The organism is Microbacterium sp. NPDC056044, from assembly GCF_042267145.1.
Classification (GTDB): domain Bacteria; phylum Actinomycetota; class Actinomycetes; order Actinomycetales; family Microbacteriaceae; genus Microbacterium.
On record NZ_JBHJWZ010000004.1, the window covers coordinates 460360 to 517435 of the forward strand.

The window sequence follows — 57076 nt, forward strand, 5'->3', positions numbered from 1 at the left end:
ACGAGCGGGGTGTTGCCGAAAGCAGCGGTGATGTCGGAGTGGATGCCGGGCATGTCGGGCCTTTCACGGGGTTCACGGCGGATCGTGCCCAGCCTAGGGCGACCCTTTCGCTGTGAGTCCTACTGTGACGAACGGCTGGTCGTGCCCCGGTACCCTTGCCGCCGGCCCGTCGGCCTAAAGTGGATGCGGTCATGGCTGCTCCCGACGAATCCCCCCTGCTCTCCGACGCCCTCGGGCGCGCCGCCGCGCGACTGGCCCAGGCGGGCATCGCCGATCCGCCCGTCGACGCCGAGCTGCTCGCGGCCTTCGTGCTCGGCGCCGGGCGCGGGGGAGTGCAGGCCGGCGCGATCCGCGGCGACCGCCTCACCGCCGAGGACGCCGCCCGCCTCGACGAGCTCGTCGCCCGCCGGGTGACGCGCGAGCCGCTGCAGCACATCACCGGCACGGCCCCCTTCCGCCATCTCGAGCTGCGGGTCGGCCCCGGGGTGTTCGTGCCCCGTCCCGAGACCGAGATGGTCGCGCAGCTGGCGATCGACGCGCTGCGGGCCGCAGCATCCGTCTCTCCCATCGCGGTCGATCTCGGCACCGGCAGCGGCGCGATCGCCCTCGCGATGGCGACCGAGGTGCCGCACGCCCGCGTGTTCGCGGCCGAGAACTCGGTCGACGCGTTCGTGTGGACGAAGGAGAACTTCGCCCACGTCGCCGCTGACAACGCGACGCTCGCCTTCATCGACCTGGCGCACGCCTTCCCCGAGCTCGACGGCACGGTCTCGGTGGTGGCATCCAATCCTCCGTATGTTCCGGATGCTGCGATCCCGCGTGATCCGGAGGTGCGGTTCTTCGACCCGCCGGCGGCGCTGTACGGGGGAGAGGACGGCCTCGACGTCGTCCGCGTTCTGAGCGGCGTGGGACTGCGCCTCGCGCACCCCGGCGGCATGATCGTGATCGAGCACGGCGAGTGGCAGGGCGAGGCGATCCGGGGGATCCTCGCGGCCGACGGGTGGCGCGCGACCGCCACCCATCCCGACCTCACGATGCGCGAGCGCGCGACCACCGCCCTTCGGCCCTGACGGCCGTCCCGGCCTCGGAGCGTTCGTCCGGGGCCGCACAACTAGACTTCCTCTGACATGTCCCCCATCTACGACTGCCGTGACGAGGCGCAGCTGCTCACCGGCATGCGCCAGGCGCGCCAGGCCATCGGCCGCGGCGAGCTCGTCGTCATCCCCACCGACACCGTCTACGGCGTCGCCGCCGACGCGTTCGACCACGCCGCGGTCGCGCGCCTCCTCGCCGCGAAGGGCCGGGGCCGCCAGTCGCCGCCGCCCGTGCTCGTCGCGGGACTCACGACGCTGCGGGCGCTCGTGGCCGAGGTGCCCGAGCCGATCGAGCGCCTCGTCGAGGCCTTCTGGCCCGGTGGGCTCACCATCGTGCTGCCGTCGCAGCCGTCGCTGTCGTGGGACCTCGGCGAGACTCAGGGCACCGTCGCGGTGCGCATGCCCGCGCACCGGATCGCCCTGGAGCTCCTCGAAGAGACGGGGCCGCTCGCCGTCTCGAGCGCCAACCTCACGGGGATGGCGGCAGGCATCACCGCCGAGGACGCGGAAGGGATGCTGAAGGACAGCGTCGCCGTCTACCTCGGCGACGGGCCGTCCAAGACCGGGATCCCCTCGACGATCATCGACGCGACGAGCCTCGTCGCCGGCGACGAACCGCTGGTGCGAGTGCTGCGCGAGGGAGCCGTGAGCCGCGAGCAGCTGCGCGACGTGCTCGGCGACCTCCTCGAGCCCGACCCGGGCGCCGAGCCGGAAGCGGTCGCCGAGCCTGAGGCGCCGGGTCCGGAGGCGCCGGAACCCGATCGCTCGTGAAGCAGTACGTCTTCACGATCCTCCTCACGGCGGCCGTCACCTTCGTCCTGTCGTGGGCGGTGTGGCGACTCAGCCTGAAGTACAAGCTGTATCCGGGCATCCGCGAGCGCGACGTCCACAAGAACCCCACACCGCGTCTTGGCGGCATCGCCATGTTCCTCGGCGTGCTGGCGGCGTTCGCGGTGTCGTCGCAGCATCCGTATTTCTCCATCGTCTGGGCGCAGCCCCAGCAGATGTACGCGCTGCTCGGCGCGACCGCGCTCATCGTGATCATCGGCGTCCTCGACGACCTGTGGGACCTCGACTGGATGATCAAGCTCGGCGCGCAGTTCCTCGCGGCCGGCGTCATCGCGTGGTTCGGGCAGCTGCAGATCTACACGCTGCCGCTGGGCGGCATGACGATCTTCTCGAGCTGGGCGAGCTTCACCCTGACGGTGTTCTCGATCGTGGTCGTCATGAACGCGGTGAACTTCATCGACGGGCTCGACGGCCTCGTCGCGGGCGTGTGCCTCATCGCGAACGTGGTCTTCTTCGCGTACTCGTACATGGTCTTCCGTGACATCGGGTCGAGCAACTACTTCACGCTGTCGTCGCTCATCGCCGCCGTGCTCATCGGCGCCTGCATCGGCTTCCTCCCGCTGAACTGGAGTCCGGCGCGCCTGTTCATGGGGGATTCGGGCGCGCTCATGCTCGGCCTCCTCATGGCGTGCTCGGCCATCTCGATCACCGGCAACTTCGACCCCGCGATGATCGCCGACAACGACGCCTTCGGCCGCTCGCAGCTGCTCGGTGCCTTCATCCCGATCCTGCTGCCGGTAGTGGTGGTGCTGCTGCCCCTGCTGGACTTCGGCCTCGCCGTCGTGCGGCGCATGAGCCGGGGCAAGTCGCCGTTCTCACCCGACCGCAAGCACCTGCACCACCGCATGCTCGACATGGGGCACAGCGACCGCGACGCCGTGCTCATCTTCTACGCATGGACGGCGCTGGTCAGCCTGTCGGTGTTGCTGATGTACATCGGCACGACGCTGCAGTGGCCGGGGGACTACCTCTTCGGCGTGTTCTACGGCGTCGTCGGCATCGCCGCCTGCCTCGTCGTCACCCTGCTTCCTTCGCGCCGCCGCCCCGTCGCCGCGCCGGCCGGCGCCCCCGCACCCGAACCACAGCCCGATCACGCGCCCGCACAGGAGGACGCATCATGAGCCCCAGCCCCGTCTCCAGCACCCCGATCCTGCGCACCGTCCTGGTGTGGTCGGGCTCGGTCACCGCGATCCTCGCGGTGATCGGCGCCGTCATCGGCTACCTCGTCGCGGGAACCGACGGCTTGTGGAGCGCTCTGGCCGGCGTGCTCGTCGCTGCCGTCTTCCTCGGGATCACAGCGGCGAGCATCCTGATCGCGAACCGCTGGTACGGCAACGAGCTCTACGTCCCCGTCTTCTTCGGGATCGTGATGGGCGGCTGGATCCTCAAGTTCGTCGTGTTCATCGTCATCCTCTTCGTGCTGCGCGGTCAGCCGTGGATCGAGCCCACCGTCTTCTTCCTCGCACTCGTGGCGAGCGTGCTCGCGTCGCTCGCGATCGACGTCGTCGTGATGCTCCGCATGCGGGTGCCGCACGTGAGCGACGTGCAGCTTCCGACCGACCCGGAGGCGGGGGACCGCCGCGACGGCGAGGCCGACGCCCACTGACCCTTCCGGGCGCGGATTCAGGGACCTCTCAAGTTTGATAGGCTGAACCCGCGCCCGCCCCACTCGCTCTGCGAGTACTTGCGGAGTGACGCTCACCGACCATCGTCGCAACGGTTCTCGACCGGTGCCCCGAAGCTGGAGCCAGCGCTGTCTATTCATGCTGCGACCCTGATCGCCCCCTTTGCCACGGATGAACCCCCCGTCTTCCACGGGCCGTCGATCGACGAGTTCTTCCCTGAGATCCTCACCACCCTCGCGGGTGTGCCGATCACGCGAATCCACCTCATCCAGTTCCTGGCCACGATCGCCGTCGTCGTGATCTTCTGGCTCGGCACGCGCCGCATGCGCGTCGTGCCGGGTCGCTTCCAGAGCCTCGTCGAGATGGGCCTGGACTTCGTCCGCGTCAACATCGGCGAGGACCTGCTCGGCAAGAAGGACGCCCAGCGCTTCCTGCCGATCCTCACGACGATGTTCTTCATGATCCTGTTCATGAACCTGACGGGCATCATCCCGTTCCTGAACATCGCGGGAACGAGCATCATCGCAGTGCCGCTGACGCTCGCGATCGTGAGCTACGTCACCTTCATCTACGCCGGCATCAAGAAGAGCCCGAAGAACTTCTTCAAGAACTCGCTCTTCCCGTCGGGCGTGCCGTGGCCGATCTACATCATCGTCACGCCGATCGAGCTCATCTCGACGTTCATCATCCGTCCGGTGACGCTGACGCTCCGACTCCTCATGAACATGATGGTCGGACACCTCCTGCTGGTGCTGTTCTTCGCCGCCACGCAGTTCTTCATCTTCGACATGGGCGGCTGGTGGTCGATCCTCGGCGCCGGCAGCCTCGCGTTCGGATTCATCTTCACCCTGTTCGAGCTCCTGGTGGCTGTCCTCCAGGCCTACGTCTTCGCCCTTCTCACCGCGGTCTACATCCAGCTCGCGGTCGCCGAAGAGCACTGATACGGGACGGCGCTGCGTCTTCACGGCGCAGGGCCGCCCACAACCGAAAGGAAACACCCCCGTGGACGCAACTACGGTTCTCGCCGAGGTCACCGGCTCCATCGCCACCGTCGGTTACGGCCTCGCCGCGATCGGCCCGGCCATCGGCGTGGGTATCGTCGTCGGCAAGACGATCGAGGGCGTCGCCCGTCAGCCCGAGCTGGCCGGCCGCCTGCAGGTGCTCATGTGGATCGGTATCGCCTTCACCGAGGCGCTCGCCTTCATCGGCATCGCGACCGGCTTCATCTTCGGCTACGCGTGATCCTGGCGACCTCTACTCACGACCTCTACTAAGGAGACAGGATGCTGAACGCTCTTGTCACGTACGCTGCGGAAGAGGGTGCGGCGCACAACCCGCTCATCCCCGCGTGGTACGACATCATCTGGTCGTCGGTGTGCTTCATCGTCATCCTCGTCATCTTCTGGAAGGTCGCCCTTCCGCGGATGAAGAAGCTGCTCGACGAGCGTTCCGCTGCGATCGAAGGCAACATCGCCAAGGCCGACGAGGCCCAGCGCAAGGCCGAGGCCGCTCTCGAGGAGTACACGGCGCAGCTCGCCGACGCTCGCAAGGAGGCCGGTGAGATCCGCGACGCCGCCCGTGAGGACGGCAAGAAGATCGTCGCCGAAGCCAAGGACACCGCTTCGGCGGAGGCCGCACGCCTGACCACGACGGCGCACGCTCAGATCGAGGCCGAGCGCCAGACGGCTCTCGTCTCGCTGCGCAGCGAGGTGGGCACGCTGGCCCTCGACCTCGCCGGCGGCGTGATCGGCGAGACGCTGTCCGACGACAAGAAGGCCCAGGCCGTCGTCGACCGCTTCCTCGCAGAGCTCGAAGAGTCCGAAGGGGCGAAGGCGTAATGGGCAGCGCGACCACTCAGGCCCTGGCGGCGACGACCGCGGCGCTGCGCGCCGCGTCGGGCGTCGACCTCGACGTGGCAGGCGAGCTGTTCGCCGTGGCGCGCGCCGTGGGCGACTCGTCGCAGCTGAGCGGCGCGCTCGCCGACTCCGCCGCGCCGGCCGAGGCCCGCCGCAAGGTCGTCGCCGACGTGTTCGGCAAGGCTGTGAAGCCCACGACGGCGTCGCTGTTGACGACCGCCGTCGCCGAGCGGTGGTCCTCGTCCGACGACCTCGTCGACGGCATCGAGGAGCTCGCCGTGCGGGCAGCCGCGGTCGCCGACGCGAAGTCCGACGTCGAGGCCGAGCTGTTCGCGTTCTCGCGGGCCGTGGCCGACAACCCCGAGCTCGAGCTCGCGCTGGGGAGCCGCCTCGGCGACTCCGCCGCGAAGGGCACGCTCGTCGAGAAGCTGCTCGCGGGCCGCGCAAGCGCCGCGACGACGCTCATCGCCGCCTCGCTCATCCGCCAGCCCCGCGAGCGGCGCGTGCGCCAGCTGCTGTCGCGCGCCACGCGGCTCGTCGCCGACCAGCGCAACCGCGCTGTCGCGACGGTCGTCGCCGCAGCACCGCTCAGCGCGGCGCAGAGCGAGCGGCTCACCGCCGCGCTCACCAAGCGCTACGGGACCCCGGTCTCGCTCAACACCGTCGTCGACCCGACCGTCGTCGGTGGCGTGCGCGTGCAGATCGCGGACGACGTGATCGACGCGAGCGTGTCTTCGCGCCTCGCCGACCTCCGTCAGCGGCTCGCCGGCTGACACAGACTTCCCGCCCACGCGGAGATTTCGGGGCCGCGGCCCCTTGAACGAAGGAAAACAATGGCAGATCTCTCTATCAGCCCCGATGTCATCCGTGACGCGCTGAAGGACTTCGTCGCCGCCTACGAGCCCACGGGGGCTGCGGCCACCGAGGTCGGCACGGTCGTCGACGCCGCTGACGGCATCGCCCACGTCGAGGGTCTTCCCGGCGTGATGGCGAACGAGCTCGTCCGCTTCGCGGACGGCACCGAGGGCCTCGCACAGAACCTGGACGAGCACGAGATCGGTGTGGTCGTCCTCGGCGACTTCGCCGGCATCGAGGCCGGCCAGCAGGTCACCCGCACCGGCGAGGTGCTCTCGGTCGGCGTCGGCGAGGGCTACCTCGGCCGCGTCGTCGACCCGCTCGGCAACCCGATCGACGGTCTCGGCGAGATCGTCACCACCGGCCGCCGCGCCCTCGAGCTGCAGGCGCCGGGTGTCATGCAGCGCAAGTCGGTGCACGAGCCGCTGCAGACCGGCATCAAGGCCATCGACGCGATGATCCCGGTCGGCCGCGGCCAGCGCCAGCTCATCATCGGCGACCGCCAGACCGGCAAGACGGCGATCGCGATCGACACGATCATCAACCAGAAGGCCAACTGGGAGTCGGGCGACGTCAACAAGCAGGTCCGCTGCATCTACGTCGCCATCGGCCAGAAGGGCTCGACGATCGCGGCCGTGAAGGGCGCGCTCGAGGACGCCGGCGCGCTGGAGTACACGACCATCGTCGCCGCTCCCGCCTCGGACCCGGCCGGCTTCAAGTACCTCGCGCCGTACACCGGCTCGGCCATCGGCCAGCACTGGATGTACGAGGGCAAGCACGTCCTCATCATCTTCGACGACCTGTCGAAGCAGGCCGAGGCATACCGCGCCGTGTCGCTGCTGCTGCGCCGCCCGCCGGGCCGCGAGGCCTACCCGGGCGACGTCTTCTACCTGCACTCGCGTCTGCTCGAGCGTTGCGCGAAGCTGTCCGACGAGCTCGGCGCCGGCTCGATGACCGGTCTGCCGATCATCGAGACCAAGGCCAACGACGTCTCGGCGTACATCCCGACCAACGTGATCTCGATCACCGACGGCCAGATCTTCCTGCAGTCCGACCTGTTCAACGCGAACCAGCGTCCCGCGGTCGACGTCGGCATCTCCGTCTCGCGCGTCGGCGGTGACGCACAGGTCAAGTCGATCAAGAAGGTCTCCGGCACGCTCAAGCTCGAGCTCGCCCAGTACCGCTCGCTCGAGGCGTTCGCGATGTTCGCCTCGGACCTCGACGCCGCTTCCCGTCGCCAGCTCGCCCGCGGCGCGCGTCTGACCGAGCTGCTCAAGCAGCCGCAGTACTCGCCGTACCCGGTGGAGGAGCAGGTCGTGTCGATCTGGGCCGGCACCAACGGCAAGCTCGACTCGATCGAGGTCGAGGACGTGCTCGCGTTCGAGCGCGAGCTGCTCGACTACCTGCGTCGCAACACCACGATCCTCGACACGCTGCGCGACACGAACGTCCTCGACGACGACACCGTGGCCGAGCTGACGAAGAAGACCGACGAGTTCATCCTCGAGTTCCAGGCCGGCAAGGGCCAGTCGATCACCAAGCCCGGCCACGAAGAGGTCGCGGCTGCGCAGGCTGACGACGTGAACCAGGAGAAGATCGTCAAGGGCCGCCGCTAAGGCGGGCCTGGGCTAGCAGACATGGGCGCACAACTCCGGGTCTACAAGCAGAAGATCTCTTCTGCTCAGACGACCAAGAAGATCACGAAGGCGATGGAACTCATCGCGGCTTCGCGCATCCAGAAGGCGATGGCGCGTGTGCGCGCGTCGTCGCCCTTCGCGCGGGCCGTGACGCGTGCCGTCTCCGCCGTGGCGACGCACTCCAACGTCGACCACCCGCTGACCGTCGAACGAGAGACGATCCGCCGCTCCGCGGTCGTGATCTTCTCGTCCGACCGCGGTCTCGCGGGCGCGTTCAACTCGCAGATCCTCCGTGAGGGCCTCGAACTCGCGCAGCTGCTGCGCGAGGAGGGCCGGGAGCCGGTGTTCTACCTCGTCGGGCGCAAGGCCGTCGGGTACTTCCAGTTCCGTCGCATGGAGGCGGCAGCCGAGTGGACGGGTGACACCGACACGCCGCACTTCACCACGGCGGAGGAGATCGCGGCGACCCTGCTCGACGCGTACGACCGCGGTGGCGAAGAGAACGGCGTCGACGAGATCCACCTCGTCTACAACCGCTTCGTCAGCATGATGACGCAGACGCCCGAGACGGTGCGCCTGCTTCCGCTCGAGGTCGTCGAGGCCGAGGAGTCGAGCTCCGCGGCGGTGTACCCGCTGTACGAGTTCGAGCCCGACGCCGAGACGGTGCTCGACGCGCTCCTGCCGGTGTACATCCAGAGCCGCGTCTTCAACGCGCTCCTGCAGTCGTCGGCCGCGAAGCACGCCGCGACGCAGAAGGCGATGAAGTCCGCCAGCGACAACGCCGACAAGCTCATCACCGACTACACGCGCCTGCGCAACAACGCGCGCCAGGCCGAGATCACGCAGCAGATCGCCGAGATCGTCGGCGGCGCCGACGCTCTCGCGTCCGGCAAGTGACGCAAAGACCACACGAAAGAGAAGAAGCCATGAGCCTCACCGCTGACAAGACCGAGACGGCGGTCGTCGGGCGCGTCGCCCGCGTCACCGGCCCCGTCGTCGACATCGAGTTCCCGCACGACTCGATCCCCGACATCTACAACGCGCTCAAGACGACGATCACGATCGACGGCGAGTCGGCCGAGATCACGCTCGAGGTCGCGCAGCACCTCGGTGACGACCTCGTCCGTGCCATCTCGCTGAAGCCGACCGACGGCATGGTCCGCGGCCAGGAGGTGCGCGACACCGGCGGCCCCATCACGGTGCCCGTCGGCGACGTCACCAAGGGCAAGGTGTTCAACGTCACGGGTGACGTCCTGAACGCCGCTCCGGGCGAGACCGTCGAGGTCACCGAGCGCTGGGGCATCCACCGCCAGGCGCCCTCGTTCGACCAGCTCGAGTCGAAGACCGAGATGTTCGAGACCGGCATCAAGTCGATCGACCTTCTGACCCCGTACGTGCAGGGTGGAAAGATCGGCCTCTTCGGTGGCGCCGGCGTCGGCAAGACGGTCCTCATCCAGGAGATGATCCAGCGCGTCGCGCAGGACCACGGTGGTGTGTCGGTGTTCGCCGGTGTCGGCGAGCGCACCCGTGAGGGCAACGACCTCATCGGCGAGATGGAGGAGGCGGGCGTCTTCGACAAGACCGCCCTCGTCTTCGGCCAGATGGACGAGCCGCCGGGGACGCGTCTGCGCGTCGCCCTCTCGGCCCTCACGATGGCGGAGTACTTCCGCGACGTGCAGAAGCAGGACGTGCTGCTCTTCATCGACAACATCTTCCGCTTCACGCAGGCCGGTTCCGAGGTCTCGACGCTGCTCGGCCGCATGCCCTCCGCGGTGGGCTACCAGCCGAACCTCGCCGACGAGATGGGCATCCTCCAGGAGCGCATCACCTCGACCCGTGGTCACTCGATCACGTCGCTGCAGGCGATCTACGTCCCCGCCGACGACTACACCGACCCGGCTCCGGCGACCACGTTCGCGCACCTCGACGCCACGACCGAGCTCTCGCGTGAGATCGCGTCGAAGGGTCTGTACCCGGCCATCGACCCGCTGACGTCGACGAGCCGCATCCTCGACCCGCGCTACATCGGTGAGGACCACTACCGTGTGGCCACCGCCGTGAAGCAGATCCTGCAGAAGAACAAGGAACTGCAGGAGATCATCGCGATCCTCGGTGTCGACGAGCTCTCGGAAGAGGACAAGATCGTCGTCGCCCGCGCGCGCCGCATCCAGCAGTTCCTCTCGCAGAACACCTACATGGCGAAGAAGTTCACCGGTGTCGAGGGTTCGACGGTCCCGATCAAGGAGACCATCGAGTCGTTCGACGCGATCGTCAAGGGCGAGTTCGACCACGTCGCCGAGCAGGCCTTCTTCAACGTCGGCGGCATCTCCGACGTCGAAGAGCAGTGGGCGCGCATCCAGAAGGAGAACGGCTGATCATGCCGCTCAAGGTGAGTCTCGTCTCCGCGGACGCGGAGGTCTGGTCGGGAGAGGCGTCGCTCGTCGTCGCCAAGACCGTCGAGGGCGAGATCGGCTTCATGACCGGTCACGAGCCGGTGCTCGCGATCCTCGCCGAGGGTCAGGTGCGCATCACCGAGACCTCCGGCACGAAGATCATCGCCAACGCGCAGGACGGGTTCCTGTCGATGGAAGGCGACGACCTCACGATCGTGGCCGGAAACGCCGCACTGATCTCCTGATCGACGATCATTCGCACTCGGCCGGTCCCTTCGGGGATCGGCCGAGTCGTTTCCCCCGGCGTCTTCGCCCCGAGCCCTGCCACGGAGAGCCATGCTGATCCTGCTGCCGCCGTCCGAGACCAAGCGGTCCGGGGGCAAGGGCGCGCCGTTCGATGTCACGCGCCTCGCGCTGCCGCAGCTCGCTGCGCAGCGCGAAGCCGTGGTCGCCGCGCTGGTCGCGCTCTCCGGCGACGAGGAGCACGCGGCACGCGTCCTCAAGCTCGGCCCGAAGCAGCGCGGCGAGGTCGCGGTGAACGCCGAACTCCGCGACGCGCCGTCGATGGCGGCGATCGACCGCTACACCGGGGTGCTCTTCGACGCGCTGGATGCAGCATCCGTCTCCGCAGCCTCCCGGCGCTGGCTGGGAGCCCACGTCCTCGTGCACTCGGCGCCGTTCGGGCCGGTGGGCGCGCTCGACCCGATTCCCGCGTACCGCCTCGGAGCGGCGACGTCGCTGCCGGGCGTGCCGCCGCTGAAGCGCCTGTGGGGCGCCGACGTGACCGCGGCCCTCGCCGCGCTCGCGCCGCGGTTCGTGCTCGACCTCCGCTCCGAGGCGTACGTCGGTCTCGGACCGGTTCCCGCCGGCGTCGCGTCGCGCTACGTCCGTGTCGTGAGCGAGGGAGCCGACGGCGCCGTGCGCGCGCTCAACCACTTCAACAAGCACGCCAAGGGCGCGCTCGTGCGCCGGCTCGCCGAGGAACGGCCGCGGATCGGGTCTGCCGCGGCTTTTCTGACATGGGCGGATGCTGCGGGCCTGCGCGTGCGCGACACCGGCGCCGGCGAACTCGAGCTGTTCGCCTGAGCGCTACGCCACAGGCGTCCGCACGGCCCAGAAGCGATTTCGGCGGCGCAGCGCGAAGCCGAGGCGCTCGTACGCGGCGATCGCCCCGACGTTGGACGCGGCCGCGTGCAGCAGGGCGCGATCGCCACGCTGCTGGATGTGGAACGCGACGTCGAGCACGAGACGCGACGCGAGGCCCTGACGCCGGTGGTCGGCATCGACCGCGACGGCGCTGATCTCGGTCCAGCCCTCGGGGTGCAGGCGCTCGCCCGCCATCGCGATGAGCCGGCCCTCGCGTCGGATGCCGATATAGCGCCCGAGCTCGTAGGTGCGGGGGCGGAACGGGCCCGGCTCGTTGCGCTCGACGATGGCGAGCATCTCGGGCACGTCGTCGGCACCCAGAAGGACGGCCTCGGCGTCGGGCCGCGGCCGCAGCGCGTCGGTCTCGACGAGTTGCACGCCTTCGCCCTCGCCGACGACCTCCCAGCCGTCCGGCACCTCGCCGTCGTACCCCGACAGCCCGATCTCGGCGCCGGGGCCGACGAGCTCGACGAGCGCCTGCCAGATCGCGGGGTCCTCCCACGAGCGCACCGCCACGAAGGGCGCGACGTCCGCGGGGTAGCGGCGCACGAGGTCGTTGCCGATGGCGAACGACGCGTGCGGTCCGGTGAGCGCGTGCCACGGGGCGTTGTCGAGCACGGTGGCATCGGCGTGAGGGGCGTCGAGAAGGGGAGTGGGCGAGGGATCTGGCACCCGCCCACTCTGCGCCTGCCGAGCGGCCGCCGCAAATGCCGGTTGTCACCGCACGCAACAGGTGCGGGGGGTCGGCGGGTCAGCGCCGGGTGTGCTGCGCGGTTCGCTCGGTGTTCTCGGCGATCGCGATGAGGGCGACGACCGCCTCGATGACGAACCGCAGCAGGATGATCGAGAGGAAGGTGATGACGGGGACGACGATGACCGTGGCGACCAGTCCGCTGATCCCGGCGCCGACGTTGAGCCACATCACCGAGACGGCGCTCCAGATTCCGCCGACGAAGTAGACGATGAAGCCGATGGCGATCGCGATCAGCCCGACCAGATAGAACACGCTCGCCAGCCGCCGAGTGATGAAGGTGCGGAACGACAGGTCGAACAGCGCCGAGAAGAATCCTCGGCCGACGTCGGCGACCTCGCCCTCGACCGTCGGCACGCCCGTGTCGTCGGGATCGGCCGCGCGCGCGGCGTCGGCGGCGGACTGGGGAGGAAGCGGCGGGGGAGTGGCGGAGGACGGAGTCTGATCGGTCATGGCAGCCCTTCGGTCGGGAGTTGTGCTCAGGCTATCCACCGGCGCGCGGGCGAGCCATCCCCTTGATCTGGGCCGCGAATGCTGACAGTCGGCTGAGAGCGTCGCTAGCATGTGTCGAGCGGAGCAGGGGCTCCGCGGGCGCGTGCTCACGCGTCCAGAACCGACTCTCTCGGAGGTCGCTCCACATGGATTACAACGACGGCAGTGGGGTCGGGGCGCTCATCGCGTTCTGGCTCATCGTCGCGCCCTTCCTCTTCCTGCTCGCGATCGCCGGCTACGTCATCGGCTCGTGGTTCCTCATGAAGGTCTTCGACAAGGCTGGTGTGCAGGGCCGCTGGCGCGCATGGGTCCCCGTCTACAACTCGATGGTGGCCGCCAAGCTCGGTGATCTGTCGCCCTGGGTCATGCTGGGGGCGATCCTGATCGCCGGGTTCCTCGGCCAGATCCCCGTCATCGGCTGGATCCTGAGCCTCGTCGGCATCGCGGCCTGGGTCCTCTCCGGCTGGCGCATCGGCGCCAAGCTCGGCGCGTCGTGGGCGCTCCTGCTGCTGTGGCTCATCCCCGGCGTCGGCACGATCATCTGGCTCGGCATCCTGGCGTTCGGCAGCTCGCGCTGGAACCCGAACATCACGCCGTCGCCGTGGCGCAACTCGTTCCTGAAGGACACGACCGTGTGGCAGGGCATTCCGGTCCAGCCCGACCAGGCCGGAGTGCAGTCCGCTCCCGGTGCGCCCGCCTACGGCGCCCCCCAGGGCTACCAGCCTCCGGCGGGCTACACCGCCCCGCCGGCGCCTCCCGCCGGATACAACGCGCCGCCGGCGCCCCCGGCCGGTTACACGCCGCCGCCCGCGCCCCCGGCCGGTTACACGCCTCCGCCTGCCGCCCAGCCCCCGGCGGCCCAGCCCCCGGCGGCCCAGCCCCCGGCGGCCCAGCCCCCGGTGACGCCGCCGCCCGCTGCCGAGCCCCCGGCGGCCCAGCCGCCGGCAGCAGCGCCCCCGGCCGCAGAGCCGCCGGCGGCCGAGCCTCCCACGACCGAGCCGCCGGCGCCCGACGCGCCCAAGCCGTAACACCCATCGACAGCCCCTCGCCCGACGGCGAGGGGCTGTCGCGTTGCCCGCGGATCGAGGCATCCGTCTCCGGGGCTAGCGTGGAGGCATGACCTCGACTGTCCCGCTGCGCCGCGTCGGCGCGTCCGGCCTCCTCGTGTCCGCTGTCGGCCTCGGCTGCAACAACTTCGGCCGCCCCGGTACCCGCACCGAAACGCTCGACGGCACGCGGGCGGTGCTCGACGCCGCGATCGACGCCGGCGTGACGTTCCTCGACACCGCCGACATGTACGGCGGCGAACCGGGGCAGTCCGAGACGCTCATGGGGGAGGCGCTCCAGGGCCGACGCGACCAGGTGATCCTCGCGACCAAGTTCGGTCACCCGGGACGCGACATGGGCTACCCGCCGTCGGGTGCGAAGGGCTCGCGGTCGTACATCCGGCGCGCGGTCGAGGCATCCCTCACCCGTCTTCGCACCGAGTGGATCGACCTCTACCAGCTGCACGTGCCCGACAACGAGACCCCGATGGAAGAGACGCTCGACGCCCTCGGCGACCTCGTCCGCGAGGGCAAGGTGCGCTACATCGGGCACACGAACTTCTCGGGCTGGCAGGTCGCGGAGGGCCACTTCACCGCGCTCATGCGCCACGGCGTGCCGTTCGTCTCGGCGCAGAACGAGTACAGCCTGCTCGCGCGTGGAGCCGAGCGGAACGTGCTGCGGGCCGTCGAGCGGTACGGCCTCGGCTTCTTCCCGTACTTCCCCCTTCACAACGGCCTGCTCACCGGCAAGTTCACACGGGATGCCGCGCCCGCCGACACCCGCATCATCCGGCAGCGCCGCCACATCTACGACGACGCGCCGTGGGATGCGCTCGAGGGGTATCAGGCGTTCTGCGACGAGCGGGGCATCACGATGCTCGAGGCGACGTTCGGGTGGCTGCTGTCGCGCCCGGCGCTGTCGAGCGTCATCGCCGGCGCGACCACCCCGGAGCAGGTGCGGGCGAACGCCGCGGCGGCCTCGGCGTGGACGCCGACGGCGGCGGATCTCGCGGCGATCGACGCGCTGTTCCCGCCGCCGGAGCCGGCCGCCTGACCGCAGCGGGCGAGGTGCCGCGCGAGTTCGCCGACGGCGTACCGGGCGGGTTGTCGCCGACGCCGACGCAGGCGTAGCGTCGCATTCCGGCGCACTCCGTGTGAGCGGACGACTCCGCGCCCGGAAAGGACCGTCGTGCTCGGAAAGCTCCTGGTGCGGTACCTGAGTCCCGCGTGGCCGCTCATCGTGGCGGTGGTCGTCTTCCAGCTGGCGCAGTCGATCGCGTCGCTGTGGCTTCCGACCCTCAACGCCGACATCATCGACAACGGCGTCGTGACCGGCGACATCCCGTACATCTGGTCCACGGGCGGCGTCATGCTGATCGTGAGCCTGGTGCAGGTGGTGTGCGCGATCGTCGCGGTGTACTTCGGGTCGCGCCTGGCGATGGGCATGGGCCGCGACCTCCGCGGCGACCTGTTCCATCGCGTCGTCGCGTTCTCGCAGCGCGAGGTCGGTCAGTTCGGCGCGCCGTCGCTCATCACCCGCAACACGAACGACGTGCAGCAGGTGCAGATGCTGGTGCAGGTGTCGGCGACGCTCATGATCTCGGCCCCGATGCTCGCGATCGGCGGCGTCATCATGGCGATCAGCCAGGACGTCGGCCTGTCGTGGCTGATGGCGGTCGCGATCCCGGTGCTGCTCGTCATCGTCGGGCTCATCGTGTGGCGGATGGTGCCGGCATTCACCCAGATGCAGAAGCGCATCGACCGCGTGAACCAGATCATGCGGGAGCAGCTCAGCGGCATCCGCGTCGTGCGCGCGTTCGTGCGCGAGCGCGAGGAGCGCGCCCGCTTCGAGTCGGCGAGCGACGACGTGAAGGCAACGGGGCTGCGCGCCGGCAACCTCATGGCGCTGATGTTCCCCGCGGTGATGCTGGTCATGAACCTCTCGAGCGTCGCGGTGATCTGGTTCGGCGCCTTCCAGGTGCAGGACAACGGCGTGCAGATCGGCACGCTGTTCGCGTTCCTCACCTATCTCATGCAGATCCTCATGGGCGTGATGATGGCGACCTTCATGTTCGTCATGATCCCGCGCGCCGCGGTGTGCGCGAACCGCATCGGCGAGGTGCTCGAGACCACGCCGTCGGTGTCGGCGCCGGCGGCCGCAGCATCCGCCCCCGCACCGTACGGCCGGATCGAGTTCGACCACGTGGACTTCGCCTACCCCGGTGCCGAGGACGCCGTGCTGCACGACGTGACGTTCACGGTCGAGCCCGGCACCACGACCGCGGTCATCGGCTCGACAGGCTCGGGCAAGACGACGCTCGTCAGCCTCGTGCCGCGCCTGTTCGACGTGACCGCGGGCAGCGTCCGGGTCGACGGCGTCGACGTGCGCGAGTACGACCCCGACGAGCTCTGGACGCGTGTCGGACTCGTCCCGCAGCGGGCGTTCCTGTTCTCGGGCACGATCGCGTCGAACCTCAGATACGGCGACCACGATGCGACCGACGAGCAGCTGTGGACCGCGATCGAGCTCGCGCAGGCGGCCGACTTCGTGCGCGCGATGCCCGAAGGGCTCGAGGCGCCGATCGCGCAGGGCGGCACGAACGTCTCGGGCGGCCAGCGCCAGCGCCTCGCGATCGCCCGTGCGCTGGTGAAACGGCCCGAGTCGTACATCTTCGACGACTCGTTCTCAGCCTTGGACCTCCGGACGGATGCTGCGCTGCGCCGCGCGCTCGACACGCACCTGCCCGACGCGACCCGGCTCGTGGTCGCGCAGCGCGTGTCGACGATCCAGCACGCCGACCAGATCCTCGTGCTCGATCACGGCCGCATCGTCGGGATCGGCACGCACGACGAGCTCGTCGAGACCAACGAGACCTACCGCGAGATCGTCGAATCCCAGCTCGCTGCGGAGGCGGCAGCATGAGCGGGCCGGGGCGCGGCCCGCAGCGCATGCCGATGCAGCGAGGCCCCATGGGCCAGGTGTCGGGCGGTGAGAAGGCGCAGAACTTCGGTCCCAGCGCGAAGCGCCTGCTCGCGACCCTCCGCTCGGACCGGCCGCTGCTGTTCGTGGTGCTGCTGTTCAGCATCCTGTCGGTCACCCTCTCGGTGATCGGCCCGAAGCTCCTCGGCGAGGGCACGAACATCGTGTTCGCGGGCTTCATCTCGCTGCAGGTGCCCGCGGGCATGACCAAGCAGCAGGTGATCGACGGGCTCGTCGCGTCGGGCAACCAGGACCAGGCGAACATGATCGCGTCGATGGACTTCGTGCCCGGCGCCGGCATCGACTTCGAGCAGCTCGCGCGGATCCTGACGCTGGTGCTGCTCGTCTACGTGTTCTCGAGCCTCTTCGGGTGGCTGCAGGCGCGCATCCTCAACGGCGTGGTGCAGCGCGCGATGCACCGGCTGCGCCTGCAGGTCGAAGACAAGGTGCACCGCCTGCCGCTGTCGTACTTCGACCGCGTGCAGCGCGGCGAGCTGCTCAGCCGCGTCACGAACGACGTCGACAACATCGGGCAGACGATGCAGCAGACGCTGTCGCAGGTCGTCATCTCGCTGCTGACCGTGATCGGCGTGCTCACGATGATGTTCATCATCTCGCCGCTGCTGGCGGTCATCGCGCTCGTCACGATCCCGCTCACGATCCTCATCACGGTGCTCGTCGCCAAGCGCTCGCAGAAGCTCTTCGTGCAGCAGTGGAAGACGACGGGCGTGCTCAACGCCCGCGTCGAGGAGACCTTCTCCGGCCACTCGGTGGTGAAGGTGTTCGGCCACCAGAAGGAGGTCGAGGCGGACTTCCGCGCCGAGAACGAGGAGCTGTACCGCTCGAGCTTCGGAGCGCAGTTCCTGTCGGGCGTGATCATGCCCGCGATGATGTTCATCGGCAACCTCGTCTACGTGGCGATCGCGGTGGTCGGAGGCCTGCAGGTCGCCGCCGGTCTCATGTCGATCGGGGACGTGCAGGCGTTCATCCAGTACTCGCGCCAGTTCACGCAGCCGCTCAGCCAGCTGGGGTCCATGGCGAACCTGCTGCAGTCCGGCGTCGCCAGCGCCGAGCGCGTGTTCGAGCTGCTCGACGAGGAGGAGCAGACGCCCGACGACGACCCGGCCCGGACCGCGCCGGACTCGGCGAGCCGCCTGGAGTTCGAGGACGTCTCGTTCCGCTACGTCGCCGACAAGCCGCTGATCGACGGCCTCACGCTGGCCGCGCGGCCAGGCAGCACCGTCGCGATCGTCGGGCCCACCGGCGCGGGCAAGACGACGCTCGTGAACCTCATCATGCGCTTCTACGACGTGGACTCCGGCCGCATCACGCTGGACGGCGTCGACACCCGCACCATGACGCGTGACGACCTGCGTGCGCGCACCGGAATGGTGCTGCAGGACACGTGGCTGTTCGCCGGCACGATCCGCGAGAACATCGCCTATGGCCGGCCGGATGCGTCGGAGGAGGAGATCGTCGCCGCGGCGACCGCGGCCTACGTCGACCGCTTCGTGCATGCGCTGCCCGACGGCTACGACACGATGCTCGACGACGAGGCCACGAACCTCAGCGTGGGGGAGCGGCAGCTCGTGACGATCGCCCGCGCGTTCCTCGCCGACCCGCGCATCCTCATCCTCGACGAGGCGACGTCGTCGGTCGACACCCGCACCGAGCTGCTCATCCAGCGCGCGATGTCGCGGCTGCGCGAGGACCGCACGGCGTTCGTGATCGCCCACCGGCTGTCGACGATCCGCGACGCCGATCTCATCCTCGTGATGGAGAACGGCGCGATCGTCGAGCAGGGGTCGCACGCCGAGCTCCTCGCCCAGAAGGGCGCGTACTGGCGCCTGTACAACGCGCAGTTCGAGGGCGCGGCCGAGGAGGAGGAGACCGTCGTGGTGCCCACGGTGCCGCTCGCCCCACCGCCGACCACCGCGCAGATCGTGGTCGACGCCCTCGCCGAGTCCGAGGACGCCGTCGAGTAACCCACTAGTATGTGAAGACGCGGGGGCGAAGGGCTCCGGCGTCATCCGACGGGGAGGACAGGGCGTGCCCGAAGTTTCCACCCAGTCTCTCGCCGTCCCGGTTCCCGGTGGCGTGCTCGAGCTCTCCTGGGCGGCCGTGACCGACACCGGACGCCGTCGCGAGGTGAACCAGGACGCGATGTTCGCGGCGTACCCGCTGTTCGTCGTCGCCGACGGCATGGGCGGGCACGTCGGTGGCGAGATCGCCAGTGCCAGTGCGATCGAGCGCCTCCGCGCCGTCGCCGACAGCGGCACGGTGACGCCCAAGACGATCGAGAAGGCACTCGCTCGCGCGGTCAAAGACATCGCCTCCCACCCCGAGGCGACCGACGACGGCACGGGCACCACGGTGACCGGCGTCTTCCTCGACACGTCGGGGGATGCCCCGCACTGGGTCACCCTCAACATCGGCGATTCGCGCGTGTACCTGGTGCGCGACGGCGCGATCGTCCAGATCACCACCGACCACTCCGTCGTGCAGGAGCTCGTCGCCGCCGGGCGGCTGAGCCCCGAAGAGGCCGAGAACCACCCGTACGGCAACGTGATCACGCGGGCCGTGGGCCCGAGCGACGGCGTGACGCCCGACTATGTGCGCCTCGATGTCCTCGACGGCGACCGGTTCGTGATCTGCTCGGACGGGCTGACCAAAGAGCTCACCGACTACGGCATCCGCCACTTCCTCGACGAGAACGCGGACCCCGGCGACGCGGCATCCGCCATGCTCGAGGCCGCGCTCGAGAACGGCGGCCGCGACAACATCACGATCATCGTGCTCGACGTGGGGCAGCCTGGCAGCGACGATTCCGCCGCCGACTCCTCCACAGACGACGACTGACGTCCGCGATCCACAGATCCCGGCCGCGGCGGCCCATCGGCTGCGGGACCACGGTGGACTGGGCGCATGCGTCCGACCGCTCCGCCCGCCTCCGCCACCGGCGGCCTCCTCGACGATGAGCCGCTCGCCCTCCCCGCGGCCTGGAGCCCGCCGCCGCGACCGCCGCTGCCCCTCGTCGCCGCGATCGTCCCGGTGGTCGGCGCCGTCGCGCTCTGGCTGGTCACCGGCTCCCTCTTCTCGCTCTGGTTCGCGCTCCTCGGCCCGCTGATCGCGGCGGCGACCCTGCTCGACGCGCGTCGCGCCGCCCGACGCGACGGCCGGCGCGCCGCCGTCGACGCGGCGCGGGCTCGCGGCGAGGTCGCCGCGGCGGTGTCGGCGCGGCACGACGGCGAGCGGGCGCAGCTGTGGGCGCGGCATCCCGATGTCGCGCGCCTCGTCACGCGCGAGGGCGAGATCTGGCGGGGCGGTCGCGATGCGTCGCTCGTCGTCGGCGAGGGCGAGCGCACGAGCGTCGTGCGCGTGACCGGCGGAGACGGAGATCCGGATGCTGCGGACCTGCGTCGCCGTGCGGCTCGGGTCTCGGGGGCGCCGGTGACGCTCCCGCTCGCCGCGGGCGTGGTGGTCGTCGGCGGCGAGACGCTCGGCGCCGCGGTGCAGCGTGGGCTCGCACTGCAGGCGTGTCTGGCGTTCGCGCCGGACGAGCTGCGGCTCGTCGGACACCTGGGGCGCGGCCTCGAGTGGATGGAGGCGCTCCCGCACCGGGACGGCCACGGCGGATCGTCGCTGGCCGTGGTGGGGCCGGGGGAGCTCGTTCCTGCGGAGGCGGAGCTGGTGATCGCGCGGGTCCGGCCCGGCGAGCCGCTGCCGCCGCGATGTCAGGCGGTGCTCACGATCTCGTCACCCGACGTCGCGCGGCTCGAGCACGCCGGCGAGGTCGTGCCGGTGCGGGTCGAGGCGGTGGCCCGCGGCCAGGCCGACAAGATCGCAGCTGAGCTCTCCGCCCGAGCCGAGCACAGCCTCGGGTTCCAGCGCGGCGTGCCGGAGCCGATCGCGCTGGCGCCGCTCCTGGCGGGTGTGCCGGCCACGCCGGGCGGTCTGCCCGCGGTGATCGGCGTGAGCCGCGGCGCACCCGTGCTCGTGGACCTCGTCGCCGACGGGCCGCACGCCGTGGTCGCGGGCGTCACCGGCGCGGGCAAGAGCGAGCTGCTCATCACGTGGATCCTCGCGCTCTGCGCGACGCGCACCACCGACGAGGTCACGTTCCTGCTCGCGGACTTCAAGGGCGGAACGGCCTTCGACGGGCTCGCCGGGGTGCCCCACGTCAGCGGGGTCATCACCGACCTCGACGGCGCGGGGGCGCGCCGCGCCATCGAGAGCCTGCGGGCGGAGCTCCGCCGCCGCGAGGCGGCGATCGCGGCGGCCGGCGCTCGCGACATCGGCGATCCCCGCGTGCGGCTGCCGCGGCTCGTCGTCGTGGTCGACGAGTTCGCCGCTCTGCTCGGCGACCACCCCGAGCTGCACGGGCTCTTCGCCGATCTCGCGGCGCGGGGGCGGGCCCTCGGCATCCATCTCATCCTCGGCACTCAGCGCGCGGCCGGCGTGATCCGCGACAACCTGCTGGCGAACTGCCCGCTGCGGATCAGCCTGCGCGTCACCGACCCCGCCGACAGCCGGGTTCTGCTGGGGACGGACGACGCCGCGCGGCTCAGCGGCGGTTCCTCCGGGCGCGGGACGGCGTTCGTGCGCCGCGCGGGCGATGCGAGCCCGCAGCCGGTGCGCATCGCCCTCTCGGGGCCCGACGACGTCGCGGCCGCCGCCCTGCGGATCGGGCATCGCGCGCCGAGCCGGCCGTGGCTGCCCGAACTGCCGAGGCACCTCAGCTTCGACGAACTCATCGCCCGGGCGGCCACGGAGCCCGAGGCGCCGGGCACCGGGGCGGTGCTGCTCGGTCTGGCCGACGAGCCCGAGCATCAGCGCCAGCCCGTGGCGTTCCTCGGGCCGTCCGACCGCGGACTGCTCGTGCTGGGCGGCCCCGCGTCCGGGGTGTCGAACGCCCTCGCCCTCGTGGCGGCCCAGCTGGGCGGGTCGGCGGTGCGCCTGCCGGCCCATCCCGAGAGGCTGTGGGATGCCGTCGCGGCGCTCCACGACGAGCTTCCGCGCCGCGGGTCGGCGGTGCTCGTCGACGACCTCGACGCGATCTCGCTGCGTCTGCCGCCGGAGTACGCGCAGGTCGTCATGGAGCGCATCGAGAGCCTCGTGCGTCGAGCCCCGGGTGCCGGCGTGCTGGTGGTCGCGGGGGCGCACCGGCTCACCGGGCCGGTCTCGCGCGTCGCCGATCTCTTCCCGCATCGGCTGGTGCTGCCGTACGCGACGCGCGTCGACCACGCGTCGGCCGGCGCCGACCCCTCCACGTTCGACGCCGCCGCGCCCGCCGGGCGCGCCCGGCTCGACGGCCGCACGCTGCAGCTCGCGGTGGTGCCGGTCCCGCCCCGAGACACCGTGGAACCCGACACCCCGTGGGTTCCCGTCGCCGCGCTCACCGGTGTCGTGGCCCGCCGATCGCCGTCCGGGCGACGAGCGCTCGCCGCGTGGGAACAGCACGGCACGCGGGTGCTCGGGGTCGACGAGTACGTCGCCGATCCCGCGGCGGCGACGGGTCGCGCGGTCGTCGTGGGAGAGCCCGACGACTGGCAGCGGCACTGGCGCCTCCTCGCCGATGTGCGGGGCGACCACGACCTCGTCATCGACACGTCGTGCGCGCCGGAGCTCCGCGTCCTCGCGGGATTCCGCGGGGTGCCGCCGTACTGCGAACCGGGCGCCGCGCGCGCGTGGCTGATGTCGGCCGGCGCCGATCCCGTCCGCATCGTCCTGCCGTCGTGAGATGTCCGGTCTGACCGTCGCGCGCATGTCTTGACCGGCCCTTCTCGCACGCCATAACGTCACCCCATGGCTACAACCCCGATCGACATGCAGCGGCCCGAGGGCAAGGGACTCGCCGCGGGCACGCTGGGACTCTGGGGGTCCACCGTCATCGGCCTCGCGTCGACGGCACCCGTGTACTCGCTGGTGGCGACCCTCGGCTTCGTCGTGCTGGCCGTCGGGGCGCAGGCGCCCATCGCGTTCGTCATCGCCTTCATCCCGATGCTCTTCATCGCGTTCGCCTACCGCGAGCTCAACAACGACGTCCCCGACTGCGGCACCACCTTCACCTGGGGCACGAAGGCCTTCGGCCCGTGGGTCGGCTGGATGGGCGGCTGGGGCGTCGCAGTCGCCGGCATGGTCGTGCTCGCGAACCTCGCGCAGATCGCCGGCATCTACTTCTGGGCGCTCGTGGACGGCATCGTGCGCAATCCCGAAGACGCGCTGCTCGCGGACAACGTCCCCCTCGTGACCGCGACGGGCGTCGTGTTCATCGCGGCGATGACGTGGGTGAGCTGGCGAGGGGTCGAGATCGGCGAGCGCATCCAGAACGTGCTGCTGGCGATCCAGTACCTGGCGCTCGCGATCTTCGTGGTCGCCGCGCTGTGGCAGTTCTTCGCAGGCACCGCCCCGGACCCGACGCCGTTCGACTGGTCCTGGTTCAACCCGTTCGCGTTCACCGAGTGGAGCGGCTTCGTCGAAGCCGTGCTGCTGGCGCTGTTCATCTACTGGGGCTGGGACACGTGCCTCGCACTCAACGAGGAGACCAAGGACCCCAAGCGCATCCCGGGGCGGGCGGCGCTGCTGACGACGGTGATCCTCCTCGTCACCTACGTCGGCGTGACGGTGGCCGCGATGATGTACGCCGGCCTCGGCGAGACGGGCACGGGCCTCGGCAACGAGGCGAACGCGGACGACTTCTTCCTCGCCATCAAGGACGGCCTGCTCGGTCCGCTCGGCTGGGTGCTGGTGGTCGCGGTCATGATCTCGGCCATCTCGTCGACGCAGACGACGATCCTGCCGACGGCGCGCGGCACGCTCTCGATGGCCGCGTACAAGGCGCTGCCACGCAGGTTCGCGACCGTGCACCCGCGGTACAAGACCCCGTCGTTCTCGACGCTGGTCATGGGGGTCGTAGCGATCGTCTACTACGTCGGCATGACGCTGATCAGCGACAACATCCTGCAGGACTCGATCCTGTCGCTCGGGCTCGCCATCGCGTTCTACTACGCCATCACCGGCTACGCCTGCGTGTGGTACTTCCGGCGGGAGCTGTTCAACAGCGCCAGGAACTTCTTCTACCGCTTCCTGTTCCCGCTGCTCGGGGCGGGGTTGCTCACGTACGCGTTCGTGCAGTCCGCCATCGACATGTACAACCCCGACTACGGCTATGGCGGGGGCATCGGCCCCGTCGGCAGCACGTTCCTCCTCGGCATCGGGTCGCTCGCCTTCGGCGTGCTCCTCATGGTGCTGTGGTTCCTGTTCCCGCGGGCGAAGACGTTCTTCCGCGGCGAGAGCCTCAACCGCGAGACCCCGGTGCTCGTCCCCGAGGATCCCGCCGACTTCGCACGGTCGATCGACGGCGGGCTCGTCTGACACGAGGCCCGCGGTCGAGGCCGCGGCCTCAGGGGCCGAGGTGCGCGCCGCAGCCGACGTCGTACGCCTCGCGCAGCCAGGCCGCGACATCGTCGTCGAACTCGCCCCCGTCGGCGAGACGGAACTGGTGCACGAACAGGCGCCGTCCGTAGGGAGAGACGCTGAGGATCCGCGGGTCCGGCGGCAGCTCGCGCATCAGATCGAAGTAACCACGCACGCCGGCGCGCAGCGGCCGTGCACCGGCGAACCCGCGACGGGGACCCTTGAAGGTGATCGTCGTCTTGGCGACCGAGTGGGTCACCGGACCGAACGACCGGATCAGGTCGTCGACGCGATGCCACAGCCGCACCGCCTCGGGGTCGGCATCCCTGAGATGATCCTCCACCGTCCACTCGTGCCGCTGCGTCATCATCCCAGTGTCGACCCCGCCGCCGACACCCGCGTCAGACGAGCGCGGCGTCCAGCGGGGCGAGCTCGAGCCCGTGCGCCGTCGCCACTCCGGCGTTGACCACGCGGCCACCCACGGTGTTCAGGCCGCCCGCGAGCGCAGCATCCGCTCGCAGTGCGTCCTTCCATCCCCGCCGAGCGATCTGGCGGATGTAGGGGAGGGTGGCGTTGGTGAGCGCGGAGGTCGAGGTGTTGGGCACCGCGCCCGGCATGTTGGCGACGCAGTAGAAGATGCTGCCGTGCACCGGGAAGGTCGGGTCGGCGTGGGTGGTCGGGTGCGTGTCTTCGAAGCAGCCGCCCTGGTCGACCGCGATGTCGACGAGCACGGAGCCGGGGCGCATGCGCGACACCATGTCGTTGGTCACGAGCTTCGGCGCCTTGGCCCCCGGGATCAGCACCGAGCCGATGACGAGGTCCGAGGCGGTGACCGCGCGGTCGAGGTCGAGCGGGTTGGACGCCGCGGTCTTGACCCGTCCCTGGAAGTGGTCGTCGAGGTAGCGCAGGCGCTGCACGTTGGTGTCGAAGACCGTGACGTCGGCGCCCATGCCGACGGCGATCACGGCCGCGTTCGCTCCGGCGACGCCGCCGCCGATGACCGTGACGGCGGCCGGCCGCGTGCCCGGCACACCCGACATGAGAAGGCCGAGACCACCGGCGGAGCGCATCAGCGTCGCGGCGCCGACGGTCGGGGCGAGGCGCCCGGCGACCTCGCTCATCGGTGCGAGCAGCGGCAGCCCGCCCCCGGCGAGCTGGACGGTCTCGTACGCGATCGCGGTGACGCCGTCGGCGACGAGGCGCTCGGTGAGCGGGCGGTCGGCCGCGAGATGCAGGTAGGTGAAGAGCACGAGGTCGTCGCGGAAGTACTGGTACTCGCTCGCGATCGGCTCCTTGACCTTGAGGAGCAGCTCGGCGCGGGCCCACACCTCGGCGGCGTCGTCGAGGAGCACCGCCCCGGCCGCCTCGTACTCGGCATCCGGCATCGACGAGCCCGTGCCCGCGCCGCGCTGCACGAACACCTCATGGCCGGAGGCGACCAGGTCATGCACACCCGACGGAGTGAGGGCGACCCGGTACTCGTTGTTCTTCACCTCGGTGGGGACGCTGATCCGCATCGTGTGATCCTTTCCGCTCCGCCGTTGGAGCGCTCGGGCTCCTCGTGGGAGCGCCTCTAGAAAGCGGGGCGGATGGCCCCGACATCCTGTCCGCCGCCGGAGACCGTGAGCGGAAGCTTCGAGAAGGTGTCGGCGACGTCGGCCGACGCGAGTGCGCCGTGGCGCTCGAGGAGTCGCAGCGCGACGGCGGTCGCGGCCCGGCCGCTGCCGTCGAGCATCTTGAGCGCCGCCGTCGTGCCGTTCGGCGCGACCATCACCATGACGCCCTCGGCGCCGCCCTTGGCGAAGACGCCCAGCCGCTCGATGGCGATCGTGTCGGCGCGGCCCGGTCCGTCGATCGTCCACGGGTCGGCGCGCACCGCCTCGACGAGTGCGCCCGCGCTGCGGTGCAGCGCGAAGGGCGACGTCGTCGACGAGTTGCCGATGCGGTGGATCGCGCGGGCGAGGCCGAAGAGCGTCATCGCGTAGACCGGGGCGCCGCAGCCGTCGACGGCGGTCGCGGCGGCCTTCTCGCCGATGAGGCGCTCCACGGTCTCGCGGATGAGAAGCTGCACCGGATGCTCCGGCGCGAGGTAGCCTTCGGGATCCCAGCCGTTCACGACGCTCGTGAGGAGCATCGTCGCGTGCTTGCCCGAGCAGTTCATGCGGATCCGCGAGGGCTGGCCGAGCTCGCGCACCAGCTCGTCGCGGGTCGCGGTGTCGCCGGGCCAGGCGGCCGGGCATCCGAGCGCGTCCTCGCCGAGCTGGGCGAGGGAGAGGATGTCGCGGACCACCGCGACGTGACGGTCGGTGCCGGAATGGCTCGCCGTGGCGAGTCCCAGTCGCTCGCCCTCGAGCGGCGCGCCGGCCGAGAGGCACGCGAGCGCCTGCAGCGGCTTGAGGCTGGAACGCGGGAGGATCAGCGCCGACGGATCGCCGAACTTCTCGGCGATCGTGCCGTCCGGGGAGAGCACGACGGCGATGCCGGCATGGCGCGACTCGACGAAACCGCTGCGTTCGACGACGGCGAGCTCGACGGCGTCGGTCGCGGCGAAGGTCTGCGGCACCCCGTCAGCCTACCGCCGTAGGGGCCGTCCGACCGCATGACAGACTGTGCTCATGTGGGGCGAGCATCGATACTCCGTCCGGACGACGTGGACCGGTGACCGCGGCACCGGCACCTCGGGCTACCGCGACTACGACCGCGCCACGACGATCCAGATCGACGGCAAGCCCGCGCTGCTCGCCTCCTCCGACAAGCCCTTCCGCGGCGACCCGTCTCGCTGGAACCCCGAGGACATGCTCCTCGCCGCGCTCAGCGAGTGCCATCTGCTGTCGTATCTCCACGCCTGCGTGCAGGCGGGTGTGGTGGTCGTCGGCTATGAGGACGAGGCATCCGGTCTCATGGTCGAAGACGGCCGAGGCGGCGGCGCCTTCCGTGAGGTCGTGCTGCGGCCCCGCGTGACGGTCGCGGAGGCATCGATGATGGATGCTGCGACCGCCGCGCACGCGCAGGCGCACGAGTGGTGCTTCATCGCGAACTCGGTGAACTTCCCGGTGCGCCACGAGCCCACGATCGTCGTCGCGCGCGGCTGAGCCGAGACGCCGTCAGCGGCGCTCGTGGGGGAGGACCTGCTTGATGCGGTCGATCGTGTTGTGCGCGGGAACCTCGTTGTAGGCGTTCGCGAGCTCCTGGCCCGAGAGGGCGTGGATCGCGGCCATGATCTCGTCGGTCGCGAGGCGGCGGGCCTTGCCCGACGAGGCGGGCCCGTGGTGCGCGAGGTCGAGCGGTTCGCCGAACTTCACCGTGATGCGGTGCCGGAACGAGGGCTTCTTCGCGCCGACCGGCATGACCTTGTCGGTGCCGATGAGCCCCACCGGCACGACGCGGGCGCCGGCCTGCAGGGCGAGGAACGCGACACCGGTGCGGCCCTTGTAGAGGCGGCCGTCGAGTGAGCGCGTGCCCTCCGGGTAGAGCGCGACGGCCTTGCCCTCGCCGAGGAGCGCGCGCTGCTGGTCGAGCGCGTCGAGCGCGGCCTGGCCGGCGCCGCGCTGCACGGGGATCGCGCCGATGGAGGTGAAGAACCACCGCGAGGCCGGCTTGTCGAAGTAGCTCGACTTCGCCAGGAAGTGCACCGGGCGGGGAGCGGCGACCGGGATCGCGATCGAGTCGATGAACGACAGGTGGTTGCTCGCGAAGATCACCGGTCCCGACTTGGGGACGTTGGCCTTGCCCTCGATGCGCGGGCGGTACACGATCCGGGCGAGGGGAGTCAGGATGCTGCGCCCCAGCGCGTACGTGAAGCCCATGCGGCGAGCGGGGGCCGCCGGCGAGGCGGGCGCTTCCGCCGTCTCGTCGGCGGTGTCTTCGGCGCCGGGGACGAGGTCGGAAGTCACCCGTAGAGGGTACTCCCGATTGCATTCCGGTATCGGCATGCCGTTTCCCAGCGCGGACAGAGGAAAGATGCGAAAGGATGGAGGCTTCCCTTCCCCTGACTCGAGGTTGTTCCGTGCGCATTCGCCCGTTCGCCGCCCTGTCCGTCGTCGCCGTGTCGACCCTGCTGCTCGCCGGGTGCTCCGCAGCGACGGATCCGAACGCCACCCCGACGCCCACCTCGACCGCCGCCTCCGAGTGCCTGCTCGACGCGAAGCCGGGCGCCGATTCCGACGCCATCGAGGTGACCGGCAGCGGGGCGGACCTCGCGGCGACGATCCCGGGCGACCTCGCCTTCGAAGACGTCGAGCGCACGATCGTGACCGAGGGCTCGGGCGACGACGTCGTCGCGGGCGACCTCGTCAGCGGCTTCTACACCATCTACGACGGCGGCACCGGCGAGGTCCTGCAGGACTCGTCCGACACCTCGGCCGCCGACTCCGGCGAGGTCCCGATCATGATGGACCCGCAGCAGTTCTCGCTGTTCGTCGCCGCACTCGAGTGCGCGCCGATCGGCTCGACGGTCGCGATGTCGATCCCGGGGAGCGCCTTCGGCGAGGGCGCCTCGCCCGTCGTGATCGTCGCCGAGACCACCGACTTCGTCCCGTTGAGCGCCGACGGCGCCGAGCAGGAGCCCGTCGAAGGCATGCCGACGGTCGAGCTCGCCGACGACGGCGAGCCCACGATCACCGTCCCGAGCGACTTCGCGGCTCCCGACACCACCCAGATCGCAGTCCTCAAGAAGGGCGACGGCCCGGTCGTCGAGTCGGGTGACACCGTGTTCGTGCAGTACACCGGAGTCCTCCCCGACGGCACTGTGTTCGACTCCAGCTGGCAGCGTGGCGCCCCGACCCAGTTCCAGACCACCGGGGTGGTGCAGGGCTTCCAGAAGGCGCTCGAAGGCCAGACGGTCGGCTCGCAGGTGATCGCGGTGATTCCGGCGTCCGAGGGCTACGGCGACACCGCACAGGGCTCGATCCCGGCGAACTCGCCCCTCATCTTCGTCGTCGACATCCTCGGCGTGCAGCGCGCCGCCGCTCAGCAGTAACCCGGGACGGCCGCATCCGGCCCGGCGCTAGGCTGGCCGGATGCGGCGCGTCCTCATCCTCGGCTCGACCGGCTCCATCGGCACGCAGGCGCTCGACGTCGTGCGGGCGAACCCTCGGCGGTTCGAGGTGGTGGGACTCGCGGCGGGAACCGACCGCGAGACGCTCGAGGCGCAGGCCGCCGAGTTCGGCGTGGAGAGCATGGCGCTCGGCGCCGTCGAGGCCGAGCAGCTGGTGCGCGATGTCGAGGCCGATGTCGTGCTCAACGGCATCACGGGCTCGGTCGGACTCGGCCCGACCCTCGCGGCCCTCGAGACGGGCCGCACCCTCGCCCTCGCGAACAAGGAGTCGCTGATCGTCGGCGGCGACCTCGTCACGGCGATCGCGCGCCCGGGGCAGATCGTCCCGGTCGACTCCGAGCACTCCGCGATCGCGCAGGCGCTGCGGTCCGGCGAGCGCGGCGAGGTGCGCCGGCTCGTGCTCACGGCATCCGGTGGTCCGTTCCGCGGCCGCAGCCGCGCCTCCCTCGAGAACGTCACCCCGGCCGAGGCTCTCGCACATCCCACATGGGACATGGGCCGTGTCGTGACGACCAACTCGGCGACCCTCGTCAACAAGGGCCTCGAGGTGATCGAGGCGCACCTGCTCTTCTCGGTGCCGTTCTCCGAGATCGACGTCGTGGTGCATCCTCAGTCGATCGTGCACTCGATGGTCGAGTTCGTCGACGGCTCCACGATCGCGCAGGCCTCGCCGCCCGACATGCGCCTGCCGATCTCGCTCGGACTCGACTGGCCCAACCGGGTCGCCGGCGTCGGCCGCCCCCTCGACTGGACGACCGCGACCTCCTGGACGTTCGAGCCGCTCGACGACGCCGCCTTCCCGGCAGTGCGCCTCGCGAAGCAGGTCGGCCGCGCCGGCGGGACGTACCCCGCGGTGTTCAACGCCGCGAACGAGCAGGCGGTGGACGCCTTCCACGAGGGTCACCTCGGCTTCCTCGGGATCATCGACGTGATCGAGCGCGTCGTCGACGCGCACGACGCCCCCGACGCCCTCACCCGCGACGCCCTCGCCGACGCCGAGGTCTGGGCACGCCGCAAGGCCGACAAGGTCATCGCCGCAGCATCCTGATCCCCGGATCGCCGGGGTGAGCGTTCAGGCCTCGGGATACACCGGGCGCAGGGGGTCGGATGCCGGGGTGACGTCGTCCGGATACGGCACCGGCCAGTGCGGCTCGGGCACGGGCCATCCGGCCTCGCGCAGCGCCCGGCGGGCGAGCTCGCGCGCCGAGTAGGGGGTGCGGACGCCGCGGATGTCGCGGTAGTCCTGGTGCCCGGGCCCGGCCCACAGGATCGCGTCGCCGTCGCCGACGAGCGCGACGGCTTCGATGATCGCGCGCTCGGGCGGCGAGAACTCGAGGACCTCGGCGTCCGGCTGCGCGCGGCGCGCGCCCTCGACGAGGGTCGCGCGGATGGAGTCGGGGTCCTCGTGGCGCGGGTGGTGGTCGGTGATCACGAGGATGTCGCTGCCCTCGACGCCGGTGCGGCCCATGTCGTGGCGCTTCGTGGCGTCGCGGTCGCCGTCGGCGCCGAAGAGCATGACGACCTTGCCGGGCGTGACACGACGCACCGCGGCGAGCGTCTTCTCGAAAGCGTCGGGGGAGTGGCCGAAGTCGACGTAGACCGCGGGGCCGGTCTCGCCCGACACGAGCTCGGTGCGGCCGGGGAGGTACGCCTCGATGCGGCCGCCGTCGAGCACCTCGACGAGGCGCTCCCACGCGTAGCCGCCCTCGAGGATCATGACGATGGCGAGGCCGGCGTTGGCCGCCATGTGCCGGCCGATCACGGGGACGAGGGTCGTCAGCGTGCGCCCGTCGCGGGCGGTGAGGCGGAACTCGGTGCCGACCTGGCGCTCGTCGAGGATCTCGACGACCCAGTCGGCGGCGGCCGAGGCATCCGGATCCGACGCGAGGGCGGGCGTGCCCACCGTGATCGTCGGCACTTCGCTGCGCGCGACGACCTCGGCGCCGTTCTGGGAGTCGATGCACACCACGGCCCGGCGCGAGCGGTCGGGCAGGAACAGCGGCAGCTTCGCCTCGAAGTACTCCCGCATGTCGGCGTAGTCGTCGAGGTGGTCGTGCGTGAGGTTCGTGAAGCCGGCGACGTCGAACACGATGCCGTCGACGCGGCGGCGGCTGAGCGCCTGCGCACTCACCTCGACGGCGACGGCCTCGACGCCGCGCTCGCGCATGAGGGCGAGGAGCGCGTGCATCTCGTACGCCTCGGGGGTCGTGAGACGCGACACGATGACCTGCCCGGCGATGTGCCGCTCGGCGGTCGATGACAGCCCCGTGGTCGCGCCGAGCTGGCCGAGGATGCCCTCGAGCAGGTGCGACACGCTCGTCTTGCCGTTCGTGCCGGTGGTGCCGAAGAGGATCGGCAGGTCGTCGTCGCGCCCCGTGCCGTACACCCACGCCGACAGGTCGCCGAGCACTCCGCGCGGGTCGTCGACGACGACCACGGGCAGCCCGCTCGCGGCCGCGGCGTCGGCTCCGGCAGCATCCGTCACCACCCCGACAGCGCCCTTCTCGGCGGCCGTCGCGGCGAACTCTGCGCCGTGGCGGTTGACGCCCTGCACGGCGACGAAGACGTCGCCGGGGCGGAGGTCGGCGGTCGCGAGAGTGAGGCCCGTCAGCGTGGCGTCGGCGACGTCTCCGCGGACGTCGACGGCGAAGCGTGCCGCGAGGTCTGCGAGCGAGTGTGTCGGCGGCGCGTCGGGACGGAGTACCGGGGGCAGGTTCGAAGGCGCGTCGGTCGGCATGGCGCCTCCATCTTCGCACGGGGGCCGGTCGTCGAGCGGCGGAGTCCGCCGCCCGACGACCGGCGAGGCCGCGGCCTCAGGCCTTGCGGCGGCCGCGCACCAGCACGACCACGAGCGCCGCGATCCCGGCGGCAAGCCCGCCGGCCGCGAGCCAGCGGGCGACGGGGTCGGCAGAGGAGGTGGATGCTGCGTCCCCGGCCCCTGCGCCTGCTGCGGCGTCGCCCGACGCGTGGGCGTCGCCGTCGCCGTGTCCGGCGTCGCCGGCGTCGTCCGCCACGGCGCCGACCGCGACCAGCGGCGCGGGCGCGTCGAGGTCGTGCGGGTCCTCGCCGTCCTCGGCGATCTGCGTCCAGGCAGTCTCGCCCACCGCGCAGGTCTGCGTCACCGGGAACGCCAGTGTCGTGTCGGCGGCGCCCTCGGTGAAGAGCACGTCCATCGCGACCGCGGCCTTGAGACCGTCCTCGACGGGGGTGTCCGCGGTGTACACGACGCGGGTCGGCACGCCGTTCGCGCCGAGTTCGCGCGTGATGGTCCAGCCGCCCTGCACGACCGGCGTCGCGTTGCCGACGCCCTCGGGGATGTCGATGGCGAGCGCGGTGGTGGGGGAGCCGTCGCAGCCGTGCGAGAACGAGAACGTGAGGGTCTCGCTGCCGCCCGCGGCGGCGCTCTCGGGGGTGACATGCACGTGGGCGGACGCCGCGAGCGGCGCGCCGAGCGCCAGCGCGAGGCCGGCGGTGGCGCCGATCACGATGCGGCGGGTGCGGGTCGAGCGGGAAGGAGAAGTGGTCATGGCTGTGCTTTCGTCTGTCGTCTGAGCGGTCGGCGGGGAACGCCGATCGAGGCGCGCCGGCGGCAGCCGGACGCGCGAGAGGAGTCCGGCGGGCGCATCGGGCGCGGGCCGGCCACGGGCGCGGCGCGCGCAGCGCCGCTCAGACGAAGGCGGGAGGACCGCGCCGGGACAGATCCGAGAGGACGGTGCGCGCTGCGACGAGCACGGGGCCGGCAGCCGCCGGCGCGATTCGCCGCAGCGACGGCCGGGGAGCGACGCCGCGCAGGCGCGAGAAGAGCGAGCGGATGCCGCGGCCCAGGGAGCGCAGCATCCGCTCCCCGCCGTACAGCGCGGCGATCGTCGCGACCGCAGCGAGCACGTGTGCTGCGAACATCGGGGCGTCGGGGAGGACGACGGCGCTGAGGCCCTCGCCGAGGTGCGTCACGTGGTGGCCGTGGAGGGCGGCGGGATCGGCGCCGGCGGTGACGGCGAAGGCAACGTGGAACAGGCTCTGGCTCGCCAGCACCGTCGCTCCGATGCGCCAGGCCGAGACGCGCCGGCCGACGAGGGCGACCGCGAACGGGGCGGCCAGGATGCCCACCGCCGCAACGAGCGCGGGAGCGGGAGCGCCGCCCCCGCCGAGGGTGTGCGCCGTGGCGGCGACGACGGTCGCCACCCACGCGGCAGCGGTGCCGCGCAGCGCGCGCACGTGGCGTGGGGTCACGGCTCCTCCTCGTGTCGAGCCTACGGGAGGACGCCGACGCCGCCCGCCCGCGCACTGCGGTCTGCCATCACACCCAACTCAAAGGCTGGCGCGGGTACCGTGTGCGTTGTGGAGATCCTCGCGTTCGTCATCGGTGTCGCCCTCATGGTCGTGGGCCTCGCCGTGTCGATCGCGCTGCACGAGCTCGGCCACCTGTGGCCGGCCAAGAAGTTCGGCGTGCGCGTCGGCCAGTACATGATCGGGTTCGGCCCGACGCTGTGGTCGAAGCGCCGGCGCGGCACCGAGTACGGGTTCAAGGCCATCCCGCTGGGCGGCTACATCTCGATGGCCGGCATGTACCCGCCCTCACCGCAGGCGGCGCGCCGCGACGGCCGTGCCGCGGGCGGCTTCTTCGCCACCATGGTGCAGGACGCGCGCGACGCCAATGACGAGACGCTCGAGGGCGAGGACGACACGCACGTCTTCTACCGCCTGCCGATCTGGAAGCGCATCGTCGTCATGCTCGGCGGCCCGCTGATGAACTTCTTCTTCGCGATCGTGCTGTTCTCGATCCTGCTCACCGGCATCGGCGTGCAGACCGCGACGACCGAGGTCGCCCGCCTGTCGGAGTGCGTGCCGACGACCAGCGCCACGGAGTGCACCGACGCGTCGGCCGCCGCGCCCGCCGAGGCGGCCGGCATCCAGCCCGGCGACGTGATCGTGTCGATCGACGGCGAACCGGTGGCTGACTTCGCCGAGGCGTACGACATCATCCGCTCCTCTCCCGGCCAGCAGCTCACGTTCGTCATCGAACGAGACGGCGCCGAGCAGACGGTGCAGATCACGCCCGCGACGATCGAGGCCGAGGTGACCGCCGCCGACGGCACGACGACCACGCAGCAGGTCGGCTTCGTCGGCATCGGCCCGAGCGTCGAGTACGTGCAGCAGCAGATCTGGGCGGGACCCCAGATGGCGGTGCAGAACGTCGAAGCGGTCGCCGGCATCATCTGGCAGCTCCCCGCCAAGGTGTGGCAGACCGGGGTCGACCTCGTCACCGGGCAGCCGCGCGACCCCGACAGCCCGCTCAGCATCGTCGGCGCGGGCCGTCTGTCGGGCGAGGTCGCGGCCGCGGACTCGCCGGTCCTCAACCGCGTCGCGGGCTTCCTGTCGCTGCTCGCGTCGCTGAACATCGCCCTGTTCGTGTTCAACCTCATCCCGCTGCTGCCGCTGGACGGTGGCCACATCGCGGTGGCACTCTGGGAGGGCATCAAGCGCATGTGGGCGAAGCTCTTCCGCCGCCCGCCCCCGAAGCCGGTCGACGCGACCAAGCTCGTGCCGCTCACGTTCGCGGTGTTCGTGGCGCTGCTCGTCATGGGCGGCATCCTCATCCTCGCGGACCTCTTCAACCCGGTCACGCTCTTCTGACGTCCTGACGCCCGGCTCGAAGATTCTTCGCCGGTCGTGTCGAAATCGGTCTTGTCCGTTCGCTGTAGGGGTGCAACGGTTCCACTGACGAAAGGACACGACCGTGAAGTACGTGATCATGTTCACCTCGACCCCCGAGCTCGACGCCGCGGTGCCCGAGGAGCGCCGGCAGGAGGTCTACGGCCGCATCTACGAATGGTTCGGCACGAACGCCGACAAGATCGACGACTCGGGCGCGGAGCTGCACCCGGTGAGCACCGCGACCACGGTGCGCTCGGGTGACAACGGCCCGGTCGTCGCGGACGGCCCCTTCTCCGAGGCGAAGGAGGTCGTCGGCGGCTTCAGCGTCATCGACGTGCCCGACCTCGACGCGGCGATCGAGCTCGTCAAGACCTGGCCCTCCTTCGAGTTCCCGGGCGTCGCCGTCGAGATCCGTCCGATGGTCGTCGACTACACCCAGTTCGAATGAGCGACACGGATGCTGCGGCCCCGCGCGACCCGGAACCTCCGGGCGGCGCCGGGGCCGCAGCATCCGATCGCCTTCTCGTGAGCGTGGTCCGCGAGGAGTCCGCGCGCATCACCGCAGCGCTGACCGTCTCGTTCGGCAGCTTCGACGTCGCGGAGGAGGCGGTCGCCGAGGCCGTCGAGGAAGCCCTGCGCGAGTGGCGGGGACGAGGGATACCGCCGAAGCCCGGCGCGTGGCTCATGCAGGCGGCGCGGCACAACGCCCTCGACCGCGTGCGGCGCGAGCGCGTGATGAGAGACAAGGTCGCGCTGCTCGAGCCGGCGCCGACGGCCGCGGGCGGGCCGGACGAGCGGCTTGCGCTGCTCTTCGGATGCTGCCACCCCGCGCTCGCGCCGGACGCCCAGCTCGCGCTGACCCTGCGCGCGGTGTGCGGCCTCACGACGGCGCAGATCGCCCGGGCGACGTTCTCGACCGAGCCCGCGACCGGCCAGCGGATCTCGCGTGCCAAGCGCAAGATCGCCGAGAGCGGCATCCCGCTGCGCGTTCCCGAGGGGGCGGACGCCGCCGCGCGTCTCGACCTCGTGCTCACGATCGTGTCGGTGATGTACAGCGAGGCCCACTTCGTGGCGGGGGCGGATGCTGCGGCCGACCGGGATCTCGCCGACGACGCGCTGTGGCTGGCCCAGGTGGTGGCGGAGGCGCTGCCCCGGGCCGCCGAGGCCTGGGGGCTGCTGTCGCTCGTGCGCTTCCACCGGGCGCGCGAGTCGGCGCGGTCGGTCGACGGCGAGCTCGTGCTGCTCGCCGAGCAGGACCGCACCCGGTGGGACGCGGCGCTGCTCGCCGGTGCCCGCGACGCGCTCGAGCGGGCGGCGCGCCTCAGGCGGCCGGGTCGCTGGCAGCTGCACGCGGCGATCGCGGCGTGCCACGCGGATGCCGCGGACGCGGCGTCGACCGACTGGCTGCAGGTGCTGACGCTCTACGACATGCTGCTCGCGTACGACCGGTCACCGGTGGTGCGACTCAACCGCGCCGTCGCCCTCGCGCGTGTGGACGGCGCCGCGGTCGCGCTCGCCGAGGTCGATGCGCTCGAGGATCCGCTCGCGCGGTCGCATCTGTGGCACGCGGTGCGCGCGTCGCTCCTGCGCGACCTCGGCCGCGACGACGAGGCGCTCGCCGCCGACCTCCGCGCCCTCGAGCTCACCGCCAACGAGGCCGAGCGCCGCCTGCTCGCCGCCCGCGCTGCACGCTGAGCCGCAGCATCCATCGTCCCTTCCCGGGTTCGGGGCGCATCCTGTCCGTTGGGGCGAAGAATCTCCGCCCCAACGGAGGAAACGCGCCCCAAGCCCGGGATGCCCGGGGCGACCGACCGATGGTGCGGGCGGGTCAGGCGGGGACGGGGGCGAGGGCCTGCTCGACCAGGCGCTGCAGCGTGGTCATGCCGTCGCGCGACAGGATCGACTCGAGGTGGCCCTGCACCGACGCGAACGCGGGGCCGCGCAGCGCGTAGACGTCACCGGACGCGTCGGCGGCGACCTCCGCCTCGCCCACGCGGGTCGTGCCGGCCGGCACGCGCGCGGTGAACGTGTTGTAGAACCCGATGGACGCCGGCACGCCGAACACGTCGACGGACTTCTGCAGGCCCTGGTGCGGCGCATCGAGCGGCGCGAGGTCGATGCCGAACGTGTCGGCGAGGATCTGGTGGCTGAGGCACACCGCGAGCAGCGGCCGGCCGGCGGCTCGGCGACGAGCCACGACCTCTCGCATGCGCCGGATGCGGGGGCTCGAGGTGTCGCGCGGGTCACCCGGTCCGGGGCCGGTCACGAGCAGCTCGGCCGCGTCGATCTGCGCGTCGGTGACCTCGCTCCACGGCGAGATCTCCACGTCGAGCCCGAGGTGGCGGAGCTGGTGGGCGAGCATCGTCGTGAAACGGTCCTCGGCGTCGACGACGAGCGCCGAGCGCCCCTCGAACGACCCCGGCTCGCCGGAGCCCTGCGGATTCAGCCAGAACTCGGCGAGGCGTCCGTTGCGCGAGGCCAGCAGCTCGGCGATCGCCGGGTCGTCGGCCAGGCGGCGCGGGGCCGCGGTCGGCGCATCCTCGTCGATCGCGGCCGCGGACTCGGCCTCGGTGTCGCGGGGCACGGCGCCGATCGCGCCGAGCACGCCGGCGGCCTTGCCGTGGGTCTCGCCCACCTCGCCGTACGGGTCGGAGTGGCGCACGAGGGTGGCGCCGACCGGCACGCGCAGCCGGCCGTCCTGCAGATAGGCGGTGCGGATGAGGATCGGCGCGTCGAGGTCGTGCGTCGCCTCGCCCGCCGCGAGCGTGTCGCGGGGCGTGAACAGCGCGGCGACGCCCGAGTAGTAGCCGCGCGGCGTCGTCTCGTGGCGCGTGATCACGGTGCAGGCGTTCTGCATCGGCGAGCCGGTCACGGTCGGCGCGAACATGGTCTCGCGCAGGATGTCACGCGGGTCGAGCTTGCTGCGCCCGCGCAGGACGTACTCGGTGTGGGTCAGGCGCGACATCTCCTTGAGATGCGGTCCCGTGATGCGGCCGCCGTCCGAGCAGACGGCGCTCATCATCTTGAGCTCCTCGTCGACGACCATGAAGAGCTCCTCGGTCTCCTTCGTCGAGCGGAGGAACTCGCTGAGCGTCTCGGGAGTCGCCCCTCCCGCCGGGTGGCGGAACGTGCCCGAGATCGGGTTCATCGTCACGACGCCGTCGCGCGCGCTCACGTGCGCCTCCGGGCTCGCGCCGACGGCGACGTGCCCGGGCGTGACGACGGCGAACGTCCAGTACGCGCCCCGCTCGTGCTCGAGCAGAGCCCGGAACCACGTGAGGGCGGCGGTGGCGGCATCCGTCCCCACTCCTGCCGTGAAGTCGCGACGGATGACGAAGTTCGCACCCTCGCCGCGGCCGATCTCATCGGCGATCACACGCCGCACGATCTCGGCGTAGTCCTCGTCGGCGATGTCGAAGCCCGGATCCTCGAGCGCGACCGGTGCGGTCGGCAGCTGCGCGAGTGCCTCGTCGCGGGGGAGCGACGCGCGATCGCGCACGATGAGGCAGCGCAGCGGCGCGCCGTCGTCGTGGCACTCGAACCCGCGCTCGCGCACCTGGCGGAACGGCACCAGGGCCAGCACCTCGTGCGGGGCGCCCGAGTCGTCGGTGAGCGGGATGTCGGCGAGCAGCTCGACGTCGACGACGTCGCCGGTCAGCACCTCGACGGTGCGGTCGTCGCGCGCGATGAGGGCGAACGGCGCACCGCTCGCGGCGAGGTCGGGAAGGGACGGGGAAGCGGGCCCGGACATGTGCGTCGTCTTTCGTCGTGGGGCGGAGTCCCGTACGAAAAAGAAGACCGCCCCGTGGGCGGTCTGTGGTCACGCGAAACCCACCGCCTATGCGGTGAGCCACCAGGAGAGGTGCGCGGACATGGGCCGAACCTACCACACGCCCGATCGCGCCAGCGGCCCTCGGGGCCCGCGTTACGCACCATACTGAGGCGAGCCCGTTTCCTTGCATCCCCCGCCGCGGAGGTAGGCCATGTCCCAGCTGACCGTCACCGAGCGCTCGCCCGAGCCCGGGCGGGCGCCGCGCCCGCGACGCCGCGGCCCGTCGATCGCCGACCGCATCCGCAACCTGGGGGAGCAGCGCACCGGCGCCATGCTGCTCGTGCTCGCGACGCTCATCGCGATCGTGTGGGCGAACGTCTCGGTCGCGGGGTATCACCACTTCTGGGAGACCGAGCTGACCATCGGGTTCGGCGACATCCACCTCGAGTTCACCCTGCATGCGCTCGTGAACGACGCGCTCATGGCGATCTTCTTCTTCACGGTCGGGCTCGAGGTGCGACGCGAGTTCGCGATCGGCGAGCTCACGAGCTGGTCGCGCGCGATGATCCCCGTGATGGCCGCCGTCGCGGGGCTCGTGGTGCCCGCCGGGCTGTTCCTCGCGATCGCCGCGGGCTCGGGACATGAGCACGCCTGGGGTGTCGTGATCTCGACCGACACCGCGTTCCTCGTCGGCGCGCTCGCCCTCATCGGGCCGCGCGCGTCGGGGCGACTGCGGGTGTTCCTGCTCGCGCTCGCGGTCGTGGACGACATCGGGGCGCTCGGCATCATCGCGCTCTTCTACACCGAGAACTTCACGCCGCTGCCGCTCGTGATCGCGGCGGTCGGCCTCACCGGCATCTACTTCACGCGGTACGTGCGGCGCGGGCGCGGCCCGATCTACGCGACGCTGTCGATCATCGTGTGGCTCGCGTTCCTCGCGTCGGGCGTGCACCCGACACTCGCCGGCGTCGCCATCGCGCTTCTGATCCCGGTGTACCGGCCGAACCGCCGCGACGTCGAGCAGGCGCTCGAGCTCGCCCGCGTCTTCCGCCAATCGCCGAACACCGAGTACGCGCGGCAGGCGGCGAACAGCCTGCGCGAGTCGATCTCGATCAACGAGCGGCTCCAGTCCGCGTACTCCCCGTATGTGGCCTACGTGATCCTCCCGCTGTTCGCGCTCGCGAACGCCGGGGTCGAGATCTCGGGGCCGATCCTCGCCGGAGCGGTGCAGTCGCCGGTCACGTGGGCCATCATCGTCGGACTCGTCGTCGGCAAGTTCGTCGGCGTGTTCGGCGCGGCCGCGATCATGAAGAAGTTCCACCTCGGCGAGTTCGGCCTCGGCCTGACCCTCGACCGCATCGCCGGCGGCGCGCTGCTGTGCGGCATCGGCTTCACGATCTCGCTCTTCATCATCGACCTCGCCATCGACGACCCCGCCGTCCAGAATGAGGCGCGTGTCGGTGTGCTCGCAGCATCCGTCCTCGCCTTCGTCCTCGCCGCGATCGCGTTCCGCGTCTCGGATGCGCGGCGACCCGACGACGACGGCGGCCACACGCTGGTGCGCCCGGTCGACGTGAAACGAGACCACATCTACGGCGACGTGAACGCGCCGCTCACGATCGTCGAGTACGGCGACTTCCAGTGCCCGTTCTGCCTCAAGGCGTCGGGATCCATCGAGGAGGTGCGCCGGGAGCTCGGTGACCGGCTGCGGTACGTGTGGCGGCACGCGCCGCTCGAGCGGCAGCATCCCAATGCGCTCGCCGCGGCCGAGGCCGCCGAGGCCGCGAACCTGCAGGGCAGGCTGCCGGAGTTCTCGCGCAGCCTGTTCGCCGACCAGGACCACCAGCTGCCGTCCGACATCATCCGCAGGGCCCGCGAGCTGGGTCTCGACGTCGAGCGCTTCGAGGAGGACCTCAGCTCGCCGAAGGTCACCGAGAGGGTGCGTGACGACATGCTGGACGCCGAGGCCATGGACATCACGTCGGTGCCGACGTTCTTCATCAACGGCGTGCGCCACGTCGGGCCGTACGACGCGCGCACGCTGGTGCGCGCGCTCACCGGCTCGGAGCCGACAGGAGCCGACACCCAGCCGGGGCCCCGCGCCGACGCGTAGGCTGTCAGACGTGCCAGCCGTCAACATCGGGATGCCCAAGGTCCCCGAAACGCTCGCCCCCCGTCGCAAGACCCGCCAGATCAAGGTGGGCAAGGTGCTGGTCGGTGGCGGCGCGCCCGTCAGCGTCCAGTCGATGACCACGACGCCGACCACCAACATCAACGCGACGCTGCAGCAGATCGCCGAGCTCACCGCCTCGGGCTGCGAGATCGTCCGCGTCGCGGTGCCGTCGCAGGACGACGCCGATGTGCTGCACATCATCGCGGCGAAGAGCCAGATCCCGGTGATCGCCGACATCCACTTCCAGCCGAAGTACGTCTTCCAGGCGATCGACGCCGGCTGCGGCGCTGTGCGCGTGAACCCCGGCAACATCCGCAAGTTCGACGACCAGGTCGGCGCGATCGCCGCCGCCGCGAAGGCTGCGGGCGTGTCGCTCCGCATCGGCGTGAACGCCGGCTCGCTCGACAAGCGCCTGCTCGAGAAGTACGGCAAGGCCACGCCCGAGGCGCTCGTCGAGAGCGCCGTGTGGGAGGCGTCCCTCTTCGAGGAGCACGACTTCCACGACTTCAAGATCTCGGTCAAGCACAACGACCCGATCGTCATGGTGAAGGCCTACCGTCAGCTCGCCGAGCGCGGCGACTGGCCCCTGCACCTCGGCGTGACCGAGGCCGGCCCCGCGTTCCAGGGAACGATCAAGTCGGCGACGGCGTTCGGCATCCTCCTCGCCGAGGGCATCGGCGACACGATCCGTGTGTCGCTGTCGGCCCCGCCGGCCGAAGAGGTCAAGGTCGGCCACCAGATCCTGCAGTCGCTCAACCTCCGCGAGCGCAAGCTCGAGATCGTGTCGTGCCCGTCGTGCGGCCGCGCGCAGGTCGACGTCTACACGCTGGCCGACAACGTGACCGAGGGTCTCAAGGACATGACGGTGCCGCTGCGCGTCGCGGTCATGGGCTGCGTCGTGAACGGCCCCGGCGAGGCCCGCGAGGCCGACCTCGGCGTCGCGTCGGGCAACGGCAAGGGCCAGATCTTCGTGAAGGGGCAGGTCATCAAGACGGTGCCCGAGGCCGACATCGTCGCGACCCTCATCGAAGAGGCGAACCGCATCGCCGACGAGATGGGCCCCGAAGCTCCCGTCGGCACCGCGCAGGTCGTCACGTCCTGACGGTCGCGGCGGTCTGACCGCCGAGACAGGGGATCCCCGCCGAGACCGGGGGTGACGTCCACGGTCTCGGCGCCGTACCCCGGCCTCGGCGCTTCCGAGGAGCCCTGAGCCCGGAGCCCGGAGCCCGGAGCCCGGAGCCCGGAGCCCTGAGCCCTGAGCCCTGAGCCCGAGCCGACCGCTCGGGCATGGGCGTCAGGCGCATGGCAGGATCCGAGGGTGCACCATCCCTCGACGCCTCGTCCCGACACGGGCTTCGGCCGCCTGACGGCCATGCAGCGCGCACTCGTCAGCGAGTGGATCCCCGGCGCTGAGGTCGTGGCCGACCTCAGCTGGAATCAGGTCGAGACCGTCGTCCTGCAGGTGCAGCACGGCGATCGCATGCTGATCGTGAAGGCGGCGGGTGACGCCGACCACCACCTCGGCCGCGAGCTCGACGCCCACGAGGGCGGATACGTCTCGCCGTGGGCGCGCACGGGTCACGCGGCCGGACTCCGTTTCGCCGACCGGGGAGCGCGCGTCCTGGTGCTGGACCGGCTGCCCGGCGACCTCGCATATCGCACCGCCGCCGGCGTCGAGCCCGAAGTCCATCGCCGCGCGGGCGCACTGCTGCGCGAGTTCCACGCGCAGGCGACGCGGCCTTCGGAGGGGACGGATGCTGCCGCCACCCGCCGCGCGATGGCCTGGCTCGACACGTCCCACGCGATCGCGCCCGACGTCGAGCACCGGCTTCGCGCCGCGCTCACCGCACTGCCGCCGGTGGAGGAGGACCTCGTGCCGACCCACGGCGACTGGCAGCCGCGCAACTGGCTCGTGGACGCCGGCGACGTGCGCGTCATCGACTTCGGTCGCTTCGCGTTCCGCCCCGCCGCGACGGACTTCGTGCGGCTCGCCGCGCAGGAGTGGCGTGAGAGCCCCACGTGCGAGACGGCGTTCTTCGAAGGCTACGGCCGCGACCCGCGGCATCCATCGCACTGGATCCTGATGCGCATGCGCGAGGCCATCGGCACCGCCTGCTGGGCGCACCAGGTCGGCGACGTCGAGTTCGAGGCGCAGGGCCACCGCATGATCGCCGACGTGCTCGCGGAGTTCGACGCGCGCTGAGCCCCGAACGGCTCCGTTACTGTGAGCGCATGGTGCACATGCGCAGAGTCGGCGATGTCGAGGTGTACGAGCGGCTGCGCTTCGTGCCGCTGACCGTCGGTGCGGCGGTCGCGGCCGTCGGGCTCGCGCTGCTGCCGGTGTTCGACCCGAGGTACACCGGGTTCTCCGCGGGCATCGGCCTGGTGCTGTGGCTCCTGTGGGCGGGCGGGGTGTGGCCGCGCGTTACGGTCGAGACGGACGCGGTGCAGGTGCGCAACACCTTCACGACCACGAGGTTCGCGTTCGCCGCGCTCGACGGCGTGTCGTCGGGCCTCGCGCTCGACTTCCGCCTGCGCGGCGGGCGCCGCGTGCGGGCGTGGGCGGTGCCGGGGCAGCAGAACCTCGGCCTGGAGGCGATGCGATCCGCGGACGCCCACGCGGGCGGGTTCCTGCCCGTCCGTCGGGTCTCCGAGCTCACGGTGGGAACCGCGACGACGCCCGCGGGTCAGGTGGCTGCGACGATCGCCCGCAGGCTCGCGCAGGCCGAAGTGGCGGGCCGGGTCGCCGTCGATGATCCGCCCGCGCAGGTGGTGCGCCGCGTCAACGTGATCATCGTCGTGGTGACCGCCGTGCTCGTCGCCCTCGCCGTCGTCGCCATCGCCGGCAGCCCGTCGTGAGTGTGGGCCCGACCGCGGTGCGACGCATGACCGACGCATGACCGACGCACCGCAGCCCCGCCCGGCCCCCGAACCCGAGCCCCAGCCCGGGCCCGCGCCCGAGACCGCACCGCTGTCGCGGCCCATCGTCGCGGGGATCGTGACGGCGCTCGTCGGCGTGACGAGCTCGTTCGCCGTCGTCCTCACCGGTCTCGACGCCGTCGGCGCCACGCGCGCGCAGGCCGCCAGTGGCCTCCTCGTGCTCTGCCTCACGATGGGTGCGTCGGCGATCTTCCTGGCATGGCGCTACCGCATGCCGATCACGGTCGCGTGGTCGACGCCGGGCGCCGCTGTGCTCGCCGCGACCGGCGCCGTCGAGGGCGGTTGGCCGGCGGCGGTCGGCGCGTTCCTCGTGACTGCGGGCCTCATCCTCCTCACGGCGCTCTGGCCGCAGCTCGGCCGTCTCATCGCCCGGATACCGCCCTCCATCGCGCAGGCGATGCTCGCCGGCGTGCTGCTTCCGCTGTGCCTCGCGCCGATCACCGGGCTGGTGCTGAACCCGTGGGGCGTGGTCCCGGTGCTCGTCACGTGGCTCGTCTTCGTGCGGCTCGCGCCGCGGTGGGCGGTGCCGCTCGCGTTCGTCGCCGCAGCGGTCGTGATCGGAGTGGATGCTGCGGCCACGGGCGCGACGATCGACCCCGCGCTCCTCGTTCCGCGACTGGAGTTCACGGCGCCGACGCTCACTTTCGGTGCGGTCGTCGGACTCGCGCTGCCCCTGTTCCTCGTGACCATGGCGTCGCAGAACGTGCCGGGCATCGCGATCATGCGCAGCTTCGGCTACCAGGTCCCGTGGCGGCCGGCGATGCTCGTGACCGGCGTCGGCACGGCGCTCGGCGCGACCGCAAGCGGGCACGCGATCAACCTCGCCGCGATCAGCGCGGCGCTCGCCGCGGCGCCCGATGCCGATCCCGACCCGAAGCGCCGCTGGGTCGCCGGGGTATCGACGGGCGCCAGCGGCATCGTCCTCGGCGGGCTGTCGGCCGCCCTCGTCGCGCTGGTCGTGGTGGCCCCCGAGGGCGTCATCCCGGCGGTCGCCGGCATCGCGCTGTTCGGCGCGTTCGGCGCAGCGGTGCAGCAGGCGATCGACGACCCGGGGGAGCGGCTCCCCGCCGTGGTGACGTTCCTCGTCGCGGCGTCCGGCGTCGCGATCGCGGGCGTCAGCGCCGCCTTCTGGGCGCTGGTGGCCGGACTCCTGGTGCGCGAGGTGCTCCACTTCGGCCGCCGCGCGCGCTGACCACGCCGCATCTGCGACGAGCGGAGGAGATGTGGGGAGCGGAGGGTCGAATAAGCCGAGACCGCCCTCCGCTCCTCGCATCCCCTCCGCCCAGCACGCGGCGTCAGCCCCGGCGCGCGGCGCGACGGCGGTGAAGCGCCGCGTGCACGCCGAGCAGGCGCGGCACGACGACGTAGACCGCGAGCGGCACCACGACGGCGGTCAGCACCAGCGCGCGGAGCACCGGATGCCACGACTCCGACACGGGTGCGAGCAGCAGCATCCCCACTGACACGAGCGGGAAGATCGCGAGCCACGTGATCATGGCGCGGACATGGACGGACGGCGCGTGGACCGGCACGCTGACGCGGATGGGTTCGGTGCTCGAAGAAACAGACATGTGCGGCATCCTTCCGAAAAGCCAACTGAATGGTTGCAACTGGCTGGTTGTAAGTGAACCACCGCGCAGACTATTCCGCAACCAGATAGTTGGTTCGTTCGCTACGATCGGCACATGGCGTGGGACACCGAGCGAACCAAGCGCCTGCTGCTCGACGCGGCGATCGTGGAGTTCAGCGAGCATGGCCTCGCCGGCGCGCGCGTGGACCGCATCGCCGCAGCCGCCGGCGTCAACAAAGAGCGCATCTACCAGTACTTCGGGAAGAAGGACGAGTTCTTCGCGACCGTGCTGGCCGAGGCGCTGCAGTCCGCTCTGCAGTCCGTCCAGGTCGAGGGCACCGGGCCCGAAGCGGTCGGCGACTACGCCGCGCGGCTGTTCGACCACCACATGGCGAACGGCCACATCCCGCGCCTGGTCTACTGGGAAGGGCTCGAGCGCGGCATCGCGGCGGCCGACAGCCCGGTGCGGGCCGAGTTCCACGCCGAGAAGGTGACGCGCATCCAGCGCATGCTGCCGGGAACCGGACGGGTCGAGGCGGGGGAGCTGCTGCTCACCCTCGTGAGCCTCGTCAACGCGTGGCCGGTGCTGCCGCAGCTCGACGCGCTCATCGTCCCCGATGCCGGCGAGGGCGCCGCGCGGATGGCGGCCCGTCGCTCGGCGATCGTCGCCGCCGTGACCGCCGCCGCGACCGCGGTCGCGGCGACCGCGTCTCCCCGAGGAGCCGCAGACCGCTGACGCGTCCGCCGTGTCAGTGCAGCGTCCCTCCGGGCGCGGCGGTGTCGGCCGTGACGTCGAGGCTCGTCCGCACCGCGATCTCGAGCGCCCGGGCGATGTCGGCGAGCGGCAGGGTCGCAGCATCCACCGATGGCGCATGCTCGGCAGACCAGGGAACGTGCACGAATCCGGCACGGGTTGCGGATGCTGCGGCCTCGAGCGCCGTGAAGAACACGTGGTTGCAGACGAACGTGCCCGCCGAATACGACACCTCGGCGGGAACGCCGGCGGCGCTGATGCGTCGCGCGATCTCCTTGACGGGGAGCGTCGCGAAGTGGGCGGGTGCGGCACCGGGGGCGCTCGGCGCGTCGACCGGCTGATCGCCGTCGTTGTCGGGGATGCGCGCGTCGATGAGGTTGACCGCCACGCGCTCGACGCCGATCGCAGCTCGTCCGCCCGCGAGGCCCGCGGCGATCACGACGTCGGGCTCGTGCTCCGCCATCAGTGTGCGCAGTCGCTCGGCCGCCCCCGCGAATGTGACGGGCAGCACGGCCGTCACGAGCACCTCGGGGCCGCTCCAGCGCTCGGCCACGAGGTTCACGGCGGCTCCTGAGGGGTTGGCGGCGTCGCCGCCGAACGGCTCGAACCCGGTGAGCAGCACTGTCGTCATACGACCACGCTAGGCGGTCGGTTCGAGCACGACGGTGCCCGAGGCGATGTCGACGGACGTGAGACGCAGCCGCACGGTCGTGCCTGCGACGGCGTCGAGTCCCGCGACCTTCGCGGTGACCGGCGGCTCGGTCAGCTGCACGCGGGCGCCGTCGCCGCGAAGGCCCAGCACCACGGCGTCGAAGACGTGGCCCTCGTGACCCGAGAGCAGCGCCGCCTCGATGCGATCGACGGTCGCCGCGCCCAGCCGGCTCGCCACGCCGTCGCTGCGCGCCATGATCTTCGGCAGCGACGGCAGGCTCTCGCGCGCCCACCCGGGCACCTCCCGCCCGTTTGCGAGTGCTTCGCAGATCACGAGCGACCAGCGGTCGACGAGGCGCCGAAGCGGTGCCGTGGCATGCGCGTACGGGGCGCCGATCGCCGCCTGCAGCGGGTCGGCGGGCGGCTCCCCATCGAAGGTGACGTAGCCGGCGCCGCGGAAGAGGCCGGCCGCGGCATCCAGGATCGCCAGCGCCGCGGGCGCATCGCGGTCGAGACCGCGCAGGTAGTCGCCGTACGACAGATCAGAGGGCCACGGGATGCCGAGCGCCACCGTCTGCGCCCGGAACGCGGCGACGTCGTCTGCCTGGGCGGCGGGCATGGTGCGGAGGATGCCGACGCGGCCCTTCATCATGATGTCGGCGGACGCCATGCCGGTGAGGAGGGAGACCTGGGCGTTCCAGTCCTCGACGGCCAGCGGGGCGTCACGCTCGAGGTGGTACCCGGTCTCGTCGGCGACGATGCGGGTCTCGGGAACGTTCAGGCTCGCGCCGCCGCGCTCGGCTTCGCGGGCGAGTCGCAGCGGACCGAACCAGGCGAGCGCCGCGAGGCTCGCCGGGGCCGTGCCGGCGTCGATCGCGGACTGCGCGTCGACGTAGCTCCACTGGGCCCGCGAGCGGATGACCGCGCGCCGCAGGGTCGTCTCGACCGGCCGTGCCCCGTCGTCGAGGACGAACGTCCAGACGAACGCGCGCCGGTCCCGATCCGGCAGAAGCGACGCGGCGTCTTCACTGATGACGACGGGATGCAGCGGGATCCGCCCGTCCGCCGCGTACAGGGTCTGCCCGCGACGGCGCGCTTCGGCGTCGATCGCGCCGTCGGGCGTCACGAACGCGGGGAGGTCGGCGATCGCGTAGTGCAGTACCGCCCCGGTCGGGGTGCGTTCGAGATGGAGTGCCTGGTCGAGATCCATGGAGCCCTCGGGGTCGATCGTGAGGAACTCGAGATCGCGGAGGTCCTCGAGCCCGGCGGCCACCGGATCGAGGGCGACGGTGCGCGCCGCGCGGTGCGCCTCGGCCTCCACCTCCTCGGCGAACTCCGCCGGCAGCTCCAGCTCCTCGCGGAGCTGCGCGAGGGACTCGACGAGCTCATCGTGGACGCGTGCGGGGGCGATTCGAGGTCGGCGTGCGGGCACCCGCTCAGTGTAGGCACCGGCCCATGACGGGGTCGTGAACGAATCCGGCGCGGGGGCGCAGCATCCGTTCGCCCTAAACTTGTCCCTCGTGGTCACCCGTCTGTCGAACTTCTTCCTCCGCACACTCCGCGAAGACCCCGCCGACGCTGCTGTCGCGAGCCACAAGCTGCTCGTGCGCGCCGGCTACATCCGCCCGCAGGCCGCGGGCATCTTCGCATGGCTGCCGCTGGGTCTGCGCGTAAAGGCCCGGATCGAGACGGTCGTCCGGGAGGAGATGGCAGCCGCGGGCGCCCAGGAGGTGCACTTCCCGGCACTCATGCCGCGTGAGGCGTACGAGGCCACCGGCAGGTGGGAGGAGTACGGCGACCTGCTGTTCCGTCTGCAGGACCGCAAGGGCGGCGACTACCTGCTCGCGCCCACCCACGAAGAGGCCTTCACGCTGCTCGTAAAGGACCTGTACTCGTCGTACAAGGATCTGCCGCTCACGATCTACCAGATCCAGGACAAGTACCGCGACGAGGCGCGTCCCCGTGCGGGCCTCCTGCGCGGCCGCGAGTTCACGATGAAGGACGCGTACTCGTTCGACTCGTCCGACGCGGGCCTCGACGCGAGCTATATGCTGCAGCGCGACGCGTACGAGCGCATCTTCCAGCGCCTCGGTCTCGAGTACGTCATCGTGCAGGCGGATGCCGGAGCCATGGGCGGTTCGCGCTCCGAGGAGTTCCTGCACCCCACCGCCGTCGGCGAGGACACGTTCGTGCGCTCCGCGGGCGGGTACGCCGCGAACGTCGAGGCCTACACGACCATCGCCCCCGAGCCGATCGCGCTCGACGGGCTCGGTGCTCCCGTCATCTTCGACTCGCCGAACACCCCCACGATCCAGACGCTCGTCGACCACTCGAACGCGCACCTCGACGCTCCCGCGGCGGGCATCGCGGGCCCGGCCACCGACGGCCTCACGGAATGGACCGCGGCGCACACGCTGAAGAACGTCGTGCTCGCCCTCACCCACCTCGACGGCACGCGCGAGCTCGTGATCGTCGGCGTGCCCGGCGACCGCGACGTCGACGACAAGCGCGTCGAGGTGGCGTTCGCCCCTGCTGAGGTCGAGCCCGCGACGCCCGAGGACTTCGAGAAGCACCCGCTGCTCGTGAAGGGCTACATCGGCCCGTGGTCCGAGACCGGCCCGGTGCTCGGCGAGGAGTCGGCGACCGGCATCCGGTACCTGCTCGACCCCCGCGTCGTCGACGGCACCGCGTGGGTCACCGGCGCCAACATCGACCAGAAGCACGTGCACACGCTGGTCGCGGGCCGCGACTTCACCGGCGACGGAATCGTGGAGGTGGCCAGCGTCCGCGCGGGCGACCCGGCACCCGACGGCTCGGGCCCGGTCGAGCTCGCGCGCGGCATGGAGATCGGGCACGTGTTCCAGCTCGGCCGCAAGTACGCCGAGGCGCTGGGTCTCAAGGTGCTGGACGAGAACGGCAAGCTCGTCACCGTCACGATGGGCTCGTACGGCATCGGCGTCACCCGCATCCTCGCGATCATCGCCGAGCTGAACAACGACGACAAGGGCCTGATCTGGCCCGACTCGGTCGCGCCGTTCGACGTGCACGTGGTCGCTGCCGGCCGCGAGCCGGTGATGTTCGACGTGGCCGCGCAGCTGTCGGCCGACCTCGAGGCCGCCGGCTTCGACGTGCTCTACGACGACCGCCCCAAGGTCTCGCCCGGCGTGAAGTTCGGCGACGCGGAACTCGTCGGCGTGCCGAAGATCGTCATCGTCGGCCGCGGCGCCGCCGAGGGCCAGGTCGAACTGTGGGACCGCCGCACCGGCGACCGCGAGGTCGTGTCGGTCGCCGACGCCGTCGCGCGCCTCAGCGCGCGCTGAAACCGAGCACCGCCGACCCCTGTCCGAGGGCCGGCGGTGACCGCCACGAGGCGGGGCCGCAGCCGGGCTCGTTCACGCGTCGTCCACCGAACGGCCGCTCGGCGTGGCACCCTGGGCATCATGGGCCCCAGCGATACCGGAACCATCCCGCACCCCGTGACAGAGGAACTCCGCGCGACGATCGCCGCGGCGGGCATCACCGACAGCACCGACCTGGTGGCCCGCATCCTCGCGACCGGCATCGGACTGGGGATCGACGACACCGAGCGTCTCGACCTCAAGATCACGTCCGCGGCCCTCAGCGAGATGCGTGCCGCGTTCCGCCTGTTCGCGCCGTACCGGGGGATCCCCAAGGTCACGATCTTCGGGTCCGCCCGCACGCTGCCGGACGACGCGCTGTACCGGCAGGCGTCCGAGGCCGCGTCGGCGCTCGCCGAGCGCGGCTGGATGGTGGTGACCGGAGCGGGTCCGGGGATCATGCAGGCCGCCGCCGAGGGGGCGGGCCCGCACAATTCGCTGGGAGTGTCGATCCGTCTCCCGTTCGAGGAGAAGCCCAACGCGATCGTGGGCGCCAATGCGCGTAACGTGGCAATGAAGTACTTCTTCACGCGCAAGCTCATGCTCGTGAAGGAATCGAGCGGTTTCGTCTGCGTGCCGGGCGGGTTCGGCACGCTGGACGAGATGTTCGAGCTGCTCACGCTGCAGCAGACCGGCAAGGCCGATCCCACGCCCATCGTCCTGCTCGACGCGCCGGGCGGCACGTTCTGGTCGGGCCTCAGCCGCTTCGTCGACGAGCATCTGCTGCCCTCCGGTGTGATCTCGAGGGGCGACTTCGACCGCGTGCTCATCACCGATTCGGTCACGGCCGCGGTCGACGAGCTCACCGGTTTCTACCGCAACTACGACTCGTTGCGGTGGGTCGGCAAGCGCCTCGTGCTGCGCCTGAAGGCGGAGCCGACGGATGCTGAGGTCCAGGCGCTCAACGCCGCGTTCGGCGACCTCCTCACCGAGGGCGAGATCGAGCGGCGCGAACCGCTCACCGTCGAGATCGAGGACGACGACGAGCTGCAGTGGCCGCGGCTGGTCCTGCGCCTGAACCAGTTCCGCGTGGGGGAGCTGCACCGCCTGATCCGGGCGATCAACGCGCTCGAGTCCGCACCGGCCGCCTGACGGCACCGGGTCCTCGGCGGGCGGAGGACGCAGCATCCGTCCCGCGTATGAGGCCGTTCTCATGGCCTCGTAGCCGGCCGTTCACCTCGGGTTCCGGCGGGCTTCGCTGTGCGCGAGGATGCTGGCGCCACCCCACGCCAGCCCGCTGTCATGCATGCCGAGAGGACGCTCGTGAGCATCATCGAAGGATTCCGCCGTTCCCTGCCCATGGCCGACCACGCACGAGGCAAGCGCCTCGCCGTGACGTGCCAGTACAAGTGCGCCAACGCGTGCCTCGGACCCGAGTGCAACACGTCGCACAACGAGACGTTCCAGGATGTCGCCGCCGCCGCACTGTCGCGCCGCGCGCTCCTCGGGCTCGGCGCCGCGGGCGCTGTCGCCGTCGCCGTCGGCGGCCTCCGCGGGCAGGCGCCCCTGTCGGGTCCGGGGTCGTCGGGCGTCGGGGGAGCGGGTGCCGCGTTCGCACGTCCCGTGGGGGGCAGCCTCCCGTTCGACCCGATCGACCCGGTGGGCGCCACTGTCGACGAGTTCACCGTGCCGGGCGGCTACACGTGGCGCCCGATCATCCGCTGGGGCGACCCGCTGTTCTCGAACGCCCCCGCGTTCGACATCGACGCGCAGACGCCCGCTGCACAGGCCGTGCAGTTCGGCTACAACTGCGACTACCTCGACATCGTCGCGGACCCGAGCGGCAAGACCGGCGTGCTGGTGAACAACCACGAGTACGTCAACCCGAACATCATGTTCCCGCCGTCGTCCGACCCGGCCGAGCTGCAGCGACGCGGCGACATCTACAAGGCCGCGCAGGGCATGTCGGTCGTCGAGATCACGCGCAAGCGCACCGGCGCGCCGTGGTCGTACGTCGTCGGCGGCAAGCGCAACCGGCGCATCACGGTCGAGACGGTGTTCGAGCTCACCGGCCCCGCCGCGGGCAGCGACCTCGTGAAGACCGCCGCCGACCCCGAGGGCCGCTGGGTGCACGGCACGCTCGGCAACTGCGCCGGCGGCACCACGCCGTGGGGCACGATCCTCTCGGGCGAGGAGAACTTCAACGGCTACTTCGCGTGGGCGGCCGACACGGCCGGGCAGAAGCGCTACCAGGCCACGTCGTCGACCTCGACCTCGACCGGCTGGGAGAAGTACGACCCGCGCTTCGACGCGCACAACGCCGATTACGTCAACGAGCCCAACCGCTTCGGCTACATCGTCGAGATCGACCCGCAGGACCCGACCTCGACCCCGCGCAAGCACACGGCGATGGGCCGCTTCAAGCACGAGGGCGCGAACGTCATCGTCGCCGAGGACGGCCGTGTGGTCGCGTACATGGGCGACGACGAGCGCAACGACTACCTGTACAAGTTCGTCTCGAAGAACAAGATCTCGGGCTCGCGCAAGAAGAACCTGCAGCTGCTGAGCGAGGGCGACCTGTACGTCGCGAAGTTCTCGGGCAACTCGCCCGCGAGCCAGATCACCGGCACCGGCGCCCTGCCCGCCGACGGGAGGTTCGACGGCTCGGGCGTCTGGATCCCGCTCACGCGGAACGGCAAGAGCGTCGTCCCCGGGTTCACGACCGAGGAGGTGCTCGTCTACACGCGCCTGGCGGCGGATGCCGTGGGCGCGACGAAGATGGACCGCCCGGAGGACGTCGAGCCGAGCCCGAAGACCGGCAAGGTGTACCTCGCGCTCACGAACAACTCGACGCGCTCGGCGGCGACGATCGACGAGGCCAACCCGGTCACGGGGAACCGCTTCGGCCACGTCGTGGAGATGACCGAGCTCGCCGGGCAGTCGGGCACGACGTTCGGCTGGAGCATCCTGCTCCTCTGCGGCGACCCTGCCGCGTTCGCGAACTCGTACTTCGCCGGCTTCCCGAAGGAGCTCGTGTCGCCGATCTCGTGCCCCGACAACGTCGCGTTCGACTCGGCGGGCAACCTCTGGATCTCGACCGACGGCGCGCCGAGCACGATCGGCTACAACGACGGTCTGTTCCTGGTGCCGCTCGAGGGCGCAGAGCGCGGCCACGTGCAGCAGTTCCTGTCGGTGCCGCGCGAGGCGGAGACGTGCGGGCCCGTCATCCACGACAAGGACGGCCTCGTGTTCGTCGCGGTGCAGCACCCGGGGGAGAACGGCACGTTCGCCGCGCCCACGTCGTTGTTCCCCGACTACGGCTCGACGGCGGCCGGTGCAGTCGCCACGGCGCCGCGCCCCTCGGTCGTGCAGGTCTACCGCGGCTGAGCCCGTCCACCGGAGAGCGACACCGCCCCGCTTGTCTCAGGCGGGGCGGTGTCGGCGTTGCGGCATCAGGATTCCGGGTTGGGGTCGCCCAGGATCCACGGCGGGCCGAGCGGCACGACCCGGCGCCCGATCGTGCGCCAATAGAACTTCTCCACGAGCATGTAGGCGGCCAGCGCCGACGCGAGCATGAGCAGGATCGAGCCCGCGATCGCGGGTCCCTCGGTGTCGGTGAAGGCCGCGACGGACTGGAGCCCCAGACCCAGCGAGACGCTCAGCAGCGTGATGGGCAGCACCGTGTTGTGCACGGCCCCGGCGGGCGTGAAGAGCAGCGCCAGGATCGCGAAGACGAGCGAGAACAGCCCCCGCGCCTGCGCGGTGACCTCGAAGAAGCCCAGCTCCTCGCCCAGGAGGAACCCGGGCACCACGATCCAGTACCACCCGAACGCGTTGTAGACGATGAAGTGGAAGTTGTCGCCCGCGAAGTACGACAGCATCCCGGCGGTCACCTGCACCACGCCGCCGAACACCGCACCCACCCAGAAGACCGGGGCGTCGTCCTGCAGGCCGAGGTGCGCGAGCTGGGCGGTGACGGTGGCGATCACGAAGCCCAGCAGCCCGATGAGCCCCGGGTCGGCGACGCGCAGGCCGCCCCCGCGGGGGACGCGGACGGCGTCGGTGATCGCGATGTTCGTCGTGCCGTCGGTCATGCGTGCCTCCTGTGCATCGCCAGCGCCGGTCGAATCCTGCACGGCCAGTATGGCCGAGCGCGGGATCAGCGCCGCGACGCGCACGCGGAACGCGCGCGACGGGTCGCGTCAGCAGCTCACCCTGCCGTGCGACATCGTGTCGTCGGGGGTGTCGCGGGTCACCAGCGCCTTGAGCATGCCCGCCGCGGCGACGAGCTTGCCGTGCCGGGGCTCCCAGAACTCGCACTCGACGGGCGTCACCCTCAGCAGCACGATGCCGGGGGTGTCGAGCCCGTCTTCGAACCAGATGTCGAGGCTGGGGGAGTACAGCTCCTTCATCTTCGCCTCGTCGCGCACCACCTCGGCGCGGCCGGCGACCGACACGTAACGGTGCCCCTTCGCGTCGAGATACGACAGCCCGACGTCGTGATGGGGGTCGGCCTGGCTCTCGGCCACCTTGCCGGTGCCCGCGAGGGTGAAGAACCAGATGTCGCCCTGGGCGTCCATCTGACGGGTGCTCATCGGGCGGCTGACGAGGTTCCCGGCGGCATCCTGCGTGGTCAGCATGGTGAAGTCGATGTCTTCGACGAGTTCCTTGACCCGCGCGATGGCTTCCGGACCGGTGACGAGATCTTCCTCTGTGTGCGTCATGCCCCTCAGCGTCGGTCGCGTCGCAGGGGCACACCAGACCATTGACACGATGGATGCTGCGGCCTACGCCCGACTCCGCGTCCTGTCACATCCAGGCGAAGCGTGCGCGGGCGATCGTGAAGACGCCGTACGCGAGGAAGCCGAGGCCCACGACCCACGCCAGCGCGGGACCGAGCGGAAGCGCGAGCAGTGCGTCGATCGCGCCGTCGAGGCCGCCCGCCGCCTTCGCGTCCACGCGGACCGCCGCGACGACGAGCAGCACGCCGACGATCAGGAGGGCTACGCCCTTGGCGACGAAGCCGACGACACCCAAGGCCGTGAGACCCCACCCGAGGCCACCCTCGGGGATGCGCATGCGCGCGCGGAAGCTGCGGCGCACGCCCATGACGACGAACGCGACGCCGCCGATGCCGATGGCGACGCCGAGGAGCCCGAGGACGATGGGGCCGCCGGGAACCTGCAGGAGGTTCCGGCTCGCGCCCTCGGCGGTCTTCTCGCCGTCGGGCCGCGCGCCCATCGCGACCGCCGCAGAGATCGCCCCGAGTGCGAGGAACACCGCCGCCTGGCCGAACTCGGCGGCCCGGCGGCTCCACTTGCGCGCCGCACCCTTGGCGTCGCCCGAGAGATCGTGCGCCAGTACGCCCTCGCTCACATGCCAGAGCGCCAGCGCCCACAGGCCGATCGCGATGAGCCACAGCACGACGAAGCCCACCGGCGCGCCGGCGACGGCCTTCATGGCGCCGGCCTGGTCGCCCTCGCCGTCGCCGCCCGAGGCGATCACGATCACGATGACGCCGATGAGCGCGTGGATGAGCCCGTTCGCGACGTACCCGGCGCGCGCGAACGTCTCGAAGACGGAGCTCGACTCCGCCTCGCGCGCGAAGTGCTTCGCGTTCGCCTTGACACCGTCAGGGGTCGCCACGCCCTCACGGTAGCCCTCGCGACGGCGCCCGGCAGGGGCTTGACGCCGTCTTCCCGCGGTGGCAACCGGCCGTGCGGGCGCAGACGCCTTTGCGGGGCCTCATACGCAGTCGATCTATCATGGGGCGGATGATCCGCGAGGGCCGTCGACTGCCCGCGACGGGCTGGAGCGTCGTACCTCGTCTGGTGCGCGCGGCTCCGCCCGTCGTGCTCGTCGTCGTGGGCGCGCTGTCGCTCCTGGTCGGGCTGCTCATCGTCACGCGGCCGCTCACCTCCCTCGTGCTGCTCACCGTCTACGTGGGTCTCAGCGCCGTATTCTCAGGCTTCGCGCGCCTGTTCGCCGCGCCCGAGACGCCGCTGTGGTCACGCGTGATGTTCGGTGGGCTGTGGATCGTGCTGGGCCTCGCGATCCTGTTCGGTCTCGGCCGCACGCTCGAGCTGCTGCCCGAGATCATCGCCGTGCTGCTCGTGCTGGGCGGGCTCGCGTCGGTCTACGACGCCGTATCGCGCGGCAACGTCAGCCAGCGCGTGCTCGCGGCGGTGTGGGGCGGCACCCAGATCGCGTTCGGCATCCTGTCGTACGCGTGGCCGGATGTCACGGTGCTGCTCGTCGCGGTGATCTTCGGGGTGCGCACGATCGTGTTCGGGGCGACCCTCCTCGTGCGCGCGGTGCGCGCGTTCGTGGAGGGCAGACGGTCTGTGCCGGCGACGGGGCTGCCCGCCGCATCCGTCCCCGCCTCCGCGTCACCGAGACGCCGCCGCGTCCGCGCCGCATGGCTGGCGGCGGGGCGCTATGCGCTCTCGGTGCTGCTGGTGGTGCTCGCGGTCGGCGGATGGTGGGCGAACTCGTGGTTCGCGGACGGCGCGCAGGTCGTGGACGCGTTCTACGATCCGCCGGAGGTCGTGCCCTACGACCACGGGCGTCTGATCCGCAGCGACGACTTCACGGGCCAGAAGCCCGCGGGCGCCGACGTCCATCGCATCCTGTACACGACGCGGGACGCCAACGGCCAGCCGGCGGTGGCCAGCGCCCTCGTCATCGTTCCCCAGGACCCGCCGCCCGGACCGCGGCCGGTCGTCGTGTGGAACCACGGCACCACGGGGGTCGCACGCGGCTGTGCGCCGAGCCTGCGCGATGCGTCGGCGACGAAGTGGGCGATCCCGGGTCTCGACCAGGCCGTCGCGAACGGCTGGGTGGTCGTGGCCTCCGACTACTCGGGGCAGGGTGCGCCCGGCGTCTTCCCGTACCTCATCGGCCGCGGTGAGGCGCGGTCGTCGCTGGACGCGGTCATTGCGGCGCGGGAGCTCGAGGGCGTCACCCTCTCGAGCCGGACCGCCGTGTGGGGGCACTCGCAGGGCGGGCACGCGGCCCTGTGGACCTC

General features: G+C 71.3%; 53 protein-coding genes (2 of these 53 running past the window's edge). 36 read left to right on the plus strand and 17 right to left on the minus strand.

Going from position 1 to position 57076, the window contains the following annotated elements:
• A protein-coding gene (gene cysK, locus ACFC1I_RS14010) for a cysteine synthase A (protein ID WP_376010414.1) crosses the window boundary here: on the minus strand, nt 1-53 show its start. Its footprint begins 886 nt before the window's first position; 53 of the gene's 939 nt are visible here — the first part of the coding sequence; its start codon is at nt 51-53; its stop codon lies off the left edge, out of view.
• Nucleotides 54-191: 138 nt separating this feature from the next.
• On the opposite strand from cysK, the gene prmC reads away from it, so the two are divergent.
• The 13 genes from prmC (at nt 192) to ACFC1I_RS14075 (ending at nt 11395) form a co-directional block, all read left to right on the plus strand.
• The gene (gene prmC / locus ACFC1I_RS14015) at nt 192-1070 is read left to right on the plus strand and encodes a peptide chain release factor N(5)-glutamine methyltransferase (protein ID WP_376010417.1); all 879 of its coding nucleotides are present in this window, start codon (nt 192-194) and stop codon (nt 1068-1070) included.
• Nucleotides 1071-1127: 57 nt separating this feature from the next.
• A complete protein-coding gene (locus ACFC1I_RS14020) occupies nt 1128-1865 on the plus strand; it encodes an L-threonylcarbamoyladenylate synthase (protein ID WP_376010419.1) in 738 nt (245 codons plus the stop codon).
• Nucleotides 1862-3064, plus strand: a complete 1203-nt coding sequence (locus ACFC1I_RS14025) for an MraY family glycosyltransferase (RefSeq protein ID WP_376010421.1) — start codon at nt 1862-1864, stop codon at nt 3062-3064. The genes ACFC1I_RS14020 and ACFC1I_RS14025 overlap by 4 nt, the downstream gene beginning before the upstream one ends.
• A complete protein-coding gene (locus ACFC1I_RS14030) occupies nt 3061-3549 on the plus strand; it encodes a hypothetical protein (RefSeq protein WP_376010424.1) in 489 nt (162 codons plus the stop codon). The genes ACFC1I_RS14025 and ACFC1I_RS14030 overlap by 4 nt, the downstream gene beginning before the upstream one ends.
• A 168-nt stretch (nt 3550-3717) precedes the next feature.
• Nucleotides 3718-4509 (plus strand): F0F1 ATP synthase subunit A, encoded by a 792-nt coding sequence (atpB, locus tag ACFC1I_RS14035; protein WP_376010887.1) that lies wholly within the window; start codon nt 3718-3720, stop codon nt 4507-4509.
• A gap of 61 nt (nt 4510-4570) precedes the next feature.
• Nucleotides 4571-4810: an ATP synthase F0 subunit C gene (atpE, locus tag ACFC1I_RS14040; RefSeq protein ID WP_056121278.1), complete on the plus strand. Its 240-nt coding sequence runs from the start codon at nt 4571-4573 to the stop codon at nt 4808-4810.
• Nucleotides 4811-4851: 41 nt separating this feature from the next.
• A complete protein-coding gene (locus tag ACFC1I_RS14045; RefSeq protein ID WP_376010427.1) occupies nt 4852-5406 on the plus strand; it encodes a F0F1 ATP synthase subunit B in 555 nt (184 codons plus the stop codon).
• Entirely contained in the window at nt 5406-6197 is a 792-nt protein-coding gene (locus ACFC1I_RS14050; protein ID WP_376010430.1) for a F0F1 ATP synthase subunit delta, read from the plus strand. The genes ACFC1I_RS14045 and ACFC1I_RS14050 overlap by 1 nt, the downstream gene beginning before the upstream one ends.
• Before the next feature lie 60 nt (nt 6198-6257).
• Nucleotides 6258-7895 carry a F0F1 ATP synthase subunit alpha gene (gene atpA / locus ACFC1I_RS14055; protein WP_376010433.1) on the plus strand — a complete coding sequence of 546 codons (1638 nt, stop codon included), beginning with the start codon at nt 6258-6260 and terminating at the stop codon, nt 7893-7895.
• 21 nt (nt 7896-7916) lie between these two features.
• Complete coding sequence (locus ACFC1I_RS14060; protein WP_376010436.1) at nt 7917-8813, plus strand: F0F1 ATP synthase subunit gamma; 897 nt, start codon at nt 7917-7919, stop codon at nt 8811-8813.
• A 29-nt stretch (nt 8814-8842) separates the two neighbouring features.
• A complete protein-coding gene (gene atpD, locus ACFC1I_RS14065; protein WP_376010439.1) occupies nt 8843-10291 on the plus strand; it encodes a F0F1 ATP synthase subunit beta in 1449 nt (482 codons plus the stop codon).
• 2 nt (nt 10292-10293) lie between these two features.
• Nucleotides 10294-10554 carry a F0F1 ATP synthase subunit epsilon gene (locus ACFC1I_RS14070; protein ID WP_045297537.1) on the plus strand — a complete coding sequence of 87 codons (261 nt, stop codon included), beginning with the start codon at nt 10294-10296 and terminating at the stop codon, nt 10552-10554.
• Nucleotides 10555-10645: 91 nt separating this feature from the next.
• On the plus strand, nt 10646-11395 hold the full coding sequence (locus ACFC1I_RS14075; RefSeq protein WP_376010442.1) for a YaaA family protein: 750 nt from the start codon (nt 10646-10648) through the stop codon (nt 11393-11395).
• 3 nt (nt 11396-11398) lie between these two features.
• Here ACFC1I_RS14075 and ACFC1I_RS14080 read toward each other — a convergent pair whose 3' ends face one another.
• Entirely contained in the window at nt 11399-12127 is a 729-nt protein-coding gene (locus tag ACFC1I_RS14080; RefSeq protein WP_376010445.1) for a GNAT family N-acetyltransferase, read from the minus strand.
• 79 nt (nt 12128-12206) lie between these two features.
• Entirely contained in the window at nt 12207-12659 is a 453-nt protein-coding gene (locus ACFC1I_RS14085) for a DUF4282 domain-containing protein (RefSeq protein ID WP_376010448.1), read from the minus strand.
• A 185-nt stretch (nt 12660-12844) separates the two neighbouring features.
• On the opposite strand from ACFC1I_RS14085, the gene ACFC1I_RS14090 reads away from it, so the two are divergent.
• The 7 genes from ACFC1I_RS14090 (at nt 12845) to ACFC1I_RS14120 (ending at nt 24098) form a co-directional block, all read left to right on the plus strand.
• Complete coding sequence (locus ACFC1I_RS14090; RefSeq protein ID WP_376010451.1) at nt 12845-13726, plus strand: large exoprotein; 882 nt, start codon at nt 12845-12847, stop codon at nt 13724-13726.
• Nucleotides 13727-13814: 88 nt separating this feature from the next.
• Nucleotides 13815-14798 carry an aldo/keto reductase gene (locus ACFC1I_RS14095; RefSeq protein ID WP_376010454.1) on the plus strand — a complete coding sequence of 328 codons (984 nt, stop codon included), beginning with the start codon at nt 13815-13817 and terminating at the stop codon, nt 14796-14798.
• Nucleotides 14799-14933: 135 nt separating this feature from the next.
• A complete protein-coding gene (locus tag ACFC1I_RS14100) occupies nt 14934-16667 on the plus strand; it encodes an ABC transporter ATP-binding protein (protein WP_376010457.1) in 1734 nt (577 codons plus the stop codon).
• The gene (locus ACFC1I_RS14105; RefSeq protein WP_376010460.1) at nt 16664-18709 is read left to right on the plus strand and encodes an ABC transporter ATP-binding protein; all 2046 of its coding nucleotides are present in this window, start codon (nt 16664-16666) and stop codon (nt 18707-18709) included. The genes ACFC1I_RS14100 and ACFC1I_RS14105 overlap by 4 nt, the downstream gene beginning before the upstream one ends.
• 64 nt (nt 18710-18773) lie before the next feature.
• Nucleotides 18774-19583 (plus strand): PP2C family protein-serine/threonine phosphatase, encoded by an 810-nt coding sequence (locus ACFC1I_RS14110; protein WP_376010462.1) that lies wholly within the window; start codon nt 18774-18776, stop codon nt 19581-19583.
• Nucleotides 19584-19649: 66 nt separating this feature from the next.
• Complete coding sequence (locus ACFC1I_RS14115; protein ID WP_376010465.1) at nt 19650-22463, plus strand: FtsK/SpoIIIE domain-containing protein; 2814 nt, start codon at nt 19650-19652, stop codon at nt 22461-22463.
• 66 nt (nt 22464-22529) lie between these two features.
• A complete protein-coding gene (locus tag ACFC1I_RS14120) occupies nt 22530-24098 on the plus strand; it encodes an APC family permease (RefSeq protein WP_376010468.1) in 1569 nt (522 codons plus the stop codon).
• 28 nt (nt 24099-24126) lie between these two features.
• Here the strand turns inward: ACFC1I_RS14120 and ACFC1I_RS14125 are convergent, their stop codons facing one another.
• From ACFC1I_RS14125 to ACFC1I_RS14135, 3 genes are read right to left on the minus strand one after another with little or no spacing between them, the layout of a single operon-like run.
• Nucleotides 24127-24507, minus strand: a complete 381-nt coding sequence (locus ACFC1I_RS14125; protein WP_376010470.1) for a DUF5655 domain-containing protein — start codon at nt 24505-24507, stop codon at nt 24127-24129.
• A 34-nt stretch (nt 24508-24541) separates the two neighbouring features.
• Entirely contained in the window at nt 24542-25657 is a 1116-nt protein-coding gene (ald, locus tag ACFC1I_RS14130) for an alanine dehydrogenase (RefSeq protein WP_376010473.1), read from the minus strand.
• A 56-nt stretch (nt 25658-25713) separates the two neighbouring features.
• The gene (locus tag ACFC1I_RS14135) at nt 25714-26703 is read right to left on the minus strand and encodes an asparaginase (RefSeq protein WP_376010476.1); all 990 of its coding nucleotides are present in this window, start codon (nt 26701-26703) and stop codon (nt 25714-25716) included.
• A gap of 52 nt (nt 26704-26755) precedes the next feature.
• On the opposite strand from ACFC1I_RS14135, the gene ACFC1I_RS14140 reads away from it, so the two are divergent.
• On the plus strand, nt 26756-27232 hold the full coding sequence (locus ACFC1I_RS14140; protein WP_376010479.1) for an OsmC family protein: 477 nt from the start codon (nt 26756-26758) through the stop codon (nt 27230-27232).
• A gap of 12 nt (nt 27233-27244) precedes the next feature.
• Here ACFC1I_RS14140 and ACFC1I_RS14145 read toward each other — a convergent pair whose 3' ends face one another.
• Nucleotides 27245-28033, minus strand: a complete 789-nt coding sequence (locus ACFC1I_RS14145; RefSeq protein ID WP_376010481.1) for a lysophospholipid acyltransferase family protein — start codon at nt 28031-28033, stop codon at nt 27245-27247.
• 113 nt (nt 28034-28146) lie between these two features.
• Between ACFC1I_RS14145 and ACFC1I_RS14150 the strand changes: the two genes are divergently transcribed.
• Both ACFC1I_RS14150 and dxr read left to right on the plus strand, forming a co-directional pair.
• Nucleotides 28147-29118: an FKBP-type peptidyl-prolyl cis-trans isomerase gene (locus tag ACFC1I_RS14150; protein WP_376010484.1), complete on the plus strand. Its 972-nt coding sequence runs from the start codon at nt 28147-28149 to the stop codon at nt 29116-29118.
• 40 nt (nt 29119-29158) lie between these two features.
• A complete protein-coding gene (gene dxr, locus ACFC1I_RS14155) occupies nt 29159-30244 on the plus strand; it encodes a 1-deoxy-D-xylulose-5-phosphate reductoisomerase (protein ID WP_376010486.1) in 1086 nt (361 codons plus the stop codon).
• Nucleotides 30245-30268: 24 nt separating this feature from the next.
• Here the strand turns inward: dxr and ACFC1I_RS14160 are convergent, their stop codons facing one another.
• The 3 genes from ACFC1I_RS14160 to ACFC1I_RS14170 all read right to left on the minus strand — a co-directional run bounded on the left by ACFC1I_RS14160 (nt 30269) and on the right by ACFC1I_RS14170 (nt 33426).
• On the minus strand, nt 30269-31933 hold the full coding sequence (locus ACFC1I_RS14160; protein WP_376010489.1) for a Mur ligase family protein: 1665 nt from the start codon (nt 31931-31933) through the stop codon (nt 30269-30271).
• 76 nt (nt 31934-32009) lie between these two features.
• Nucleotides 32010-32723, minus strand: coding sequence for a YcnI family protein (locus ACFC1I_RS14165; protein WP_376010492.1), 714 nt, complete (start codon nt 32721-32723; stop codon nt 32010-32012).
• 139 nt (nt 32724-32862) lie between these two features.
• Entirely contained in the window at nt 32863-33426 is a 564-nt protein-coding gene (locus tag ACFC1I_RS14170; RefSeq protein WP_376010495.1) for a hypothetical protein, read from the minus strand.
• A 108-nt stretch (nt 33427-33534) separates the two neighbouring features.
• Between ACFC1I_RS14170 and ACFC1I_RS14175 the strand changes: the two genes are divergently transcribed.
• The 3 genes from ACFC1I_RS14175 to ACFC1I_RS14185 all read left to right on the plus strand — a co-directional run bounded on the left by ACFC1I_RS14175 (nt 33535) and on the right by ACFC1I_RS14185 (nt 36546).
• Nucleotides 33535-34830, plus strand: coding sequence for an RIP metalloprotease (locus ACFC1I_RS14175; RefSeq protein WP_376010498.1), 1296 nt, complete (start codon nt 33535-33537; stop codon nt 34828-34830).
• Nucleotides 34831-34933: 103 nt separating this feature from the next.
• Nucleotides 34934-35299: a YciI family protein gene (locus tag ACFC1I_RS14180; RefSeq protein ID WP_376010500.1), complete on the plus strand. Its 366-nt coding sequence runs from the start codon at nt 34934-34936 to the stop codon at nt 35297-35299.
• Entirely contained in the window at nt 35296-36546 is a 1251-nt protein-coding gene (locus ACFC1I_RS14185) for an RNA polymerase sigma factor (protein ID WP_376010503.1), read from the plus strand. The genes ACFC1I_RS14180 and ACFC1I_RS14185 overlap by 4 nt, the downstream gene beginning before the upstream one ends.
• Nucleotides 36547-36679: 133 nt before the next feature.
• Here ACFC1I_RS14185 and ACFC1I_RS14190 read toward each other — a convergent pair whose 3' ends face one another.
• On the minus strand, nt 36680-38602 hold the full coding sequence (locus ACFC1I_RS14190) for an anthranilate synthase family protein (protein ID WP_376010505.1): 1923 nt from the start codon (nt 38600-38602) through the stop codon (nt 36680-36682).
• A gap of 232 nt (nt 38603-38834) precedes the next feature.
• Here ACFC1I_RS14190 and nhaA point away from each other — a divergent pair, with 232 nt between their 5' ends.
• The 5 genes from nhaA to ACFC1I_RS14215 all read left to right on the plus strand — a co-directional run bounded on the left by nhaA (nt 38835) and on the right by ACFC1I_RS14215 (nt 44928).
• Nucleotides 38835-40736 carry a Na+/H+ antiporter NhaA gene (nhaA, locus tag ACFC1I_RS14195; protein ID WP_376010508.1) on the plus strand — a complete coding sequence of 634 codons (1902 nt, stop codon included), beginning with the start codon at nt 38835-38837 and terminating at the stop codon, nt 40734-40736.
• A 10-nt stretch (nt 40737-40746) separates the two neighbouring features.
• Nucleotides 40747-41898 carry a flavodoxin-dependent (E)-4-hydroxy-3-methylbut-2-enyl-diphosphate synthase gene (gene ispG / locus ACFC1I_RS14200; protein WP_376010511.1) on the plus strand — a complete coding sequence of 384 codons (1152 nt, stop codon included), beginning with the start codon at nt 40747-40749 and terminating at the stop codon, nt 41896-41898.
• Between the two features lie 216 nt (nt 41899-42114).
• Nucleotides 42115-42999: a phosphotransferase family protein gene (locus tag ACFC1I_RS14205; protein WP_376010514.1), complete on the plus strand. Its 885-nt coding sequence runs from the start codon at nt 42115-42117 to the stop codon at nt 42997-42999.
• Nucleotides 43000-43028: 29 nt separating this feature from the next.
• Nucleotides 43029-43655, plus strand: coding sequence for a hypothetical protein (locus ACFC1I_RS14210; protein WP_376010517.1), 627 nt, complete (start codon nt 43029-43031; stop codon nt 43653-43655).
• Nucleotides 43656-43692: 37 nt separating this feature from the next.
• Nucleotides 43693-44928 (plus strand): benzoate/H(+) symporter BenE family transporter, encoded by a 1236-nt coding sequence (locus tag ACFC1I_RS14215; protein ID WP_376010520.1) that lies wholly within the window; start codon nt 43693-43695, stop codon nt 44926-44928.
• 103 nt (nt 44929-45031) lie between these two features.
• On the opposite strand, the gene ACFC1I_RS14220 is transcribed toward ACFC1I_RS14215, so the two are convergent.
• Complete coding sequence (locus ACFC1I_RS14220) at nt 45032-45307, minus strand: hypothetical protein (RefSeq protein ID WP_376010523.1); 276 nt, start codon at nt 45305-45307, stop codon at nt 45032-45034.
• 114 nt (nt 45308-45421) lie between these two features.
• Here ACFC1I_RS14220 and ACFC1I_RS14225 point away from each other — a divergent pair, with 114 nt between their 5' ends.
• Nucleotides 45422-46042, plus strand: a complete 621-nt coding sequence (locus tag ACFC1I_RS14225) for a TetR/AcrR family transcriptional regulator (protein WP_376010525.1) — start codon at nt 45422-45424, stop codon at nt 46040-46042.
• A gap of 13 nt (nt 46043-46055) precedes the next feature.
• Here the strand turns inward: ACFC1I_RS14225 and pcp are convergent, their stop codons facing one another.
• Complete coding sequence (pcp, locus tag ACFC1I_RS14230; protein WP_376010528.1) at nt 46056-46691, minus strand: pyroglutamyl-peptidase I; 636 nt, start codon at nt 46689-46691, stop codon at nt 46056-46058.
• A gap of 9 nt (nt 46692-46700) precedes the next feature.
• Nucleotides 46701-48143, minus strand: coding sequence for an RNB domain-containing ribonuclease (locus ACFC1I_RS14235; RefSeq protein WP_376010530.1), 1443 nt, complete (start codon nt 48141-48143; stop codon nt 46701-46703).
• Nucleotides 48144-48231: 88 nt separating this feature from the next.
• Here ACFC1I_RS14235 and ACFC1I_RS14240 point away from each other — a divergent pair, with 88 nt between their 5' ends.
• The 3 genes from ACFC1I_RS14240 (at nt 48232) to ACFC1I_RS14250 (ending at nt 53436) form a co-directional block, all read left to right on the plus strand.
• Nucleotides 48232-50031 carry a proline--tRNA ligase gene (locus ACFC1I_RS14240; RefSeq protein WP_376010533.1) on the plus strand — a complete coding sequence of 600 codons (1800 nt, stop codon included), beginning with the start codon at nt 48232-48234 and terminating at the stop codon, nt 50029-50031.
• A gap of 120 nt (nt 50032-50151) precedes the next feature.
• Complete coding sequence (locus ACFC1I_RS14245; RefSeq protein WP_376010536.1) at nt 50152-51201, plus strand: TIGR00730 family Rossman fold protein; 1050 nt, start codon at nt 50152-50154, stop codon at nt 51199-51201.
• A 207-nt stretch (nt 51202-51408) separates the two neighbouring features.
• Nucleotides 51409-53436: a PhoX family phosphatase gene (locus ACFC1I_RS14250; protein WP_376010889.1), complete on the plus strand. Its 2028-nt coding sequence runs from the start codon at nt 51409-51411 to the stop codon at nt 53434-53436.
• A 65-nt stretch (nt 53437-53501) separates the two neighbouring features.
• Here ACFC1I_RS14250 and ACFC1I_RS14255 read toward each other — a convergent pair whose 3' ends face one another.
• The 3 genes from ACFC1I_RS14255 to ACFC1I_RS14265 all read right to left on the minus strand — a co-directional run bounded on the left by ACFC1I_RS14255 (nt 53502) and on the right by ACFC1I_RS14265 (nt 55695).
• Nucleotides 53502-54143, minus strand: coding sequence for an acetate uptake transporter family protein (locus tag ACFC1I_RS14255; protein WP_376010539.1), 642 nt, complete (start codon nt 54141-54143; stop codon nt 53502-53504).
• A gap of 108 nt (nt 54144-54251) precedes the next feature.
• Nucleotides 54252-54773 carry a pyridoxamine 5'-phosphate oxidase family protein gene (locus tag ACFC1I_RS14260; RefSeq protein WP_376010541.1) on the minus strand — a complete coding sequence of 174 codons (522 nt, stop codon included), beginning with the start codon at nt 54771-54773 and terminating at the stop codon, nt 54252-54254.
• A gap of 85 nt (nt 54774-54858) precedes the next feature.
• Nucleotides 54859-55695 carry a DUF1206 domain-containing protein gene (locus ACFC1I_RS14265; protein ID WP_376010544.1) on the minus strand — a complete coding sequence of 279 codons (837 nt, stop codon included), beginning with the start codon at nt 55693-55695 and terminating at the stop codon, nt 54859-54861.
• A gap of 128 nt (nt 55696-55823) precedes the next feature.
• Between ACFC1I_RS14265 and ACFC1I_RS14270 the strand changes: the two genes are divergently transcribed.
• Nucleotides 55824-57076, plus strand: the 5' portion of a protein-coding gene (locus tag ACFC1I_RS14270; protein ID WP_376010546.1) for a lipase family protein. It continues 616 nt past the right edge of the window; only the first 1253 of its 1869 coding nucleotides appear in the window; its start codon is at nt 55824-55826; its stop codon lies off the right edge, out of view.

Coding starts and splice junctions, on each gene's coding strand:
- prmC (WP_376010417.1), top strand. CDS start 192: ATGGCTGCTCCCGACGAATCCCCCCTGCTCTCCGACGCCCTCGGGCGC.
- ACFC1I_RS14020 (WP_376010419.1), top strand. CDS start 1,128: ATGTCCCCCATCTACGACTGCCGTGACGAGGCGCAGCTGCTCACCGGC.
- ACFC1I_RS14030 (WP_376010424.1), top strand. CDS start 3,061: ATGAGCCCCAGCCCCGTCTCCAGCACCCCGATCCTGCGCACCGTCCTG.
- ACFC1I_RS14045 (WP_376010427.1), top strand. CDS start 4,852: ATGCTGAACGCTCTTGTCACGTACGCTGCGGAAGAGGGTGCGGCGCAC.
- ACFC1I_RS14050 (WP_376010430.1), top strand. CDS start 5,406: ATGGGCAGCGCGACCACTCAGGCCCTGGCGGCGACGACCGCGGCGCTG.
- atpA (WP_376010433.1), top strand. CDS start 6,258: ATGGCAGATCTCTCTATCAGCCCCGATGTCATCCGTGACGCGCTGAAG.
- ACFC1I_RS14060 (WP_376010436.1), top strand. CDS start 7,917: ATGGGCGCACAACTCCGGGTCTACAAGCAGAAGATCTCTTCTGCTCAG.
- atpD (WP_376010439.1), top strand. CDS start 8,843: ATGAGCCTCACCGCTGACAAGACCGAGACGGCGGTCGTCGGGCGCGTC.
- ACFC1I_RS14070 (WP_045297537.1), top strand. CDS start 10,294: ATGCCGCTCAAGGTGAGTCTCGTCTCCGCGGACGCGGAGGTCTGGTCG.
- ACFC1I_RS14075 (WP_376010442.1), top strand. CDS start 10,646: ATGCTGATCCTGCTGCCGCCGTCCGAGACCAAGCGGTCCGGGGGCAAG.
- ACFC1I_RS14085 (WP_376010448.1), bottom strand. CDS start 12,659: ATGACCGATCAGACTCCGTCCTCCGCCACTCCCCCGCCGCTTCCTCCC.
- ACFC1I_RS14090 (WP_376010451.1), top strand. CDS start 12,845: ATGGATTACAACGACGGCAGTGGGGTCGGGGCGCTCATCGCGTTCTGG.
- ACFC1I_RS14095 (WP_376010454.1), top strand. CDS start 13,815: ATGACCTCGACTGTCCCGCTGCGCCGCGTCGGCGCGTCCGGCCTCCTC.
- ACFC1I_RS14105 (WP_376010460.1), top strand. CDS start 16,664: ATGAGCGGGCCGGGGCGCGGCCCGCAGCGCATGCCGATGCAGCGAGGC.
- ACFC1I_RS14115 (WP_376010465.1), top strand. CDS start 19,650: ATGCGTCCGACCGCTCCGCCCGCCTCCGCCACCGGCGGCCTCCTCGAC.
- ACFC1I_RS14120 (WP_376010468.1), top strand. CDS start 22,530: ATGGCTACAACCCCGATCGACATGCAGCGGCCCGAGGGCAAGGGACTC.
- ACFC1I_RS14125 (WP_376010470.1), bottom strand. CDS start 24,507: ATGACGCAGCGGCACGAGTGGACGGTGGAGGATCATCTCAGGGATGCC.
- ald (WP_376010473.1), bottom strand. CDS start 25,657: ATGCGGATCAGCGTCCCCACCGAGGTGAAGAACAACGAGTACCGGGTC.
- ACFC1I_RS14140 (WP_376010479.1), top strand. CDS start 26,756: ATGTGGGGCGAGCATCGATACTCCGTCCGGACGACGTGGACCGGTGAC.
- dxr (WP_376010486.1), top strand. CDS start 29,159: ATGCGGCGCGTCCTCATCCTCGGCTCGACCGGCTCCATCGGCACGCAG.
- ACFC1I_RS14160 (WP_376010489.1), bottom strand. CDS start 31,933: ATGCCGACCGACGCGCCTTCGAACCTGCCCCCGGTACTCCGTCCCGAC.
- ACFC1I_RS14165 (WP_376010492.1), bottom strand. CDS start 32,723: ATGACCACTTCTCCTTCCCGCTCGACCCGCACCCGCCGCATCGTGATC.
- ACFC1I_RS14185 (WP_376010503.1), top strand. CDS start 35,296: ATGAGCGACACGGATGCTGCGGCCCCGCGCGACCCGGAACCTCCGGGC.
- ACFC1I_RS14190 (WP_376010505.1), bottom strand. CDS start 38,602: ATGTCCGGGCCCGCTTCCCCGTCCCTTCCCGACCTCGCCGCGAGCGGT.
- nhaA (WP_376010508.1), top strand. CDS start 38,835: ATGTCCCAGCTGACCGTCACCGAGCGCTCGCCCGAGCCCGGGCGGGCG.
- ACFC1I_RS14210 (WP_376010517.1), top strand. CDS start 43,029: ATGGTGCACATGCGCAGAGTCGGCGATGTCGAGGTGTACGAGCGGCTG.
- ACFC1I_RS14215 (WP_376010520.1), top strand. CDS start 43,693: ATGACCGACGCACCGCAGCCCCGCCCGGCCCCCGAACCCGAGCCCCAG.
- ACFC1I_RS14220 (WP_376010523.1), bottom strand. CDS start 45,307: ATGTCTGTTTCTTCGAGCACCGAACCCATCCGCGTCAGCGTGCCGGTC.
- ACFC1I_RS14225 (WP_376010525.1), top strand. CDS start 45,422: ATGGCGTGGGACACCGAGCGAACCAAGCGCCTGCTGCTCGACGCGGCG.
- pcp (WP_376010528.1), bottom strand. CDS start 46,691: ATGACGACAGTGCTGCTCACCGGGTTCGAGCCGTTCGGCGGCGACGCC.
- ACFC1I_RS14245 (WP_376010536.1), top strand. CDS start 50,152: ATGGGCCCCAGCGATACCGGAACCATCCCGCACCCCGTGACAGAGGAA.
- ACFC1I_RS14250 (WP_376010889.1), top strand. CDS start 51,409: ATGGCCGACCACGCACGAGGCAAGCGCCTCGCCGTGACGTGCCAGTAC.
- ACFC1I_RS14255 (WP_376010539.1), bottom strand. CDS start 54,143: ATGACCGACGGCACGACGAACATCGCGATCACCGACGCCGTCCGCGTC.
- ACFC1I_RS14260 (WP_376010541.1), bottom strand. CDS start 54,773: ATGACGCACACAGAGGAAGATCTCGTCACCGGTCCGGAAGCCATCGCG.